Genomic DNA, 55477 nt, shown 5'->3' with positions numbered 1-55477 from the left:
GTCCACTCCTCGCGGAGCGTGGCCAGCGCGTCGGGCCGCTCCCGCTGGATCAGGTCGTGCACGTGCCGGGCGCTCGCCAGCTTGGTCAGCCCGCCACCGTCGAAGGCGGGCCGCAGGCACAGCAGGACCAGCAGGTCGCAGGTGTCGCAGTGGAAGCCGAGTTCGGTGTTGCCGTCACCGTCCTGGTCGTGCAGCACCGAGGTGAGGTCGCCGCGCCCGTTCTGCGGGACGATCCGGCCGAAGTCCCGCAGCAGGAAGGAGAGCACCTCGGTGATCTCCTGCTCCGGGCGGGCCGGGTCCACCAGGCCGCTCACATGGGTGATGCCGACCGAGTCGGCGGCGTTCCGGACGAACTCCCGCAGCCGGGCCCGCACCTCCCCGGCCGCGTCCCACCGCCCGGCCCGCGCGTCGGCCCAGAGCAGCCGCCGCTCCTGCTCCCCCAGCGGGAGCGACCAGAGCTCCCGCCGGGCGTCCAACTCCAGGCTGCTCCAGCCGATTTCGGTCACCGCATCCATGTCCTCTCCTCCCTACCGGCCGCCGGCCGCAACGGCCTTCGCCCACAACTCCAGGCCCTCGTCGATCTGTTCGGCCGTGACGACCAGCGCGGGGATCATCCGGACCACGTTGAGGTGGATCCCGCACAGCAACAGCAGCAGCCCGTGCTCGGCCGCGGCCTGCTGGGCGCGGCGGGCCGCCTCCGGGTCCGGCGTGCCGTCGGGACGGCAGAACTCGCTGGCGGCCATCAGCCCGAGCCCGCGGACGTCGGCGATCCCGGGCGTCCCGGCGGCCACCGCCCGCAGCCCGGCCAGCAGCCGGACGCCCTGCTCGGCCGCGTTCTCGACCAGCCGCTCCTCGCGCAGCACGTCCAGGGTCGCCAGCGCGGCGGCGCAGGCCACCGGGTTGCCGCCGTAGGTGCCGCCCTGCGAGCCCGGCCAGGCGCGCCCCATCAGCTCGGTGGACGCGGCGATCGCGGACAGCGGGAAGCCGCTGGCCAGCCCCTTGGCGGTGATCAGGACGTCGGGACGGACGCCGGCCCCGTCCGGGTGGGCGCTCTCGTGCTCGTGGGCCCAGAACCGGCCGGTACGGCCGAAGCCGGTCTGCACCTCGTCCACCACCAGCAGGATGCCGTGCCGGTCGGCCCGCTCGCGCAGCCCGGCCAGGAAGCCGGGCGGGGCCGGGACGTAGCCGCCCTCGCCGAGCACCGGCTCGACGAACACGGCGGCCGTCTCGGCGGGCGCGGAGACGGTGGCGAGCACCTCGTCCAGTCCGCGCAGGGCGTGCGCGACCGCCTCGTCCTCGGACAGGCCCAGCCGGAACGCGGCCGGGAAGGGCGCCACCGCGACCCCGGGCATCAGCGGGCCGATACCGGCCCGGAACCGGGTGCCGGCCGTCGTCAGCGAGGCCGCGCCCATGGTCCGGCCGTGGAAGGAGCCCTCGAAGACGATCACGTTCTGCCGTCCGGTGGCGTGCCGGGCGAGCCGCAGCGCGGCCTCCACCGCCTCGGTGCCGGCGGTGGCGTAGAACAGCGAGTCCAGGCCGGGCGGCAGCACCTCGCCGAGCCGCTCGGTGAGCGTGAGGAGCTGGTCGTGCAGCACGGTGGTGTACTGCCCGTGGATCAGTCGGCCGGCCTGCTCCCGGACGGCCTCGACCACCTTCGGGTGACAGTGGCCGGTGCTGGTCACCCCCACTCCGGAGGTGAAGTCGAGGTAGCCGCGGCCGGCGGCGTCGTAGAGGTGGAGTCCTTCGCCGCGTACGGCGACGACCGGGGTGGCCTGCTTGAGCACCGGGGAGAGCTGGGACACGGGGCCTGCCTTCACGGGTTGGTCCTGCCTTCACGGATGTCGTCACGACGTCGGTCGCGACGTTCGTCGCGGATGTCGTCACGGGTGGGTGGGATCGGGCCGACGCCCGGCAGGTAGCCGGCCTCGGCGGCCCAGGTGAGCGCGGCCGACCACCACTGCGGGGTCGGCGCGGCGAAGCGCACGCCCAGCCGGTCGAGCACCGCGGTGGTGTACGCGCTGTCCACCAGCACCCGGCGTTCCTCCTGCGCCGCCCACGCGGCGGCCACCCGGGCGGCCGTCGGGTGGCGGCGCTCGGCCCGGGCCAGGGCGGCCGCGAAGCCCTCCTCGTCGGTGAGCCGCACGGGGTGGCCGTGCCCGGCCAGCCACCGCACCAGCTCGTCGTGCGGGACGGCGTGCGGCGTCTCCACGTGGTACGCGCCGGGCGCGGCGTACGGGTCGAGGGCGATCGCGGCGATCCCGGCGGCCACCGTGTCCACGTACGAGAACGCGAAGGCGGTGTCCGGCCGGCTCGGCGCGGCGCCGGCCAGCAGGTAGCCGCGGATCAGCTGGTAGATCCGGTTGTCGCCGGCGTTGGCCTGGAACGCGCCGGTCCGGCTGTGCGCCGCGATGTGGCCGCTGCGGTGCAGGTGGGCGGTGTGCCCGCGGGCGGCCCAGGCCCGGACGGCCTGCTCGGCCCGGTACTTGGTCCGCTCGTACGGGGTGCGGAAGTACTGGCCGATCTCCAGGTCCGCCTCGCTGAAGCGGCGCGGCGGGCCGTCGACGCCACCGGAGACGGCGAGCGTGGAGACGTGGTGGAGCCGGGCGTCCGGCGCGTTCTCCCCGAGCCAGTCGAGCAGCCGCCGCACCGCCGTGTGGTTGGTGCGCTCCAGCTCGTCGGGCGAGGCCACCAGCCGGACGTCCGCCGCCGCGTGCACCACCAGGTGGGCGCCCCGGGCGAGTTCCAGCCCGGCCGGGGAGAGACCGAGGCCGTCCCGGTCGATGTCCCCGGCGAGCGCGCGGACGGGGCCGGCCGCCCCGGCACCGAGCCGCTTCAGCGCCTCGGCGTCGTCCGCGGCCCGCACCAGGCAGGTGACCTCGGCCCCGCGTCGGAGGAAGGCCTCCAGCAGGTGCCGCCCGAGGTAACCGGTCGCGCCGGTGAGCAGCACCCGGGCGGGTTCGCCCACCCTCGCCCGGGCCGCCGGGGCGACGCCGGGGTGCAGCAGCTGGCCGGAGGTGGACAGCGGCGCCCGGACGACCGGTGCGGCCTCCGGGGCCCGCGCCTCGGCCGCCACCGCCCGGGCGAACCGCCCGGTGATCCGCTCGGCGGCGGAGTGCGGCAGGCCGGGCCGCCCGTACACCAGGTCGGCGACCAGCCGCTGCTCCACCACCCGTGCGGTGAGGCGCAGTTCGTACAGCGGGTCGCCCCCGGTACAGCGGGCCGTCCCGGCCTGTTCGGCGGCGACCGTCCAGTCCAGCGCGGGTTCCTCGGGCAGCCGGAAGGTGCCGAGGAAGTTGAAGCCGACGGCGGGCCGCCCGCCGGGCGCGTCCATCGGCCGGACGAGTGCCTCGCGCAGCCGCCGCGCCACGGTGTCCGGGGTGGCCCCGGCGTCCAGAGCGACGTGCTTGACGGCGGTGAACCAGCCGACGGTGTCCAGGAATTCGCCCTCGTCGCCGACCATGTCCCGGCCGTGGGTCTCGACCTCCACCGCGAGCCGGGGACGGCCGCTGTCGCCGGTGACGGCCCCGGCGAAGGCGGCCAGCAGCACGGCCTCCAGCCCGGACCCGGCGCCGTGCCGGGCGATCAGCCGGGCGGTGGCCGCCGGGTCGAGCGCCCAGCTGAGCGCCCCGGGCTCCTGGACCTCTCCGACGGCGACCTCTCCGACGACGGGCTCCCCGACCGGAACCTCCCCGACGGCGGGCTCCCCGGCCGCGACCTCCCCGACCGCAGGCTCCCCGGCCTCCCCCGCGACCGGCTCGACGGCGGGAGACGCGGCCGCCGCCCAGGCGTAGAAGTCCGCCGTCGGCGGCAGATCGGCCGGCTTCCGGTCGAGCACCGCCCGGTACGCGTGCGCCAGGTCGTCCAGCAGGATCCGCCAGGACAGCCCGTCGACCACCAGGTGGTGCGCGATCAGCGCGAGCCGGTCGTCGGTGCCGGGCGGACCGGTGAACAGGTGGGCGCGCAGCAGCCGGCCGGCCGCCGGGTCGAGGCTGCGGTGGAGTTCGGTGCAGACCCCGGCGACGGTGTCGGCGATCTCCCCGGCCGCGCGCGGGATCCGGGAACAGGAGACCGGGTCGAGGCCGGCCACCTCCCGGAGCTCGCCGCAGCCGTCGGGGGTGACCGGGCGGCGCAGCGCCGGGTGCCGCTCCAGGACGGCCGCGACGGCCGCCGAGAGCGCCTCCGGGTCGACGGCGGTGCGGCAGCGCAGCAGCACGGACTGGTTCCAGTGCCGCGGCTCCCGCAGCGACCGCTGCCGGTACAACCAGCGCTGTGCCGGGGCGAGTCGGTAGCCGCCGGCGTCACCGCGCGGGGCGGGGACGGACGGCGCGGCCGGGACGGCGACCGCCGCCAGGCCCTCGGCCGTCGGGTGCCGGTAGAAGTCCTCGTAGGCGACCCGCAGGCCGGAGCGCCGCAGGAAGGCGATGGTGCGCATGGCGAGGATGGAGTCCCCGCCGAGGGCGAGCACGTCGGCGCGCGGCCCGACCGCGGGCAGGCCGAGGGCGCCCGCCCAGAACCGGGCGATCTCCCCGGCCGGGCCGCTCCCGGCGGTGCCGCTGGACTCCGCCCGGGCCTCGACCAGTTCGGCCGCCAGCTCGGCCAGCCGCTGCCGGTCGAGCTTGCCGTTCGGCCCGACCGGGAACTGCGGCAGCACCAGGATCGGCTGCGGCACGGAGTAGCCGGGCAGCCGGTCCCGCAGGTGCGCGCGCAGGTCCTCCAGCGTCTCCTCCCCCGCCGATCCCGCCGACTCCGCCGACTCCGCTGCCTCCGTGGGCCCTGCTGTCCCCTTCGGCCCCTCCGAGCCGCCGACACCTCCCAACAGCCGGACGACGCCGATCAGTTGGTTGCCGAGTGCGGTCTCCCGCAGCAGCGCCGCCGAGCGGGCGACGCCGGGGTGTCCGTCCATCGCCCGCTCGACCTCGGCGAGGTCCACCCGGTAGCCGCGGACCTTCACCTGGCGGTCCACCCGGCCCAGGAAGACCAGGTCGCCGTCCGCCCGCCGGCGGCACAGGTCCCCGGTGCGGTAGACGAGTTGGCCATCGTGCCGGACGAAGCCGCGCGCGGTCTCGGCCGGCCGGCCGTAGTAGCCGGCGGTCACGCCCCGGCCCCCGATGAGCAGTTCGCCGACCGTGCCGTCCGGTACCGCCCGGCCGGCGCCGTCCACCACGGTCAGCAGCACCTCGCCGATCCCGGTGCCGATCGGTACGGTCGGTTCCTCGGCGGGCAGTTGGCCGGCGGAGGTGACGAGCAGGCAGGTGGCGCCGACGGTGGTCTCGGTCGGGCCGTAGTGGTTGGCCAGCCGCGCGGTGGTGCCCCGGTCGAGCAGGGCGGCGGCCAGCGCGCGGGGCAGCGGCTCGCCACCGAGCAGCACGGTGTGCAGCGGCGGGGAGTCGGCCGGACGGCCCTCCAGCAGGGCGGTCAGGTGCGAGGGGGTGGTCTTCAGCACGTCCACCCGGGCCCGCCGCAGCGAGGCCCAGAAGGCCTCCGGGTCGCGCACCTCGCGGTCCGGCACGAGGTGCACCGAGCCGCCGGTGGCCAGGGCGAGCAGCCAGGCGGTGTGGCCGAGGTCGGCGGCCAGGGTGGTGACGTGCGCGGCGCACGGGGCGTCGGCCTCGGTGAGGCCGAGCCGCCCGGCCAGCGCCCGGGCGTAGTGCACGGCGTTGGCGTGGGTGACGGCCACCGCCTTGGGCTCGCCGCTCGACCCGGAGGTGAAGGAGAGGTAGGCGAGGTCCTCACCCCGTACCTCGACGGTCGCCGACCGCGGCCCCGGCAGCGCCTCGACGGCCGGCGCGACCCCGACACCGGTGCCCGGCGCCTGCCCGGTCCCGGTGCCCGGCGCCTCGGCGTCCTCGACGCTCAGCGCCTCCGCGCGCTCGACGCCCGGCGTCCGCCCGGCCCCGACGTCCACCACCTCCCCGCCGAGCCCGCCCTCGGTGGCCAGCACCCGGGCCACCCGCACGGACGCCAGCCGCCGGGCCAGGTCGGCCGCCGACCAGTCCGGATCGGCCAGCACGGCCACCGCGCCCGAGCGCAGCACCCCGTACAGCAGCACCAGCATCCGGGCGTCCCGGGGCCCGACCAGGGCGACCCGGTCGCCCCGGCCGGTGCCGGCGGCGGCCAGCCGGGCGGCGATCCGGCCGGCCGCGGCGTCGACCGTGCGGTAGTCGAGGCTGCGGACCCCGTCGCCCAGGGCGGGCCGGTCGGGGTGGGCCCGGGCGAGGTGCGCGAGCAGTTCGGGCAGCGAGCGGGCACCGCGGACGGGGTCGGCCGCGTGGCCGCAGGACGCGGAGCGGAGGTGCTGCGTCGCGGGGGTCACGCCGACTCGCCCCCCGTCCGGCCCGCCCGGGCCGGCCCGGCGACCACCCCCGGGTCGCCCACCAGGTACCCGTCGAGCAGCGCCCGCTCGGGCAGCCGTCCGGCCAACTCCCAAGCCAGCATGCGGTGCAGGCCGTCGAGGTGGATCAGACCGGACCGGACCGCGAGGTCCCCGTAGTCGGAGTGGTCGACCGGCGCGGTGCTGAGGAAGACGAGCGTGAACGGTGCCCACCGCAGCAGCCGCAGCTTGGCCGCGCAGACCGGGTTGGCGACGGCCCAGGCGGCTCCGCCGGCGCGGACCCGCTCGGCCGCCTCGGCCACCGTCAGCCCGGAGCGCGGCACCGTTTCGAGCTCCCCGCCCTCACTGAGGTGCCAGGGCAGCACGACGCCCAGGACGTCCGCCCGGGAGAGCCGGATCCGCCACCAGCCGCCGGGGATGCGGTCGGCACGTTCGAGGTTCTCCTCGCCGTACATGTTGCTGTTCGCCTCGTGGGCCCGCTCCACCGGGTGGTCCCGCAGGTAGGCGTCGTGGACCTCGGGGAAGGCGACGGCGGTGACGATCTCCACGGCAGTGCTCCTCAGACGGTTCCGGTGTACTCGGTGCGGGCGTGTTCGCCGGCGGTGTACTCGGTGAAGTGCCGCTCGGCGAACAGCTCGGGCCACTGGCCGTCGGCCAGGTCCAGTTCGCGGGCCCGGGCGAGCATCTGCCGCCAATAGGGCTTCACCGGGCGCCAGCGCGCCCCCACCTGGCAGTAGGAGGCGTCGACGAAGTACCGGGGGTGGCCCGGCCCTTCGGGCGCCGGTCTGCGGGTGTGGAACAGCGCCGAGTTGAGCAGCACCGTCGAGCCGGGCGGCAGCCGGTCGAGGACCACCTCGCCGGGCAGTTCCGCGGTGCCGTGGTGGGCGAAGGCGGACTTGCCGACGGTGCGCAGGTGCGAGCCGGGCAGCACGGCCAGGCTGCCGACCCGCTCGTCCAGTCCGCCGAGGTAGTGCAGCGCGTGGACCATCAGCAGCGACGGGTCGGAGCGGTCGTTGGGCTCGCAGTCGTGGTGCCAGGCCTTGCCCGGGATCCCCGGGTCCTGGCGGTCGCTGTGCAGGTGGTGGAAGACGAAGTCCGGCCCGAGCAGGCGGGTCAGGGTGCGCAGCAGCGGTGGGTGGGTGAGGAGTTCGCCGTGGGCGGGCAGTTCCAGTTCCAGCAGCGGGGGCGGTCCGTGGCGTAAGGGGTCGGCGCACGCGGCGATCGACCGGGCCCGCAGGCCCTCGTCCACCCACCGGTCGACCTCGGGGGCGAGCCGTTCGCGCAGCGCTTCCGGCAGCAGGCCGGGCAGGACCAGGTATCCGGACTCCAGGAACTGGCGGCGGTGCTCGGTGTCGAGGGCCTCACGCCCTCCGGAGTGCAGCGTCACCGAACCGATCCCCTCCTTCCGTCGGGCGGGCACACACAGGGTCGTGACGCCACAGGACGTGGCGCGGGCAGTGGAGGCACACGGTGTCGTCCAGACCTCGGGTGGCGGCGGTGCGTCCGTCACAGGCGTCTCGGCCGCCACAGCTGAATCGCGATCACCACGAAGAGGCATGAGTTGATCACGCAAAGTAGTCCGCCCCAGGAGTATGAACCTGTCATCGCGTCCACGACAAGGCCTATACCAGCTCGTGGACACCTTCCCGCCACCGTGCCGTTCAGCTCCGGCCACCAGTCGGCTCCCGCCCCACGGGGAACTCCGGGCCGTTCGCGCCCCGGTGATTCGCCGCCGTCACGGCGGATGCGGCACAGTGAGGTCATGAGCGACAGGAGTCACCCCGCCCCCGGACCGGTCAGGCGCCGCCCGGTCCAGCAGCGCAGCCTGGAGCGGTACGGCCGCATCCTGGACGCCTGCGCCGGGCTGCTGGACGAGGTCGGGGCGACCGCGCTCACCACCAAGGAGGTCGCCCAGCGCGCCCAGGTGCCGATCGGCACCCTCTACCAGTTCTTCGCCGGCAAGGAGGACCTGCTGGCCGCGCTCGCCACCCGCAACCTCGACCACTACCTCCAGCGCCTGGACGCCCGGCTGGCCGCCGCCGCACCGGTCGGCCCCGCCCTCTTCACCGACCTGGCCGTGGAGGAGTTCGTGGCGATGAAGCGCGCGGTGCCGGGCTTCGGCCAGCTGGACTTCGGCCTGGCGGGCCCGGCCGTCCCCACCGGCGTCCAGGACGACCTGCACCTGCTGGACGCGGGCGTGGACAACAACACCGCCGTCGCGCTGCGGCTCCAGGCGCTCGGCGGCGAACTGTTCCGGGCGGGCGACCCGTCGGCCACCACGCTGGCCCTGCGGGTGGCCCTGGAGGCCGCCGACGCGGTGCTCAAGCTGGCCTTCCGGGAGGCGCCCGACGGCGATCCGGCGCTGATCGCCGAGTGCAAGCGGCTGGTCCGCGGCTACCTCGCGCAACAGTCCTCCGCCCGCTGACGCCGAACCCCGCGCCCCGCGCGCGCCCCGTCCGCCCGAGGCGTTGCGCGCCCGCCGCACCCGCAGCACAGTGGATAGCGGGAACGGCCGTGGAGGCGGCCGGGCACACGACCCGAGGGAGCAGACCATGCAGGCAGCGGTAGGTGACCAGCTCCACATCCACAGCAGGTCGGTGGGCATGGTGGACCAGAAGGGCGAGATCGTCGAGGTGCGCGGCACCGACGGACAGCCGCCGTACATGGTCCGGTTCGAGGACGGCCACGAAGGTCTGATCTACCCGGGCCCCGACTGCAACATCGAGCGTCGCGAGGCGAACCTCTGACCGACACCCCCGTCACCCCGCCCCGCGCGAGGTGGTGAGGAGCGGTGTCCGCTCCCACGACCCCGCTGCCCGGGGCACTCGCCGGGCTCGCGCCACTGCTGGACCACTACGGGTACCTCGCGGTGGCGCTGCTCGTGCTGCTCGACAACTGCGGGATCCCGGTGCCCGGGCAGACCGTGCTGGTGCTGGCCTCCGTGTACGCCGGCGCCGGGCACCTCGACTTCGCCGCCGTCCTGCTGGTCGCGGCCGGCGCCGCCGCCCTCGGCAACAGCCTCGGGTACCTGATCGGCCGCACCGGCGGGCGCGCCTTCGTCCACCGCTGGGGCCGCTACGTGCTGCTCACCCCGGCCCGGATGGACCGCGCCGAGGACTTCTTCGCCCGGCACGGCGGCAAGGTGGTCACGGTCGCCCGCTTCGTGGACGGGCTGCGCCAGTACAACGGGATCATCGCCGGGACCACGGAGATGCCCTGGCGCCGGTTCCTGCCGTTCAACCTGCTGGGCGCGGTGCTGTGGACGGCGGTCTGGGGCACCTTCGGCTACCTCGCCGGGGCCAACATCGGCGCGGTGTACCGCACGGCGCTGCACTACCAGGTCTGGTTCGCGGTCGGGCTGGGCGTACTGGTCGCCGCCGTCCTGCTCCGGCAGGTGCTGCGCCACCGGCGCCGGCGCCGCACGGGCGCCGGCACGGGCACGGGCACAGGAGCAGGCACCGACACCGACACCGACACCGGCACCGGCACCGGCACCGGGCCCGAGTAGCCGCGGGTCAGCGCAGCGGGAACACCTCGAACGGCACCGCGAAGCGCGTCCCCAGCCGGCTGCCCGCGCCCCGGCCGAAGCCCTCCAGGAACTCCCGCGGCTCCGCCATCGCCCCGCCCAGCCCGGCCAGGTACGCCTTGTGCTCCTCCAGCGAGGCGACGCCCCGGTCGAAGTGCGCGGTGGTGTCCACCGCGTGCCCGGCCTCCGGCGAGGCCACCGCCCAGATCTGCCGCACGCCGTTCCACGGCTCGTGGCCCTCGGCCAGCAGCTCGCGGAACACCCAGCGGTTCCCGGCGTCCCGGACCCCGTCCAGAGTGGCCCGGCCGACCGCGATGTGGTCCGCCTGGTTGAGGAACTGCCCGCCGTAGGTGTCCCGGAAGTTGCTGGTGATCACGATGTCCGGCCGGTGCCTGCGCACCACCCGGGCGATGTCCCGGCGCAGCGGCAGCCCGTACTCCACGACCCCGTCCGGGTGTCCGAGGAACTCGACGGTGTCGACGCCGACCACGCGCGCCGAGGCGATCTGCTCGGCCTCGCGCAGCGGGCCGCACTCGGCCGGGTCCAGCGAGTCGATGCCCGCCTCGCCGCTGGTGACCATCGCATAGACGACCTTCTTGCCCTGCGAGGTCCAGCGGGCGACGGCCGCGGCCCCGCCGTACTCCATGTCGTCGGGGTGGGCGACGATCGCCAGCGCGGTCCGCCAGTCCTCGTCGACGGGCTCGAAGGGCTCGGGGGCCTGCTCGGTCATGCTGCTCGTTCCTCTCGGTGCGGCTCGCGGTCGTACGGACGCACCACAGTCGCACGCCCGTACCACCCGCGACTCTAGAAGACCCGCTTCCCCCACGCCCCGTCAGACACCCACGCCCCGTCAGACACCGCCGCCCCGTCAGACACCGCCGCCCCCGGTCGGCTTGCCCCTGACGCAGGCGTCAGGGGTTAGCGTCCGGGCGTCCCGCGGCGGCACCGGCCCGCCGCCCCCTCCTGCTCCGAGGAGCGCCACCATGGCCCTGCCCACCACCGCCCGCGTCGTCCGGCTGACCGCCGCTCCGGCCGGGCTGCCGGCCCCCGGGGACTTCACCGTCACGGAGGAGCCGCTGGCGGCGCCGGGCCCCGGGGACGTGCTCGTCCGCAACCGGGCCTTCCTGGTCTTCCCCGGCCTGCGCACGCTGATCGGCGGCGCGGGCTCCGGCCTGCCGATGCCGCACATCGCCGTGGGGGACGCGCTGTTCGGACCGGCCCTCGGTGAGGTGCTGGCCGCACCGCAGGACGGGCCGCTGCGCCCGGGCGACCTGGTCACCCATCTGCACGGCTGGCGGGACCACGCGCTCGCGCAGGCCGCGCAGTTCACCCCCGTCCCGTCGGACTTCCCGGACCCGCTCGCCCTGGTCTCCGCCGCCTCGGCCGGCTACGGCGGGCTGACCCGCTCCGCCGGGGTGCGCCCGGGCGACGTGGTGCTGGTGACCGGTGCGGCCGGCGCGGTCGGCACGGTGGCCGGGCAGGTCGCCCGGCTGCTCGGCGCCGCCCGGGTGGTCGGCACCACCCGCTCGCCCGCCAAGGCGAAGCGGCTGACCGACGAACTCGGCTACGACGCGGTGCTGGTGCCCGGCGGGCGGCCGTTCGCCGAGCAGCTGGCCGGGGCCGCGCCGGACGGCGTCGACGTCGTACTGGACCTGGTCGGCGGCGAGCAGCTCACCGCCGCCGTGGACGCGGCCCGGCGCGGCGCCCGGTTCGCCCTGGTCGGCTCGCTGGCCGGCCAGCTCGCTCCGGAGCGTCCGGGCGGCGACGGCCCGGTGGTGATCGACGGCTTCCGGGCCGTCACCCTCGGCCTGACCCTGCGCGGTTTCACCGTGCTCGACCACCCGGACCTGGAGGCCGAGTGGCGGGAGCGCCTGGCCGGCTGGCTGCGCGCCGGAGAGATCACCTTCCCCCGGACCTCGGTGGCGGGCATCTCCCGGGCCGCCGCGGCGTTGACCGGACTGTTCACCGGGGACACCTTCGGGACGACCGTCGTGGAACTCTGACGACCAGGGAGCGGGCATGCGGATCGGGGACGCGGCGGCAGCGGCGGGCACCACACCCAGGGCACTGCGCTTCTACGAACAGCGCGGCCTCCTCCCCCCGCCCGCCCGCTCCGCCTCCGGACAGCGCGAGTACGGACCGGCCGAGGTCGCCCGGGTCCGGGTGATCCGCCGACTCCTCGCCGTGGGGCTGACGGTGGACGACCTGGCCAGCCGCGCCCACCGCCTCGACCTGCTCGCCCAGGACCCGCCGGTCCGCTGCTCCGAGTCCCCCGGCCCCGACACCTTCGCCCCCGTCGTGAGCGCCAGGCTGGCCACCCTGGACGCGGAGATCGCCCGCCTCACCGCGCTGCGCGCCCGGCTCGCCCACCACGTCGCCACCGGCGGTGCGGACGTCGCGGCCGGGCGCTGACCGGGCCCGGGACCGGAACCCGCCCGGGACCTCGCGACGGGGGTGCGCGAGGTCCCGGGCGGGCGTGCGGGAGGGGTCAGCTCGGGTCGGCGGCGAGCAGAGGGTCGGCGGGGGCGGCGGAGGTGCCCTGGCCGGGCCAGCGGATCCGGGTGGCGCAGAGGGAGACGACGGCCGCCGAGGCGGCGACGGCGGCCATGCCCCAGAGCAGGCTGGTGGCACCGGCGATGAAACCGATCACGGCGGGGCCGGCCAGCAGGCCGGTGGTGCCCATGGCGGCGACCAGCGAGAGGGCGTCGGCGCCCTGCCGGGCGGCGGCGACGTAGACGCACGGGGTCACCGCGGCCACGCCGAGGCCGACGCAGGCGAAGCCGAGCAGGGTCGGGACCACGCCGCCGACCGCCAGGGCCAGGGCGAGTCCGAGGCCGGCCAGCAGGCTGCCGGTGCGCACGATCCGGCCGTCGCCGAAGCGGGTGCGCCAGCCGTCCGCGAAGATCCGGGCGCAGACCATCATCACCGAGACCACCGCGATGCCCATCGGGGTGAGCCCGGCGCCGGCGTGCACGTGGTCCTTGAGGTAGAGCGCCGACCAGTCGTTCATGGCGCCCTCGGTGACGGTGCCGAAGACCATCGCCAGGCCCATCCAGAGGGTCGCGACGGTCGGCAGCACGAAGCCGCGGCGCCGCTTCCTCTCCTCCGGTTCGGCGGCTTCGGCCGGCCGGTCCGCCAGCAGCCCCGGCCGGGCCGCCACGACCAGCACCGCGAGCAGCGCGGCGGCCACCCCGAAGTGCACCGCCGGGGTGCCGGTGACGGAGGTGACGCCCGAGGCCAGCAGGGCGGCGAGCAGCGAACCGGCGCTGAAGGTGGCGTGCAGCCGGGACATCGTGGCCCGCTCGAAGCGGGCCTCCAGCGCGGCGCCCTGGGCGTTCATCGCGACGTTCAGGCAGCCGACCGCGACGCCGTCGAAGAACAGCACCAGCAGCGTCACGGGGTAGTTCGGCACCACCGACAGGGCGAGCAGGATCACGCCGAGGGCGAGCGCGGACAGCACCGAGAGCAGGCGGGAGCCGAGCCGCCGGGTCAGCACCGCGACCAGGGGGAAGGACACCGCCGCGCCGATTCCGCAGGTCATCAGCAGCAGGCCGATCTGGGCCTCGCCCAGATCGAGCCGGGCCTTGAGTGCGGGCACCCGGGAGACCCAGGTCGCGTACTGGAATCCGAGGACGAAGAACAGGGCGCCGATGGCCACTTGGGACCGGCGGAAGTCGTCGCGAACGGGGGACATCGGTATCAGCCCACTTCGGCTCTGGAGTACGGCCCGCGGATCGCGGTGGAGTGCGGCAGCGGCCGGACCGGGACGGCGTCCAGCGGCATCGCCATGTAGACCGCCCGGGTGCCGTAGCTCTCGGGCAGGTCGATCTCGGGCCGGGCGCGGTAGCCCAGCGGAGTCCACAGCACGTGCGAACCGCGGACGGCGACCAGCGAGGCGCTCCGGTAGCCGGCCGTCCGGGCGGTGTGCTCCAGGTGCCGCAGCAGCCGCAGGGACAGGCCCCGGCCGCGCAGGTCCTCGGAGATCACCAGGTCGTGGGCGTGCATGTTGGTCGGCCGCTCGCCCGCGTCGGCCCCGTCCTCGCCGCGGCCGAGGTCCGGGCAGCGGAACAGCGGGTACGGCAGGGCGAGCAGGTAGCCGCCGAGGCCGCCCGGGTGCTCCAGCACGAAGCAGGTGTCCGGCGAGGCCCGGTGCCGGGAGCGCAGCGCCTCGCGGCCCTCGGACAGGCCGCTGGCGGCGTAGGCGCGTTCTTCCAGCGCGACCACCTCGTCCCAGTCCTCCTCCCGGAGCAGCCGGATGTGGTACTCGCTCATCTCTCTCCTCCGTCGCGGCGCCCGCCGATGCAGCTGTACGGCAGCGGCGCGAAGCCGTTGAACCCCTGGGTGGCGTAGGCGGTGGCGTACGCGCCGCAGGAGTGGATCCAGACCGGTTCGCCGGAGCCGATCGCGCGCGGGACGCGCACCAGGCCGCCCTCCTGGGCGTACGCGTCGTCGCTGTCGCAGGTCGGGCCGGCCACCACGGCGTTGACGAACTGCCCGCCCGGGTGGGTGGGGAACTCCAGCCGGTACTGGAGCTGGTCCATCTCGTACAGGCCGTTGAACTTGCCGCAGCTGAGGTAGAGCCAGTCCTCCCGGGTGCCGTCGGGGCGGTGGCGGGAGGTGAGCCGGGAGACGTGGGCGCGGATCGCGCCGTGGTCGGCGACCAGGTGCCGCCCGGGCTCCAGCAGGAACTCCAGCGGCGCGGCGTTGACGGCGCTCAGCCGCTCCATGCCCTCGCGGATCACCGCGAACATCTTGTCCAGCGGCGGGTCGAGCGGGCGTCCGCCGCGGTCGAGGACGCCGAGGGCGGGCAGGCCGCCGCCGAGGTTGATCCGGGTCGGGGTGATGCCGCGCCAGTTGAGCGCCTCCAGTACGGCGGCCAGCGACTCGACGGCGGCGCTCCAGGCCTCGGCGGTCATCTGCTGGGAGCCGACGTGCACCGACAGTCCGGACGGCACGAGCCCGGCGGTGCGGGCGGCGTCGAGCACCCGCACGGCGTCCTCGGGCGAGCAGCCGAACTTGTGGCTCAGGCCCCACAGCGCGCCCTCGCCGGTGGTCGCGATGCGGCAGAACACCCGTGCGCCGGGGGCGTGTTCGGCGATCGCCGCGACGTCCTCCAGGCTGTCGGTGGCGAAGTCCCGCACGCCCAGCCGGTGGGCCTCGGCGATGTTGCGGTCGGACTTGACGGTGTTGCCGTAGTGGATCAGTTCGGGCGGCACGCCGGTGCGCAGCGCCTGGGCGATCTCCTGCGGGCTCGCCGCGTCGAAGCCCGAGCCGAGGGCGGCGAGGTGGTCCAGCACCTCGTCCACCGGGCAGGCCTTCATCGCGAAGCGGACGGCCACGCCGGGCAGTTCGGCGCAGAGCGCGGCGTACTGGCGGCCGATGCCGTCGAGGTCGTAGATGATCCGGTCGTCGGTGGCGGCGGCGAGTGCGGCGCGCAGCGCGGTGCGGTCGTGCTCGTCGGCGCGGCGCGTCTCGGTGTGCACCGCGGAGACGGCCGGGGCGCGGTGGGCGGGCGGGTGGGCGGCGCTGTGGCCGCCGGCGCGGCCGGTGGCAAGGCTGGTGGCGTGGCCGGTGGCATGGCCGGTGGCATGGCCGGTGGCATGGCTGGTGGTCTGGCGTATCACGTGGAGTTCCCCGTCCGGCTAGCGTGGCCGCCGGTCGACGGGGGTGGCCCTGCTCGCCCGCACCAGCGGGCCCCACGCGTCGATCAGCGCTGCGAAGTCCTCGATGTCCGTCTGCGCCTCGTCGAGCAGGCGTGCCCGCAGGGGCGCCAGGTGGTCCGCGAACTCGGCGTACTTTCCGCCGAGGCGTCGGTAGCAGCGGTCGAGTTCGGCGAGCCTGCGGTGGTTCTCCGCGCGGTCCGTCGCGGCGCTGCGACGGGCGGATTCGGCGATCGGTTCGGGGCGGACGCGGTGCTGTTCGTCCAGCAGGGCGCCGCCGGCCGCCTCCATCTCGGAGTAGACCGGGTAGAGGTAGAGCATGGAGAGCAGGAACTTGGCGTAGCGCAGCTGGTAGGCGGTGAAGCCGGGGCCGGTGCGCCGTTCCGGGGTGTGGTAGTTGACGATGTGGCGGTTGTGGGTGACGCCCGGCAGGGTCGCGTCGCGCACCAGGTGGTGCAGGAAGTAGTCGCTGCCGATGGTGTCGGTGGCGGGCGGCAGCGGCACCCGTTCGTACACCTCGTGGTGGAGGCCGATGTTGCACATGTCGATGTGCCAGATGTCGGGCAGGTCGAGCACCGCGCGGTCGGCGGTGAAGGGCTCGGTGCCGCCTCCGGTGAAGGACTCGGCGACGAGTTCGCGCTTCTCCTCCTCGCTCGCGCCGGTGGGTGCCCAGAGCGCGACCACGTCGTGGTGGACCTCGGGGTCGAGTTCACGGATCTCGCCGACGTCGACGGAGAGTTCACCGACGAAGGAGGCGCCGACCAGTGCGACCGGCTTGTCCGCGTGCGCCGCGTCGAGGGTGTTCTCGGTGACGGCGGCGGCCGCGTCGGCGGCCTTCAGCCCGAGCGTGGCCAGCTCGTGTTCGATCGGGAACACCGGTTCGCCGTCGAGCAGTTGGTAGCGGCTGTCGGAGTCCCGGCGGTGCACCGACGCGCAGCCGAGGGCGGCGGCCAGCAGGAACGCCCGGTTGGTGCAGGCGCCGTAGGAGACGGCGTCGGGCAGCATCAGGCGCAGCAGCCGGTCCGGGTCGGCCGCGCCGGAGCGGTCGATCACCTCGCGCAGGAAGGCGCGCTGGGCGTCCTCGTCCAGGTGGTGGACGACCACGCCGTCGACGGCCGGCAGGCCGGCGAGGGTCCCGGCGTGCCGGGCACGGTCCGCGGGCTCGGCGGAGTCCAGCACCAGCAGGTGCACCCGGACGCCGAACCGCCGTACGGCGTGGGCGGCTTCGGCGCCGATCGCGGTGATGGTGTCCGCGCACGCGCGGTTGGTGGGCAGAGTCAGGCAGACGTCGCGCATTCCCGCTCCCCCGTGTCCCCGCATTCGTCGAACGGCTTGCCGCTCCATGACCGCAGGCCGAGCAACTTCTCCCCCAGCTCGTTGAGTTCGGCGGTTCCGTAGCGCTGCGCCTCGGGCCGGTCGGCGTCGCCGACCAGCGTGCGGTTCCAGTCCGGCGTGCCGAGCGTGCGCCAGGACTCCACCCGGGAGCGGCGCAGCTTCCCGGACTCCTCCAGCGCGGGCATCATCGACAGGTACTGCACCGCGCGCACACCGCCCGCGGAGGTGTTGGGCGCCACCCCGTGGGCGAGCAGGCCGTTCCAGATCAGCAGGTCACCGGCCTCCAACTCGGGCCGTACGACCGGGAACTCGGCGCGGTCGACGTCCGGGCGGATCGGGTCGCGGTCGGCCGGCTGGGCGGCCCGCCACTCGTCGAAGCGGCGGAACAGCTCCGGGTCGCACTGGAAGCCGCCGTGGTCGGGGGCGGTGTCGTTGAGCGCGATGATGCCCTGGACGCGCTGCGGCAGCATGTCCCGGGTGGTGTCGACGTCCCAGTGCAGCTCGATGTCGAAGCCGCGGTCGGTGGGCTCGATCAGCGCGCGGTCGCGGTTGCGGACGTTCGGCGGGTTGAGGTTGAGCCGGTCGAGGGTGACCCAGAGCTCCTCGCAGTCCCACACGTCCACGAAGGCGTCGTAGACGCGCTGCGACTGGCGGCTGTCCCAGATGAGCTGGTGGTGGTAGGCCTCGACGAAGCCGTAGACGTGCAGGTGCCGGTCGAGTTCGTCGCGGTACTCGCGCTCGCGGTACCAGTCCTCGGGGCGGTCCGGCGACAGGCCCTGGAACTCCCAGGCGAAGTCGAGCAGTCGGCGCGCGGCCCCGGCCGGGATCGCCTGCTTCACCACCACGTAGCCGTAGGTCCGCCAGAACGCGTGGTCCTCCTCCGAGAGCACCCGCAGCGGGTGCTTCTTGCGGATCTCGCGCAGCGCGGTCGGGGCGAGGTAGCTCTCGGTGTCGGCACTGAAGTAGGGGCGCTGCGAGGCGGCCCGGTACAGGTATTCCCCGTCGGGTCCGTCGGGGTGTTCGGCAGGGCTCGGCATGGGCAGTCACTCCATGGTTCGTAGTCGACGCAGCGCTTCCTCGCGGGCTCGATGCGGGCACGGCGAGTCGACGGCCGGCCACCGGCCGCAACAGGAATTCGAGTCCGACCCGGAGGGCCGTCCGTCTACGGTCCTTCTCGCCTCGGCCCACGGGCGCGGAACAGCGCCACGTCAGGGGGCCAACTCTCCCGCCCGGCAAGGCACCTCACCCCGCATCAGCCTTTGCCGAACCGCGCTCCCCATACGTTGGACTAGACCAACTAATGGTGTCAACCCTTTCCTGCGGGTTACCGATTGGGAAATCAACGCAGCTCACGACGCCTCTCGGGGTTCGCTTTATGTTTCGGAGACTGACATAAGAGCGGGTATGTTTCTGGAATTGACATATTCGCGCGCACGGTGAACCGGTCGGGCCGGCCGTACGTTGGGCTCATGGCACCCGCGCTGACGGCTCCCCCGTGGCTGACCGAGGGTCTGCGGCCCCGGGCCGCGCCCGTCCCCTGGGCCGCGGTCGCCCGCGCGTCCGTCGCCCTCGCCGCCCCGCTCGCGGTGGGCACCGCCACCGGACGGCCCGCCTACGGAGCGCTGGTGTCGATGGGCGCGCTGTCCGGAGTCATCGGGGACACCGCCGACGCGTACCGGATGCGGGTCTACAACATCGCCGTGCCCCAGCTGTTCGGCGCCCTGGGGATGCTGCTCGGCACCCTGGTGTTCGGCGCCGGCTGGACGGCCGTCGCGACGGTGACCGTCGTCGCGCTGGTCTCCGGCATGATCTCCTCGATCGGCGCCGTCGCCTCCGTCTCCGGACTGCTCCTGCTGCTCAACGCGGTCGTCGGGGCCGGGCTGCCACTGCCCTCCCCCTGGTGGCTGCCGCCCGCCCTGCTGCTGCTCGGCGGCCTGGTGGTGCTCGCCCTGACCCTGCTCGCCTGGCCACTGCGCGTGGGCGTCCCCGAACGGGCGGTGGTGGCCGGCACCTACCGGGCGGTCGCCGACCTGTTGGAGGCCGCCGGCACTCCGGAGTACGACGGACGCCGCCGCGAACTCACCCGGTCGCTCAACCAGTCCTACGACCTGCTGCTCGCCCGCCGGGCCCGCCGGCACGGCCGCTCACCCACCCTGGTGCGGCTGCTCGCCCAGCTCAACGCGGTGATCCCGGTGGTCGAGGCGGCCTCGGCGGCCCAGCTGCGCCCGCCCGAGTTCGGCCCGCTGGCCGCCGGCTACCCGGCCGCCGTGCGCGCGCTGGCCGACGCCGTCGAGCAGAACCGCACCGGCCCGCCCCCGCCGCTCGGCCTGCCGGTCCCGGCCGGCCCGTCCACCCGCGCGCTGGTCCAGGCGATCGGGCACGCCGCCGTCGTCGTGCACGAGGCCGCACCCGACCCGTACGCCACCGGCGACCGGCTGGGCCGCCCCGCCGGGATCGAGGTCAGGGCCCGGCGGGCGACCAGGGCACTGCTGCTGTCCGGCGCGTCCTGGCGGTACGGGCTGCGGCTGGCACTGTGCATCGGGCTGGCACAGGTGCTGGTCTCGGTGATCGCGGTGCCCCGCTCGTACTGGGTGACGCTGACCGTGACCTTCGTGATGAAGCCCGACTTCGGCTCGGTGTTCTCCCGCGCGGTGCTGCGCGCGCTCGGCACCGCCGCCGGGCTGCTGATCGCCGTCCCGGTCCTGGCCGAGGTGCCGCACGGCTGGTGGGACGTCCCGGTGATGGCGGCACTGGCGGCCCTGATCCCGGCCCTGTCCGCCAAGGGGTACGCCTTCCAGACCGCGGCCATCACCCCGGTGATCCTGCTGCTCTCCGACCTGCTCAACCACCAGGGCTTCCACCTGGTGCCGCCCCGGCTCTACGACTCGCTGATCGGCTGCGGCATCGCGCTGCTGGTCGGCTACCTGCTGTGGCCGGACTCCTGGCACACCCGGATCGGCGACCGGCTCGCCGACGCCGTCCAGGACACCGCCTCGTACGTGTCGCTGGCCCTCGCCACCGCGCCCGGACGGGACGAACCGGCCCGCGCCCGCTACCGGCGCCGCCTCTACCGGGACCTGTCCACCGTGCGCAGCGAGTTCCAGCGGGCGCTCACCGAGCCGCCGCCGGTCGGCACCCGGGCGGAGGCCTATTGGCCGGTGGTGATCGCGGTCGAGCGGATCGTGGACACCACCACCGCCACCCGGGTGCGGATCGAGCACGGCGCTCCGGTGCCGACCGCCGCCGAGGTCGCCACCGTCACCCGGGAGCTGACCGGCCTCGCCGAGGCGCTGCGCACCGGCGGGCCGCCGCCGGGGGCGGAGCCGGACGCGCTGGCACCGGACTGCGCGCTGGCCCGGCTCCACCACGAGGTGCGCGCCGCCCGGTCGGTGGTCGCGCCGATGCCCCGAACCCCCGCGCCCTGAGCGCGCGCGGCCGGTCCCGGACCCTCGGCGTTCGGTCCCGGACCCTCGACGTTCGATCCCCGACCCGCGGGTTCGGTCCCGGGTCCGCCGGGTGCGCCCCACCCCGCCGGGTTCAGTCCTGGATCCGCCGCCAGGGCCGGTCCGCCTCCAGCGCGAAGGCCAGCTCCAGCAGCAGCCGCTCCTGCCCGTGCGCCGCCGACAGGTGCACCCCGACCGGGAGCCCGCCCGGCTCGGAGCCCGCCGGCAGCGCGATGCCCGGGCCGCCGGTCACGTTGTTGACCGGGGTGAAGGCGACGTAGCGCATCAGCCGGTCCATCAGCTCGTCGAAGTCCACGTTCGGGCTCAGGTACCCGATCGGCGGGGCGGTGTGGGCGAGCACCGGGGAGAGGATCACGTCGTGGTCGCGGAAGATCCGCGCGTACACGCCCTCGGCCCGGCGCAGCCGCCGCAGCACGCCGGGGGTCTGCGGGAACTCCGCCTGGAACCGGCGGCGCAGTCCGGTGGTCAGGCCGTCCAGCTTCCCGGCCCGGAAGCTCGGGTCGATCAGCAGCCGGCCGGTGGCGGCGATGGCCCAGGCGATGTAGCCCCAGTAGCTGACGAAGTCGCGGGAGAACTCCTCGCCGAAGGGCAGTGCGGTCGGCTCGACCAGGTGGCCCATCGCCTCCAGCCGGGCGGCGGTCTCCTCGACCACCTGCCGGGTCGGCCCGTCGGTCTTGGCGATCGGCGAGTCCACCACCAGGCCGATCCGCAGCCGCCGATCGCCCGGCCCCTCGACCAGGCCGAGCGGGGGCAGCCCGGGGTTGCCGCGGTGCCGCTCGGCGGCGGCGAAGAAGGCGGCGGTGTCGCGCACCGAGCGGGTCAGCACGCCGTCGGTGACCAGGTCGATCGGCAGTTTGCCGCTCTGGGCGTTGGTGACCAGTCGGCCCCGGGTGGGCTTGAGCCCGACCAGCCCGCAGCAGGCCGCCGGGATGCGGATCGAGCCGCCGCCGTCGTTGGCGTGCGCGATCGGCACCACGCCGGCGGCCACCAGGGCCGCCGCGCCGCCCGAGGACGCGCCGGGCGAGTGCGAGGGCTTCCAGGGGTTGCGCACCGGCTGGGCGGTGGCGAACTCGGTGGAGGCGTTGAGGCCGAACTCGGGCAGTCTGGTCTTGCCGAGGACGGCCAGGCCGGTGGAGAGGAACTGGTCGGTGAAGCGCGCGTTGCGGCGGGCCGGGCGGGCGCGGTAGGCCTCGCTGCCCATCGCGGTCGGCAGGCCGCGCAGGTCCACGTTGTCCTTGAGGTAGGTCGGTACGCCCCAGAGCGGACCGCCGATCCCCTCCCGGCTGATCCGCGGTTTGTCGTACGAAGCATGGGCGACGGGCAGCAGCGTGCCGTCCACCCGCGCGGCCCGGTCGGCGGCCGCGCCGACCAGTTCCCTCGGGTTGACCGCGCCGGCCCGGACCAGCGCGGCGAGCGCCACCGCGTCGTGGGCGCCCAGGGCGTCGTCGGCGAACGCGTGGACCCGCTCGTCGGTCATCCGAACTCCCCACTCCCTGCCGGACGTTCCACCGTCCGGCGATCGCACCGGTTGGTCGTACCTGCCCGGCTCTACTGACCGGTAATCTCGCAGGGCTTCGAGTGTAGGCACGACCGGCGGCCGTCGCCCGACCGGGGTCGACACCGACGGGTAAACGCTCCCTCAAATCTTCGAGGGCGCACGACCGTTCGGCTCGCGCCCCCGCGTTCACCCCGTCCGCCCGTCCACGATCGTTTCGCCGCACGCCGCCGGGAAAGATCACGTTCGCGATTCGTCCCGGTCCTCCCGCCCCAACCAAGGTGACGCCCGTGCCGACCCCCTTCTTCCCGACCACCCGGTTCACCGCGGCCACCGCCCCCGGCGGCCTCCCGCTGCTCGGCCACGCCCCCGCCCTCCTCCACCGCCCGCACGAGTTCGTCGCCGGCCTACCCGCCCACGGCGACCTCGTCCGGCTGCGGCTCGGCCCGCTCCACGCGTACGTGGTCTGCCACCCCGAGCTGGTCCGCCGGCTGCTCGCCGACGACCGCACCTTCGACAAGGGCGGGCCCCTCCTCGACAAGGCCCGGGAGGTCCTCGGCAACGGCCTCGCGACCTGCCCCGCCGCCGCCCACCGGCGCCAGCGCCGCATGCTGCAGCCCGCGTTCCACCGCGACCGGCTGCCCGGCTACGCCGCGCTGATGGCCGAGGAGATCGGCGGCGCCACCGCCCGCTGGCGCGACGGCGACGTGATCGACGTCCCCACCGCGATGCACCGCCTCTCCACCGCCGTCACCGCCCGCTGCCTGTTCGCCGCGCACGAGCGGGCCGGCACCCTGCCGGTGCGCCGGTCCATGGACGCCGTCACCCGCGGCGTCGGCCGTCGGGTGATGCTGCCGCTGCCCGGCGCCGACCGCCTCCCCACCCCCGGCAACCGCCGCTTCCGCCGCGCCCGGCAGGACCTGCGGGAGATCACCCGGCGGCTGATCGCCGACCACCGCGCCACCGGCACCGACCGGCACGACCTGCTCTCCACGCTGCTCGACGCGACGGACGAGGACGGCCGGGGCCTGACCGACGCCGAGGTCCACGAGCAGGTGGTCACCTTCCTGCTGGCCGGCACGGAGACCACCGCCGCCACCCTCTCCTGGGCCTGGACGCTGCTCGCCGCCAACCCGGCCGTCCGGATGCGGCTGCACGCCGAACTCGACACCGTCCTGGACGGCCGGCCCGCCCGCCACGAGGACCTGCCCGCCCTGCCGCTCACCGCCCGGATCGTCAGCGAGACCCTGCGGCTCTACCCGCCGCCCTGGATCCTCAGCCGCACCGCCACCGCCGACACCGAGCTCGGCGGCCACCGCGTCCCGGCCGGCGCCACCCTGCTCTACAGCCCCTACCTGCTGCACCGCCGGGCCGACCTCTTCCCCCGCCCCGACCGCTTCGACCCCGACCGCTGGCTCACCACCGCCCGCCCCGCACCCGGCACCTACGCGCCTTTCGGCCTCGGCGCCCGTCGCTGCATCGGCGACGTCTTCGGCACCACCGAGGCCGTCCTCGCCATCGCCACCATCGCCGCCCGCTGGACCATCGCCCCCACCCCCGGCCGGCCCGTCCGCCCCACCCGCGGCTCCTCCCTCACGCCCCGGCCCTTCACCGCGACACTCACCCGCCGGGTCCGCTGACCGGACGGCGACCGGGCTCCGACGCCGTCCGCGCCGGGTCCGCCGACCGGATCCCGACCCGGCTTCGGTACTGTCCCGGCGTGGCCGGCCGCACGGGCGCCGGCCGGAACCACTCCGCTCGACCGGGACGCCACCAGACCATGAACGCTCGAACCCCCTCGGGGCTCCTGACCGGGCTGCTGCGCGCCGCCCGGACGTACCCGCGCCGCTCGCCGCTGACCTTCGGCTACGTCGTCCTGCTCCTGCTCGGGCACGTCTGGGTCGAGAACCTGCTCGCCGCGGACCGCGCGGACGCGCTGCGCGACCACATCAGCACCAACCTCGACAACCTGCACGACCACCCGGTCGGTGCCCTGCTCGGCAGCGCGCTGCTCTTCGACGGCACCCTCACCGAGATCCTCTCCACCGGCTTCGGCAGCACCCTGATCACCCTGGGCCTCGGCGTCTGCTGCTGCCTCGCCTGGACCGAGCGCCGCTTCGGCGGCCTGCGCGCCGCCGCCGTGTTCCTCGGCGGGCACATCGGCGCCACCCTGATCACCGCCGCGGTGATCCTGCTCGCCCTGCGCCACGGCTGGTACCCGGAGAGCGTCCGCGGGGCCTCGGACTACGGCATCAGCTACGGCGCCCAGACCGTCCTCGCCCTCGCCACCCTCGCCGTGCCCCGTTGGGCCCGGCTGCCCTGGGCCGCCTTCGTCGTCGCCTGGCCGCTCTCCGGCGGCGACTGGCCCGGCCCCCTCCCGGGCTTCACCACCGTCGGGCACCTCCTCGCCGCCGCCCTCGGCTTCGCCCTGGCCGCCGCCGTGGCCCTCGGCGCCTCGCGCCGCCGGCGTGCCGGGGCCGAGCGGCCGGCCGACGTCCACCCGTGACCGGCCCCCGGCTCTCCAGGGCCTCCCGGTTCCAGGGCCTGTCGGTTCCGGGGCCTGTCGGTTCCAGGGCCTGTCGGGGCGGGGGCCTGTCGGGGCGGGGGCCGGAGGCCCGGGCGGCGGTCAGCCGGGCGGGCGCCGGTCGGCGGCGATGGCGGTGAGCAGCCGCTCGATCTCCTCCAGCCGGCGCCGCAGGTCCTCGACGTCGCTCCGGGTGGCGCTCTGCTCGCCCGCCTTGAGGGAGACCAGCAGCTGTCCGTCCGGCTCCAGCCGGGCCCGGGCGACGTCGCCGACCTTGTCGCCGTTCTGGATCCGGATGGCGTGCTCCAGCTCGGACGGGCGCAGCGCCAGGCTGTGCAGCGCGCCGGCGACCAGCTTGCCGTCCTTCACCACGGTGGTGGGCCGGCCCTCCAGGATCCGGGTGGCCCTCGGGTCGCGCGCGAGCCAGCGGGTGACGGCGGCGTTCACCGCGATCAGGGTCACCGCCCCGATCGCGCCGCCGAGCAGGCTGTTGTCATTGCCGATGATGGCGTTCTGCACCACGTTGGAGAGCAGGAAGACCACCACCATGTCGAAGGTGTTCAGCCCCGCCAGCCCGCGCTTCCCGGCGAGCCGGAACAGCACCAGGATCAGCACGTAGACGGCGATCGTGCGGAGGACCTTCTCCACGATCGGAATCTGGACGGCCATCAGGTCGTGCCACACTGCCCCGCTCCTCCCGCCTCGACCGCTGCGAACGGGGCAGACGCTACGCCACGGTCACCGCTTGGGCCTGCCGCGCCGGGCCGCCGCGCCCCGCCCGCCGGCCTTGGCTCCCCCGGCCTTCGGCGCCCCGGCCCGCTGCCCGCCGGACTTCTGGCCGCCCGCCTTCTGCGCACCGCTCTTCTGCCCGCCGGCCCGCTGCGGCTGCGGCTTGCCCCGGCCCGCCGCCGCCTTCTTCGGCTGCGCCTCCGGAGCCGCCTGCCCGGCCCCGCGGCCGCGCGAGCTGTTGACCGTGCGGCCGCGGACGATCCCGATGAACTCCTCCACCAGGTCCGTCGTCCGCTCCTGCGGCCAGGACAGCGCCACCTGGGACTGCGGCACGTCCGCCACCGGCCGGAAGGTGAGGTCCCGGCGGTGGTGCAGCCGGGCCAGGGACTGCGGCACCAGGAGCACGCCGACGTTCGCCGCGACCAGCTCGACCGCGTCCGCGGTGCTGTCCGGACGGGCTACGGCGGGGCGCCCCGGCAGGGTGTCGGCGGTGAGGCCCAGGGTGTCGTCGAGCGGGTGGAAGACCACCTCATCGGCCAGGTCCGCCACCGAGGCCTCCTCGGCGGCGGCGAGCCAGTGGTCCTTGGGGAAGACCACGACGGTGGTCTCGGTGTAGAGCGGGATCGCGCTCAGCACGTCCTTGTCGACCGGCAGCCGGACCAGCCCGGCGTCCGCGCCGCCCTCGCGGAGGGTCCGCTCGGCGTCGCCGGACGCGACCGCGAGGAGGTCCAGCGGCACGTCCGGGAGCCGCTCCTCCCAGACCCGGACCCATTTGCCGGGGGTCACGCCCGGGACGTACACGAGTCGGAAGGTCGGGTTCACCTGCATGTCTGTCACAGGGCAAGGCTACCGACCGTGACCGGGAGCGCCCGCGCACTCCCTTACCCTTGTCACCATGACATCGCTCAAGCAGAAGACCAGCCAGACCATGAAGCCGGCCACGGCGGCCAAGAAGCTGGGGATCTACCTCGACGCCGCGCCGACCGACTTCCAGGAGGGCGTGGTCTCCCGCGAGGAGCTGAACGCGCTGCAGGCCGAGCCGCCGCAGTGGCTCCAGGACCTGCGCAAGAACGGCCCGCACCCCCGCCCGGTGGTCGCCGCCCGGCTCGGCATCTCGATCTCCGGCCTGGCCCGGGGCGGCGTGACCGAGGCGCTGACCACCGAGCAGATCGAGGCCCTCCGGGCCGAGAACCCGCTCTGGCTCCAGCACGAGCGCGCCAACCAGGTGGACCTCCGCAAGGAGACCGCCCGGATCAAGGAGAAGCACGAGAAGGAGGCCGCCGCGGCCGCCGCGGCCGCCGCCAAGGAGGCGAAGGCCGCCCAGGCCCGCTGACCCGCCCTCCCCGGGCCCGGCACGGCGGCGCTCCGGCGCCGGCTGCCGGGCCCGTTCTCGTCGGGCGCCGCTCGGCGGGCGCCGCTCGGCGGGTCCCTAGAAGCGGACGGTCCGCAGGACGGAGTCCCCGCCCTTGAGCCCGGCCAGGTAGAGGGTGCGGCCGTCCGCGCCGAGCTGGACCTGGACGACGGAGTCCAGGCCGAAGCCGGTGACGGTCTCGCCGGGAACGGCCGCGCCGGTCGCGGGGTCGTACGACAGCAGTGCGGCCTGCGGGGTCCTCGCGCCGGTGAACACGTGGACCCGGCCGGAGTCCGGGCTCGTCCCGAGCAGCTGGGGGCCGTCGGCGAAGGCCCCGAGGCCGAAGGCGGACCGGAAGGTGTTCGTCTCCGGGTCCAGGATGTCGGCGGTGACGGTGCCGTAGTCGCGGTAGCCGCTCGCGTAGACGGTGCGGCCGTCGGCGGCGAGCACGATCTCCTCGGCGGAGCCGAAGTCCGCCACCGGATCGATGACCTCCGGGGCGGCGCCCCCGACGTCCAGGTGGTAGAGGTTGTCCGCGGTGCCGACCCAGGCGTCGGTGGCGTCGGGGCCGAGCACCACCCGGCCGACGGTGTAGCCGGTGAGGGTCACGCCGCCGGTGAAGGTCCGGGTGGCGGGGTCGTAGGCGAGGACGCGGCCGGCCCGGCTGCCCAGGCGCACGCCCCAGGGGCCGTACTGGGACAGGTACACCCGGGTTCCGTCCGGGCTGACGGTCACCCCGTTCAGCGCGCCCTTGGTCATGGCCCCGGGGCGGGGCTGGTCGGGCGTGGCGACCCGGGCGAGCTGCTGTCCGGTCGCGGCGTCGAAGGTCAGCAGGTCCCAGTCGACGGTCACGTAGACCCGGCTGCCGTCCGGGCTGACGGTCGGACGGCCGACGCTGTCGAAGCCGGTGACGGTGAGCAGGTCGGTGCTCGCCCCGGTACGGGTGTCGATGCTGCGGACGACCCGGGCCGAGTGGCCGGGGTCGACGGCGTGGCCGACCACCGCGTAGACGCGGCTGCCGTCCGGGACGACGGCGAACGACTCGGCCGTGCCGCCGAACGCCAGGGTGTCCGCCGTCGGGACGGCCCGGGCCGCGCTGACCGGCGGGCCCTCGGGCGCCGCGGCCGCGGTCTCCGTCCCGGTCAGCAGCAGCGCCCCTGCCGCCGCCACCGCTCCAAGCCAACGTGCTTTGCGCACAAGCCTGTTCATGCTTCCCCTCCCGCCGGTCGGATCGCGGCCCTGCCGCGCCCGCGTCAGGCTACGACACGGCCCGCGGACGGCGAAGCGGTTCGGTCGCACTCTGCCCGGCTCCGTCCGGACACAGCCCCTTCACGGCATCGACAGAACCGGAACCGGCCATCGGCGGCGGCCGGATCCACCTCCGCCGCGGAAACGGTTCCGCACGCCCTGCGAAGGCTTCCCGCGCCGCACGTGGCGTCACCCCAACGGCCCCGCGGACACGGTAGGGTCCGCTGGCGCGGCACCGGCCCGTCCGGCGGCCGCCGCCCACGCCCACCCCCGAGGGAGGAACCCCGTGCCGGCTCCCGCCCGCCGCGCCCCGGCCATGGCCGCGGCCGTCCTGCTCGCCGCCGCAGCCGCAGGCTGCTCGCCCGGCGGCGACCACGCCGCCAAGGGGGCCAGGTCCGCCTCCGCCTCCGCCCCGGCCGCTGCGGGTGATGCCGCGGCGGCCGCCCCGCCCCTGGCCGCCGCGATCGTCACCGGCCCCGGCCCGAAGGCGAGTTACGACGTCCAGCCGCAGCCCGCGCCGGGCAGCTGCCACTACCGCTACACCGCGGACAAGCAGCCGCTGCCCGACGCCTCCTGCACCCCGGGCGCGATCAGCCCGGCGGTGAACCAGGGCAACCTCAAGGACACCATCTGCAAGCAGGGCGGCTACACCTCGACCATCCGCCCGCCGTCGAACATCACGGGCAAGGAGAAGGCCGAGAACGCCAAGTCCTACGGCTACGACGGCCCGATGGGCGACGCCGAGTACGACCACCTGATCAGCCTCCAACTCGGCGGCGACCCCAACGACCCGCGCAACCTGTGGGTCCAGCCGCCCTCCCCCGGCCACGTCCCCGGCAAGGGCCCGAACAACCCCAAGGACTCGGTGGAGACCCACCTCCACACCGCGATCTGCAAGGGCCAGGTCACCCTGGCCGCCGCCCAGCAGGCGATCGCCACCGACTGGACGACCGCCGAGGCCAAGCTCGCCCTCCGCGCCGCATCCAGCCCGGCCTCCGAGCCCGACGCCGACGGGGACTGACCGGCCGCTCCCCGAGGCTCGGACTCAACGTCCCAGCACCGCACCGCCGTTGAGTCCGATCACCTGACCGGTCAGGTACCCGGCGGCCGGGGAGGCGAGGTAGGCGACCGCCTCGGCCACATCGGCCGGGGTGCCCGCCCGACCGACCAGGGTGTCCGCGACCTTCCGGGCGTGGAACTCCTCGCTCCAGCCGGCCCCGAAGATCTCGGTGTCCTCGATGTAACCGGGCGCGAGCACGTTCACCGTGATCCCGTCCGGCCCCAACTGCCGGGCCAGACCGAACGCCCAGCCGTGCAGCGCGGCCTTGGCGGCGGCGTACGAGCCCGCCGAGTGCGGGCCCGCGCCACCGCGCTGGGCCGCGGCCGAACTGACCACCACCAGCCGGCCGCCGGGACGGCGCAGCCCGCCCTGGAGCGCGGTGGTCAGCAGCACGGCGGTGAGCAGGTTGCCGTCCAGGTCCCGCCGCCAGGAAGCGGCCAGCGCGCCCAGACTGCCGTCGGCCGGCGGGGTGACGATCGCGCCCGCGTTGTTCACCAGCACGTCCACCGGCCCGAGTCCGGTGATCCGGGCCGCCGCCGCCTCGACCGCCGCCGGGTCGGTCAGATCGGCCGCGACCGGCACGACCCGCCCCGGACCGGCGGTCCGCTCGATCTCCTCCCGGGCCTGCTCCAGCACGGCCGGCCTGCGGCCCAGGATCACCACCCGGTGCCCGTCCCCGGCCAACCGCGCCGCGATCGCCCGGCCTATCCCGGTACCGCCACCGGACACCACTGCGAGCCGATCCACCGTCGTCACTTCGTCCCCCGCTCGTCAACCGGCCGCACGCCGGTCGCGCCGACCCCGGATCGGGCCGCACGCCCCCATCGTGGCAGCCCCGCCCCTTGGCCCCCACGCCGCACCCCGGCACCGTGGCCGGGGACGCTCGTCGCTCATCCCCTGGCGCCGGGGCCCCGATCGGCTCGCTCCTCCCCTGAGGTCCGTTCCCGAAGGCCCCTCAACCCCTCGAACGCCCGCCCTGCCGATGCCGCCGCCCCTGGGCACCGCGTTACTGGTCGTGCCGGCGGGAACCCCCGTTGCCCCGATCCGCGCCACCGGCCTCCCAGGCCGTCAACCTCCGTGCCAGGTCGAGCAGTTCGGGCGCGCGGAGCACCCGCCCGCCGAACCCGGGCAGCTCGACGTGCAGCGGCCCGGTCCAGCGCTCCGGGATCGCCGCCAGGCCGTACCTGGCACCGGCCAGGCCGCCGGTGACGGCGGCCACGGTGTCGGTGTCCCCGCCGAGGTCGATCGCGGCGCGCAGCGCCTGCTCGAAGCCCTCGGTGGTGCGCAGCGCCCAGACCGCCGAGCCGAGGCAGGGCCATACCGCGCCGTTGGCCTCGGTGGCGCGCTCCGGGTGCCAGTCGGGGGCGAGGACGGTGGCGTAGCGCTCCCGGTGGCCGGGGTCGACGTGGGCGAGGACGGCGGGGAGCTCGGCCAGCGGGTCGGCGCCGTGCAGCGCGAGCCGGACGAGCTCGTGGAAGATCGCCGAGCCCTCCCAGGCGGCCCCGTCCCCGTGGGTCAGCGCCGCGATGCGCCGGGCCGCGTCCATGGTGGCCCGCCGTCCGGCGTGGGCGAACGCGACGGCGGAGGTCGAGGCGCGCATCAGGGCACCGTTGCCGGCGGCGCGCAGCGTGGTGTTGAAGTGGACGGCGGCGGCGAGGTCCCAGGGCAGGCCGCTGGTCAGGACGGCTTCCGTCTGGATGCCGATGTCCGAGGGGTCGGCGGCGGCCCAGCGGCGGAACCGGTCGAAGACGTCCGGGAGGTCCAGGCTTCCCCGCTCGATCAGGGACTCGGCGACCAGGACGGCCATCTGGGTGTCGTCGGTGGCCGCGCCGAGCCCCCAGCCGCCGCCCGCCACCAGGTCACCGGGGGTGTCCGGGAAGCGGGCGGAGAAGGCGCCGGCCGGGCCGAACTCGTAGGGGGCGCCGAGGGCGTCGCCGACGGCGGCTCCGAGGACGGCCCCGGCGGCGCGCCCGTCGGGGCCGGTCATGCCACGGGCGGGACGACCGGCAGGTTGCGCTTGTGCTCGGTGCGGCGGTAGTGGCCCAGGACGGTGCGGAAGACGTCCTCGCTGACCGGCAGGCCCTCCAGGAAGTCGTCCAGTTCGTCGTAGCCGACCCCGAGGGCGTCCTCGTCGGGGCGGCCGGGGGCGAGGTTCTCCAGGTCCGCGGTCGGGACCTTCTTGACCAGCTCGGCCGGTGCGCCCAGCGCCTCGGCGATCGCCCGCACCTGCCGCTTGGTCAGGCCGGACAGCGGCATCACGTCGGCCGCGCCGTCGCCGAACTTGGTGAAGAAGCCGACGGCGGCCTCGGCCGCGTGGTCGGTGCCGACGACCAGCCCGCCCTTGGCGCCCGCCGCCGCGTACTGGACCACCATCCGCTGGCGGGCCTTGACGTTGCCGCCGACGAAGTCCTCGTGGCCGTGGTCGGTGTAGGTCAGGCCGGCGGCCTTCAGAGCGGCGAGCGCGCCGTCGGTGGCGGGCTTGACGTCGACGGTCAGCACCTCGTCGGCGCGGATGAAGCCGAGCGCGAGCTGGGCGTCCGCCTCGTCCGCCTGGACACCGTACGGCAGCCGCATCGCGGTGAAGGTCACCTGGCGGCCCTCGGCCCGCAGCCGCTCGACGGCGAGCTGGCAGAGCCGTCCGGCGGTGGTGGAGTCGACACCGCCACTGATGCCCAGCACCAGGCTCCGCGCGCCGCTGGTCCGCACCTGGTCGGCCAGGAACTCCACCCGGCGCTCGGCCTCCGTCGCGGGGTCCGGCACGGGCGCGACCCCGAGGGCACGGGCGATCTCCCGCTGGACGTCGGCGGGCAGGGGCTCGGTCATTCCGACTCCTCGGGACGGTGGTGGGTGGCGCGGTCACGAGGATACGACCACCGACGATGCGGCCGTCACGGGCGGGGGGTTCCCCCCGGGCCGGCGGGCTCCCCCGGGCCGTCCGCGTTCGTGGGCCCGTCCACGTCCGCCGGCCCGTCCGGCTTCCGCAGCGAGACCGGCCGCTCGGGGCCCGGCGCCGGGTGCGTCAGGATGTCGAGCACCACCGCGCCGTCCACCGTCTCCTGGGCCACCAGCAGCGCCGCCAGCTCGTCCAGGTGGTGCCGGTGCTCGGTGAGCAGGCCGAGGGCCCGCCGCTCGGCCTGGCGCAGCAGGCCGGCCACCGCCTCGTCCACGGCGCGCTGGGTCTGCTCGGAGTACGGGCGGCGCAGCAGGTCCTCGGGGTTGTCGCCGAGGTAGTGCGGGGTGCCGCTGGAGTAGCCGACCGGCCCGAGCTCCGGGGAGAGGCCGAATTCCCGGACCATCCGGGTGGCGACCGAGGTGGCGTTGGCGAGGTCGTTGGCGGCGCCCGTGGAGCCTTCGCCGAAGACCACCAGTTCCGCCGCGCGGCCGCCGAGCTGGACGGTGAGCAGGTCGGTCAGGTAGCCCTCGCTGTACAGGTGCCGCTCGGCCTCGGGCAGCTGCTCGGTGGCGCCGAGGGCGACGCCGGCCGGGAGGATGGTCACCTTGGCGACCGGGTCGGCGCGCTCGCACAGCGCGGCCATCAGCGCGTGCCCGGACTCGTGCACCGCGACGGCGTGCCGCTCCTCGGGCAACAGCGCGTTGGAGGACTCCCGGCGGCCGAGCAGCACCCGGTCGCGGGCGGTGTCGAGGTCGTCGGCGGTGAGGGTGGCCCGGTCGGCGCGCACGGCGTTGATGGCGGCCTCGTTGACCAGGTTGGCGAGGTCGGCGCCGGAGAAGCCGGGGGTGCCGCGGGCGAGCCGTCCGAGGTCGACGTCCGGGGACAGGGTCTTGCCGCGGGAGTGCACGGCGAGGATGGCGGCCCGCTCGGCCTGGTTGGGCAACGGGACGGTGACCTGCCGGTCGAAGCGGCCGGGGCGCAGCAGGGCCGGGTCGAGGGCGTCCGGGCGGTTGGTGGCGGCGATGACGACGATGCCGGTGCTCTGGTCGAAGCCGTCCATCTCGGCGAGCAGCTGGTTCAGGGTCTGCTCGCGCTCGTCGTTGCCGCCGAACCGGGTGCCGCCCGCGCGCCGGCCGCCGACGGCGTCGATCTCGTCGATGAAGATGATCGACGGTGCGCGTTTGCGGGCCTCGTCGAAGAGGTCGCGGACCCGGGAGGCGCCGACGCCGACGAACATCTCCACGAAGCCGGAGCCGGTCACCGAGAGGAAGGGCACCGAGGCCTCGCCGGCGACCGCCCGGGCGAGCAGGGTCTTGCCGGTGCCCGGCGGCCCGACCATGATCACCCCACGTGGTCCCTTGGCCCCGGCGGCGGCGTACCGCTCCGGGCTGCGCAGGAAGTCGACCACCTCGCTGACCTCCTGCTTCACCCCCTCGTACCCGGCCACGTCGGCGAACCCGGTGTCCGGCCGCTCGGCCTCGATGATCTTGGCCCGGGACCGCCCGATGGCGCTCAGACCGCCGCCCAGCGAGCGGGCGGCCATCCGGCCGGACCAGAGGAAGAGCGCACCGAAGATCAGCAGCGGCAGGAACAGCAGCAGGGTCGACCAGATCGAGCCACCGCTGCTCCGGCTGCCGGTGACCGTCACGTGGTGGTCGGCGAGCGCGCCGCTGAGCTGGGAGGTGTCCAGGGCGGTGGGGATCTGGCTGGTGAAGTGGGTGCCGTCCTTGAGCGTGCCGCTCACCCCGCCGGTGTCACTGACGTTCACGGTCTGCACCTGGCCGGAGTCCACCCGGCTCACGAAGTCGGAGTAGCCGTAGCGCGTGCCGGGCTTGCCGGAACTGGAGAAGAGCACCAGCAGGAGCAGCGTGACCAGCACCGCGACGGGCAGCAGCCAGCGGCGCCACGACGGCGGAGGCGGAGCTTTGGCCGGACCGCCGGGGCCCTGGTTGCGGCCCTGGCCGGGCCCCTGACCGGGTCCTTGGTTCCGGCCCTGGCCGGGGCTCGGGCCTCGCGGCTGGCCCCAGCTCTGCCTCGGGCGCGGGCCCGGGTCGGAGCCGCGGTCGGCGCCGGGGCCCGGGTCGGAACCGGGGCCCTGGTCGAAGCCGCGGTCGGCGCCGGGGTCCGGGCCGGGGCTGGAACCGGGACCAGGTGGAGTCGCGGAGTGACGGACAGCGCGCAGCCGGATTCGTACGATCATCCACGCTCACCGCCTCTCGGGGGGCCGAACAGCCTCCGCCCCTCCATGGTCGGACGGTCCGGGCCCGGACGGGAGCCCGAAGGGGGTGGCAACGGTCCACTCGGGGGAGAACGACCCGCTCGGCGCCACGGCCCGCAGCGCCGGATCGGGCTCGGGCGTCGGGCTCGGGCGTCGGGCTCGGCGTCGGGCACGGCATCGGGTACGGCATCGGGCACGGAAGGCGGACTCGGGCACGCCGAAGGCCGGTCCGGCACGTGGGGGCGGGCCGTCGCGAACGGGTTCGCGGAAGCCTGCCGGGCGCTTCCACCGCACCCGGCGAAGCCTTCGCCCGGCCGCTCCGGCCGAGGCGGCCGCGTCCTCGACGGCCCTTCGACCCGCGTCCTCGGCCGCCCCCTCCGGCCGTCCCCCGCCGGCCGCTTCTTCGGCCGCTCCTCCGGGCGCGCTCAAGGATCCTCGGGCCGTGCGGAGTTGGCGATCGAGCCGCCCACCAGGACGATTCGTGACCTAGAGTAGCCGCATGGTCAACGAGGAACTGCCAGCCCTGCACAAGACGCCCGAGGCCGCCGTGGAACCCCGGGCCGGGGACAGCGACCGGGAGGCGGTGGCCGAGCAGTTGCGGGTCGCCGCCGGTGACGGCCGCATCGACCTCGGGGAATTGGAGGAGCGGCTCGACCGCACCTACGCCGCGCGGACGTACGGCGAACTCGACATCCTGGTGGCCGACCTCGGCGGCCGGGTGGAGGCCCGGGACGCGTCCGCGGCGGAGGAGGTCCTCACGCTCCGGCCCCGGATGAACAACATGGTGCAGAGCGGCCGCTGGTCCGTGCCCCGCCGGATCGTCGCGGAGACCAAGATCTCGCTGCTCACGGTCGACTTCACCGAGGCCGTGTGCCCCCACCAGGAGATCACGGTCGAGGCGTCGACCGGCATGGGCCACATCCGGCTGATCGTCCCGCGCGGCTGGGGCGTACGCATCGACCCGTCGAGCACCAACACCGGAAACATCGTCAACAAGGCCGCCGAGCAGGCGGAGCCGGGCGCCCCGGTGCTGACCGTGATCGGCCACCCCCGGTCGGGGCCGATCAGGATCAAGCAGCGCCGCCGGGGCTGACGGGCCGGAGGCCGGGCCCGCGGCAGTCCTCCGTGGGGCTCGGTGCGGGCTCGGCGCGGGCTCGGCGCGGGCTCGGCGCGGGCTCGGCGCGGGCTCCGCCGGGGTGGCTCAGGAGAAGTCGAGTCCGCCCGTCCGGGTCCGCTTGAGCTCGAAGAACTTCGGGTACCCGGCCAGCAGCCGCACGCCCTCGAAGACCCGTACGGCGTCCTCGCCGCGCGGGATGGCGCTCAGCACCGGGCCGAAGAAGGCGACGCCGTCCACGTGGATGGTCGGCGTGCCGACCTCCTCGCCGACCGGGTCCATGCCCTCGTGGTGGCTCTTGCGCAGGGCCTCGTCGTACGCGGTGCTGTTCGCCGCCTCGGCCAGCTCCTCCGGCAGCCCCGCTGCCACGAGCGCCTCGCGGATGACGGCGTCGTCGGCCTCGCGGTCCTGGTCGTGCAGTCGGGTGCCGAGCTCGGTGTACAGCTCGCGCAGTACCTGCGGGCCGTGCTGTTCGGCGGCGGCGATGCAGACCCGCACGGGGCCCCAGCCGGTGGTCATCAGGCGCTGGTAGCGCTCGGGCAGGTCGGTGCGGCCCTCGTTGAGGACGGACAGGCTCATCACCCGGAAGTTCAGGTCGAGTTCGCGCTGCCGATCGACCTCCAGGATCCACCGGGAGGTTATCCAGGCGAAGGGGCAGACGGGGTCGAAGTAGAAGTCGACCTTGACGGTGTCGCTGTCGGCCCGGTGGCCGTTGTCGAGGTGCTGGTCGAGGTGCTGGGCAAGCTGCTGGGCGGGCGCGCCGGTCGTCATATCGTTCGTCACACCGGAGAGGCTAGTGGACCGAGTGGCCCACTCTCCAGAGCCAATCGACAGCTGCCGCAGTGGGCCACTTTCCCACCGCCCGGCCGCTCAGCCGCACGTCGTCCCGTCCGCCGGCACCGTGCCGTCCAGGAGGTAGGCGTCCACGGTCTGCTTCAGGCACGGGTTGCCGGTGTTGTAGCCGCCGTGCCCCTCGCCCTGCAGGGTGACGGTGACGCCGACGCCCGCGCCGAGCTGCTGCGCCATCGTGCGGGCGCCCTCCACCGGGGTCGCCGGGTCGCCGCTGGTGCCGACCACCAGGACCGGGGCGGCGCCCGGCGCGGAGACCTCCGGGTGGGCGGCCCTGCCCGGTACGGGCCAGCCGGTGCAGGCGGTCAGGCCCCAGGCGGTGAAGGACCCGAACACCGGGGAGGCGGCGCGGAACTGCGGCAGCTGCTGCTGCACGTCCTGGTCGGAGTAGCGCTGCCGGGCGTCCACGCAGTTGATCGCCCGGTTCGCGGCGTTCAGGTTGTTGTAGTGCCCCTGCGCGTCGCGCCCGTTCAGCCCGTCCGCGAGCTGGAGCAGCGTGTCGCCGGTCCCCAGCTCCATCGCCTCGGTGAGCCCGGCGGCCAGCGCGGGCCAGGTCTCCTGGCTGTACAGGGCGCCCACGATGCCGGTGACGGCCAGGCTCTCGGTGAGCTGCCGCCCCTGTTTGGTGGGCAGCGGCGACTGCGCCAGCTTCTGCACCAGTGCCTCGACCTTCGCGGTGCCGTCGTCGCCGCCCGCACGGGTCGGGCAGGCGGTCCCGGCCTGGGCGGCGCAGGCCTTCATGAAGTCGCCGAGGGCGAGCTGGAAGCCCTGGGCCTGGCCGAGCGCGGACTGCTGCGGGTCCTTGGTCGGGTCGACCACCGAGTCCAGCACCATCCGTCCGACCTGCTGCGGGAACAGGTGCGCGTAGACGCCGCCGAGCTGGGTGCCGTAGCTGAAGCCGAAGTAGGAGAGCTTCTGGTCGCCCAGAACCTGCCGCATCAGGTCCAGGTCGCGCGCCGCGCTCTCGGTGTCCACGTACGGCAGCACCGCGCCGGAGTTGTGCTCGCAGGCGGCGGCGAAGCCCGCGTTGTCGGCGTCCAGGGCCTTCACCGCTTCGGGGGTCTCGGGGGTGCTGTCGGCGGCGGTGGCGGCGTCCATCGCCCGGTCGTCCAGGCATGTCACCCCGGCGCTGGCGCCGACTCCGCGCGGGTCGAAACTCACCAGGTCGTAGCGGGAGTTGAGGGAGCTGTAGCTCGCGGCGAGGGCGGGCAGGGTGGCCACGCCGGAGGCGCCGGGGCCACCGAAGTTGAACAGCAGCGAGCCGATCCGGTGCTCCTCGTCCTTGGCCCGGCTGCGGATCAGTGCGAGGTCGATCGTCGTACCGTCCGGTGTGCCGTGGTCCAGCGGGGCCTTGAGGGTGGCGCACTGCCAGTCCTCGGCGGCGGGCGCGGTGCCGCTGCCCTGGGCGCTGATGGGGGCGGAGCAGGCGTGCCAGTCCAGCTGTTGGGCGGCCGCTCCGGTGGCGGCGCCGGTCCCCGTCCCCGCGCCGCCGGCCGCGGAGGTGGGCGCGGGCTCGGCGGCGGAGGAGCCGTCGCCCTGGCAGCCGGTGGCGGCAGTGAGCAGCAGGGCGGCCAGGCCGAACGCTCCGGCGCCGCGGACGACGGTGTGCATGGGGTGGGTCCACCTCTCGGGTCGGCCGGGCACCCGGCACGCGGCCTCGGGCCGGCCGGACGCCCCGGCGCTCGGCGGGACGGCGTACGCCCGGCGCTCGGTTCGTCGACGCACCACAGACCCTAGGGGCCGGATCCCGCGGATGCCTGGTGGAACCCCCTGGACGGGGGCGTGCGCCGAACCGGATTCCACCGGCCCACCGGGTGAAGGACGGGGCCCCACGGCCCGGCTGCGGAGGCTCGCGACGACGGTGGGGGCGCGTCTCCCCCGGCCCCCGTCCTGCCCTGGCCCTGCCGATCGGCAGGGCCAGGGCAGGAATTGCGCCTCGGGAACCTCCCGATCGGCACATGTGCGACGAGCAGCCGGCGCGCAAGGATGACGGCCATCGGGGCCCCGCCGGTGGGGCCCGGAAAGGAACCCTGCCGTGACCACCCTGTTCCCGTCGCTTCCGCGCCTGCCGCTCTCGTTCCTGTCCCTCCCGCGTCTGCCGTTCCTGTCGCTGCCGTTCCCGCCGCTCCCGCGTCCGCCGTTCGCCCTGCCCTTCGTCTGCCGGGCCCTCCTCCGCGCCTGCGTCAACGCTTCGCGGGCCATCGGTGCCGCGGGTCGCCGGCGCAGCAGCCCCTCAGCGCAGCGCCATGCCCGGGGTTCCCCGCACCGCGTACGCCGGCAGGCGCAGCCCGCCGAGGGCGGCCCGGGGCAGGCTCAGCCCGAAGCGCCGCTCGACGGCACCGAGGGCGCGGCGGAGGGCGGCCCCTTCGGGCTCGCGCCCGGGGTCGCGAGGGGTCACGCCGTCGGCCTCCAGGACTCCGGCGGCGACCAGGTCCGGCACCAGCAGGTCCGGCTCCTGGCCCCAGCGCCAGCGTTCCTCGCCCAGGCCGAAGCCGCACAGCACGGCGCCGTCCCGGGCGTAGTCGAGCAGGGCCGGCCGCTGCTCCGGCATCGGGCGGAAGTGCACCACCTCGACGCCGTCGCGCGCTATCTCGATGAGCAGTTCGCCGCCCGTGGAGTCGCCGTACTCGATCGCGAACGACCAGCCGGCGCACTCGCCGACCCGGATCACACCGTCGCCGTCGTCACCGGGGCGGTAGACCTCGATGTCCAGGTCCCGGATCTCGGTGTCGCTGATCGGCTCGGTCGCGGTGGCCGGGTCGGCGCCCATCCGGCGGGCGAGCTCCTGGGGCGTGATCCCCCGGGCGAAGACGACGCCGCCGACCTCACCGTCCGGGTCGGGTCCGGCCGTTGACGGTCGGCCGGTTGACCGGCGTCCCGTTGACGGTCGACCCGTGGCCGGCCGGCCGATCTCGGCGAGCCATTGGATGCCGTCCCCGTCCTGTCCCACTCCCCCGTGCGTGCCGTCGGTCATGCCGCCCTCCCCTCGCGCATGGCCTGCGGTGACCGGGCGCGCAAGTGGGCACCCTAACCGACCCTGCCGACACCCGGCCGCCGGTCGCCGGATCAGTGCCGGAACCGGCCGTGCGCGGGCCGACAACCACCCCTGTTCGATCGGAAGGAGGCCGATCCGGAATCGAACCCACCCGGCCCGCACCGCCGTTCACCCGGCACCTGCGCGGCCCGGCTCCCCGGACACTCACCCGGACCCGGCGGGCACCTTCCGGCCCACGGCTTCGAACAGCAGCCTCGCGGCCACCGTTGCCCCGTCGGTACGGATGCCGCCGGCCACGGCCCCCGCCCGCGCCCGGGTCCCGGGCACCAGGGCCGTACCGAGCGCGGCGGAGAGCGAGTCTACGGTCGGCGTCCGGTCGAGGTGGGCCGCGCCGATGCCCAACTCGGCGACCCGGGCGGCCCAGTACGGCTGGTCGGCGATCCGGGGGACGACCACCTGCGGCACGCCCGCCACGGCCGCGGTCGTCGTGGTGCCGGCGCCGCCGTGGTGGACGACGGCGGCCACCCTGCGGAACAGGGCCTGCTGGTTCACCTCGCCGACGACGTGACAGTCCTCGCGGTCGTCGATCGGGGTGAGCCCGGCCCAACCCCGGGCGAGCAGCACCCGGCGGCCGTGCGCACGGCTCGCTTCGACGGCCACCCGCGCGATGCCCTCCGGGGCATGCGCGGCCATGCTGCCGAAGCCGACGTACACGGGTGGTTCACCGGCGTCCAGGAACGCCTCCAGGTCGGCCGGGAGCGGGCGGTCGTCGGGGAAGATCCACGCCCCGGTCGGCACCACGTCGAGTTCCGTCATGCCCTCCGACGGGCACAGGGTCGGATCCGCCGCCAGCCACGGCCGCTCGGTGAAGACGTGGTCGCGGACGTTCTGCACCGGCGGCAGACCGATGGCCGCCCGGTGGTCGTTGAGCGCCTCCCGGTACAGCCCGTTGACCCGCTGGGCGTCCTGCTCCCAGAGCTTCCGGTAGTCGGTCTCGTCCTGCGGGGACGGCGTGCCCGGCCGCCGGCCGGGACGGAAGTGCCGTGAGGGCAGTCCGAAGATGTGGAAGCAGGCCAGCACGTAGTGGAGGCCGAGCTTCTCCGCGACGTCCCGCGCCCCCGCCGGCATCAGGCCGGTCGCCAGCAGCACGTCGCAGCCCTCGGCCGCCGCGGTCAGCGTCTCGAACCTCGCGGCGACCAGCTCGCGGGCCAGCCGGAACGCGTCCTCCGCCGTCGGCAGCTCAGGACCGGCGACGATCGAGCGCACCGACGGGCCGAGCGGCACCAGCGGCACCCCGACCCTCGCCAGCAGGGCCGCGAACTCCTCATCCGGCGGCGCGCACACCCGCACCTCCGCGCCGAGCCCCCGCAGCGCCGCCGCCAGCCCCGCCAGCGGCTCGACATCCCCGCGCGATCCCCATGTCGTCATCAACACGCGCATTTCACGACTCCCGTTTCCGCAGGTCATGGCCTTACGGTCGGGATTCTGCGCCACAACGGGGGCCTTGCCGCAAGCCCCGGGTCACGCTGTAGCTTGATAGTGGCAGGGGGATCCACTCTCCCTGCCGTTACTGGAGCAGCGACCCCGAGCTCTACCCCCAGGACCCAGGGCGAGTACCTGCGCGACGCCCTCGGCACGGGCTACGTCGCCATCGGTCTCGCCTTCGGCCGCGGCTCGTTCCTCACCAAGGACTCCCCGTTCGCCCCCGACTGGAAGAAGGTCACCGTTCCCCCGGCCACCGCCGGAATGAACGAGTACGTCCTCGACCGGGTGCGCCCCCGCGACTACGACGTCGACCTGCGCTCCGCCCCGCCGGCCACCCGCTCCTGGCTGGACACCGCCCGCCCGACCTACGACGCCGGGACGGAGTTCCGCAGCGACCCGCTGCCGCGTCTGGCGATCGGCCCGGCCTACGACGCCCTGGTCCACCTCCACGAGACCGGCGCGGCCCGCCTCCTCTGAGCGCCGGCTCCTGGCGTCAGTGGTCGCTGCTAGCGTGCCTCTCCGTCAGCACGGGTACGCGGGACGACGGACCGCACCACCGACGGGGAGGCACCAGCACGTGCGGGAAGTGACGCGTCACACCGTGGTCCAGCAGCGGATCCGCGACGCCCTGGGGGACGTCCGCGGCCGGGCGCTCGGCCATTGGTACGACCTTGAGGACGAGTTGACCATCGGGTCGGTCCGCGCGATGGGCGAGGAGCTGCTCGACCACGTCGCCGCCCTCTCCCTGGAGGACGGGGGCCTCACCGGAGCCGACGCCCGCGCGGCCGTGTGGACGGCGGCCGAGTGCGCCCTCGGCGTGCTCCAGCTCGGCTGCTTCCCCCGGGGCGACTTCGACGTCCCCTTCCCGTACATCGGCAGGACGCTGGACAGCGAGGACGTCCGCTTCGGTGCGGTCGTGGACTTCGCGCCCACGGCCGCGACCTGGGTGGAGGCCTTCGCGATGTGCCTGATCGGCGGTCTGCTGCCGCACCGCGACCGCATGCTCGGCCCGCTGCTCGTCGAGGACTACGCGCCCGCGGTCCGCGACGGCCTGCCCCACTCGGACCTGACGTCCGTCTCCGAGCCCGCGGACCTGGCCGGGATGACGGCCCTCGGCTCGTACCTCTTCGTCGTGGAGACGGAGCGGTCGCCGTGGATCGCCCCCGGTCCCGTCCCGCTGCGCAAGCCGGACGCCGACGAGCGCGCGGCCGCCGCCCGGGGCCTGGACGCCGCGGCCGGGGCGGCACCCGGCGGGCTGAGCCCGGACCAGCGGCTGCTGCGGGTCCTGCTGGACGACGACCGGGCCGCCTTCGAGGAGGCGCTCGCCGCCCGCCTCGCCCTCCACCGCGACAGCACGCCCGCGACGGCCCGGCCCCGCACCCTGCTCCCGGTCGTCCCGATCGCCCTCGCCGCCCTCGCGGTCCAGGCGCACGGGTGGGAGCTGGGCATATCCTCCGGCTACCTCCCGGCGACGCTGGTCGGCGCGGGCTGATCGGTCCGACCGTCCACGGCGACCAGGTCGACGGCCCGGTCGGCACCGTACGGGCGGACGTCCCGGAAGACGGTGACGGAAGGCGTGGTCATGGGCTGCTCACTCTCGCTCTGGTTCCCGAGGTGGTCCGGCGCCGTGGACGGATACTGTCCGACAGGCAAAACGTCCTACCTTTCATTCAACCGCTGCTGATCCCGCCGTTGGCCGCCAGTGCCGCGCTGGTGCACGGAGCGCCCGCGCTGCCGATCTCGCAGCCGCGCAACCCGATCGGCGGCCGGCTGATGTCGGCCCCGATCGGCTTCGCCACCCTGGCCGTCACCGGCAGTACCACCTGGGGCGCGGCCGTGGCCGCCGGGCTCTCACTGGGCGCGATGATGCTCACCCACCTCTCGCACTCCCCGGCCGCGGCCACCGCCGTGATCGTGGTCCTGCAAGGCCCCGCACCCCGTGCCCTTCCTCCCGCTGCTCGTCCTGGCCACCGTGCTGCTGGTCGTCATCGGCCTGCTGCCCGGCCGGATCGGCAGGCACCCGGTGCGCTACCCGGTGTCCTGGTGACGGCCACGCCGAACTGACGGCCGCCGACCGCAGCCACGGCCGCGGCGGGCCCTCACGACCCCAGGTACCTCAGCACCGCCAGCACCCGGCGGTGGTCGTCCGGCGCCTGCGGCAGGTCGAGCTTGGTGAAGATGCTCGCGATCCGCTTGGCCACCGTGGCCTCGGTGACCACCAGCCGACGGGCGACGGCCGCGTTGGAACGGCCCTCCGCGATCAGCGCCAGCACCTCGCGCTCCTTGGGGCTCAGGCGCTGCAGCGGGTCGTGCCGGCGGGTCAGCAACTGGCGGACCACCTCCGGGTCCACCACCGTCCCGCCCCCGGCCACGTCGGTGAGGGCGGCGACGAACTCCCGCACCTCGCCGATCCGGTCCTTGAGCAGGTAGCCGGTGCCCGCGCCCCGGTCGCCGGCGGAGATCAGCTCCGCGGTGTACCCCTGCGAGACGTACTGACTGAGCACCAGGACGGGCAGCCGCGGATCCTCCTCGCGCAGCCGGCGGGCCGCGCGCAGTCCGTCGTCGGTGTTGTCCGGGGGCATCCGGACGTCGACGACCACCACGTCCGGCCGGTGCTCCCGGACCGCCTCGACCAGTGCCGGGGCGTCGCCGACGGCGGCCGCCACGGTGTGCCCGAACCGCTCCAGCAGGGAGACCAGGCCCTCCCGCAGGAGCACCGAGTCCTCCGCGACGACTAACCGAAGTGCCGGCACGGGATCTCCACTCGCAGGACGGTCGGCCCACCGGCCGGGGAACGCAGGCACAGGGTGCCGTCGATAACGGCGAGCCGGTCGCTGATGCCCAGCAGACCGGTTCCGGCGGCCGGGTCGGCGCCGCCGGCCCCGTCGTCCCGGATCTCCAGCACCAGCCCGTCCGCCGCCGCGCGGCCGTGCACCGAGGCGCGCCGGGCGCCGCTGTGCCGGACCACGTTCGCCAGCGCCTCGCAGACCACGAAGTAGGCGGCGGCCTCGACCGGGGCGGGCGGCCGTCCGGGCAGCGCGACGTCGACGTCCACCGGCACCGCCGAGCGGCCCGCGAGGTCCCGCACCGCCGGTTCCAGCCCCCGGTCGGTGAGGACCTGCGGATGGATGCCGTGGATCAGTTCGCGCAGTTCCCGCAGCGCCGTCTGCACCTCCTCCCGGGCCTCCCGGACCTGCCGGGCAGCGGCCGACTCCTCGGGCAGGTCGAGACCGGCCAGGCCGAGCTTGACGGAGAGCGAGACCAGCCGCTGCTGGGCGCCGTCGTGCAGGTCGCGCTCGATCCGTCGCCGTTCCACCTCGTACGCGTCCACCAGCCGGGCCCGCGAGGCCACCACTCGGGTCAGCTCGTTCTCGGCGGGCTCCAGCACGGCCCGGGCGGTCACCGCCCGTACCCCCGCCCAGGCCGCCAGCGGGTAGGCCGCCACCGGGAGCAGCACGAGTCCGGCGAGCGGTCCGAGCCAGGAGGCGGTGGGGTTCGCGGTGGGCTGGAACGGGGCGGCCAGCAGGAACAGCGGGGTGCCGAGGCCCACCGCGACCAGTCCGAGGTCGATCCACCAGAGCAGCAGCAGGGAGACCAGCCCGTAGCCGAGGTCGCGCCGGGCCGCCGGCCCCCGGAACAGTTCGCGGGCACGTCCACGCCGCCCCTCCGCCCCGCCCCGCGGCCCCGGACCCGACGGTACCGACCCTGACGGTACCGACCCCGGCACCACCCGCCCCGACCGCACCCGCCCGGACGGCCCCGCCCCGGGCAGCACCAGCCGCAGCCGCCACCGCTCGTACCCGGTCACCGCCCGCCCCGCCAGGGCCAGCGGCGGCAGCACGACCGCCACCGCCAGGGGCCCCAGGCCGCCCCACAGCAGCACCGCCAGCGCCGCCAGCCCGGCGGCCGTCGCCCCCACCACGGCTCCCGCGAGCAGGAAGCCCAGCGCGCGCCACGGCCACATGGAGCCGAGGAACGCCGACGGCCGCTGGGCCAGCGCCTCCAGGGTGTTGCGGACAGCGATCACCCTGCCGACCCTAGCCGCCGCCCACCGCCCGCCGCAGGGGTGCTGGCACTACCTCTGCTCTCGCCCCAACGCCCCTGCGCTCCCCCACCGTTGACGGGTTGCCTGGGACCATGACGAACTCGACCGACACGGTCCTCCTGCGGGCCGTGACCAAGCAGTACGGCACCGGCGACCGCGCCGTCACCGCACTGGACGACGTGACCGTCGCCTTTCCGCGCGGCAGCTTCACTGCGGTGATGGGCCCCTCCGGCTCCGGAAAGTCGACGCTGCTGCACTGCGCGGCCGGCCTGGACCGGGTCTCCGACGGCACCGTGGTGATCGACGGCACCGAACTCGGCGGCCTGGACGAGACCCGGCTGACCCTGCTGCGCCGCGAGCGCCTCGGCTTCGTCTTCCAGTCCTTCAACCTGGTCTCCGCGCTGACCGCCGAACAGAACGTGGCCCTGCCCCTGCGGCTGGCCGGGCGCCGCCCGGACCGGGCCGAACTCGCCACGGCACTCGCCGAGGTGGGGCTCGGCCACCGCGGCGGGCACCGGCCGAGCGAATTGTCCGGCGGCGAGCAGCAGCGCGTCGCGATCGCCCGGGCGCTGATCACCCGGCCCGCCGTGCTGTTCGCCGACGAGCCGACCGGCGCCCTGGACACCCGTACCTCGCGCGAGGTCCTCACCCTGCTGCGCGGCATCGTCGACCGCCACCGGCAGACCGTGATCATGGTGACCCACGACCCGACCGCCGCCGGCTACGCCGACCGCGTCCTGCTGCTCGCCGACGGACGGATCGTGGAAGAGCTGCACGGCCGCAGCGAGGCCGCGGTCATCGCCGGCCGGATGGCCGCCCTGGAGGCCCCGGCATGCTGAGCCTCGCCGCCGTCCGCGCCCGCTGGACGTCCCTCCTCGGCACCTTCGTCGCGCTCGGCCTGGGCGTGACGGTCCTGGCCATGACCGCCCTGGTGCTCACCTCGGCCGAACCGGAGGTGCCCCGACGCTACGCGGGCACCCGGGTCGTGGTGCAGAGCCCCGCCGTCGACCAGTCCGACGGCACCTTCACCCCGGGCCGGCCCTGGTCGCGGGCACGCACCCGGGAGCTGCTGCACGCCCTGGCCGCCGTCCCGGGCGTGGCCCAGGCCGTGCCGGACCGCGCCTTCTACGCCCAGCCGGTGATCGACGGAAGGCCGGTGGGCGCCCCGGGCCCGGAACCGCGCGGCCGCAACTGGTCCGGCACCGCGTTCGGGCCCGAGCGGCTCGTCGCGGGCGGCCCGCCGGCCGACGAGCACCAGGTGGTGCTGGACGCCTCGCTGGGCCTGGCACCCGGCTCGCCGGTCACCCTGCTCACCGCCGCCGGCCCGGCCCGCTACACCGTGTCCGGCCTCGTGTCAGGGACTGTCCCCGGAGCCGCCCCCGGGACCGTCGACCCGCCGTCCCTCTACCTGTCCGACCGCGCCGCCGAGGCGCTCGCCCCCGGGGTCCGGGTGATCGGCCTGGTCACCGCGCCGGGCGCCGACGTCCCGGCCGTCGCCGCGGCCGCGGCCTCCGCCGTGGGCGGCGACGGGACGGTGCTGCACGGCGCCGCGCTCACCGCTCTGGAGGACAGGAGCGCCGAGAAGACCCGCTGGATCGGCCTGCAGATCCTGACCGCGACGGCCGGGCTGACCGCCTTCGTCTCCGTCTTCGTGGTCGCCTCCACCTTCGCCTTCGCGATCGTCCAGCGGCGGCGCGAGTTCGGCCTGCTGCGCACCATCGGCGCCACCCCCCGTCAGATCGCGCGCACGGTGTACGCCGAGTCGCTCGGGGTGGGCGTCGCGGCCGGCGGTGCGGGCGTACTGCTCGGCGCGCTGCTGGCGCCCGCGCTGGGCGCGCTGATGGTCGAGGGCGGCCTGGAGCCGGCGGGATTCACCGTACGGTTCCGGGCGCTGCCGCTGCTCGGCTCCTTCGCGCTGGGCCTGGTGGTCGCGCTGCTCGGGGTCTGGTCAGCCTCCCGCCGGGCGGCCCGGACGGCCCCGCTGGAGGCGCTGCGCGAGGCCGCCGTCGAGCACCGGCCGATGACCCGCGGCCGGTGGATCGCCGGCGGGATCTCCACCGCCCTCGGGCTCGGGCTGGTGGTGGTCGCGGCCGGAAGCGAGTCCGACAGCATGATCAACAACGCCCTGTACGCGGCCATGGCGCTGATCGTCGGGCTCATGCTGTTCGCACCCGCCGTCCTCCCGCCGATCGTCCGCGCGGTCTGCCGGCCGCTGGCCGGGCTGCGCGGCGCCACCGCCGCGGTGGCCCGGGAGAGTGCGGTGACCGCCGTCCGGCGCACCGCCTCGACCGCCGCTCCGGTGCTGGTGACGGTGGGTTTCGCGGTGCTGATCGCCGGACTGTTCCAGCTGCGGGCCGGCGGCTACGCGCTGGAGGAGACCGTCCGGCAGCAGGCCACCTCGGTGGTCACCCCGCAGGGCACACCCGGGCTCTCCGACGCCGCCGTGGCCGCCGTACCGGGCGGTGCCTCGCTGCTGCCCACCCGGCTCTACGCCGGCGGCACCGACCACGTCGGCGCGGTGGGGATGAGCGAGGCCGCGTTCCGCGGGGCCCGCGCCCGGATGACCGTGACCTCCGGCTCCCTGGACGGCCTGACCGGCGAGAACACCATGGTGGTCAAGGCCGGCACGGCCGCCTGGCTGGGCTGGACCACCGGCCACCGCGTCCCGGTCACCTTCGAGGACGGCAGTACCGTGGACGTCACGGTCGTCGCCGAGATCACCGACGGCTCCGCCACCGCGAGCGTGCTGCTGACCACCCGCACCGTCCGGGCGCACGACCCCTCGGCGCTCACCTCGGTCGTCCACACCGCCGGCGCCACCTCGTCGGCCGTCCTCGCCCCGCTCGGCGCCCGGGCGCTGAGCAGCGCCGAGTACGCCTCCCGCACCACCTCCGAGGACGACGCCCTGGTCCGGATCTTCCTGGTCGTCCTGATCGGCACGTCGCTCGGCTGCAGCAGCCTGGCCGTCGCCAACACCCTGCTGATGGCCACCGCCCAGCGGGCCGGGGACTTCACGGTGCTGCGGCTGTCCGGCGCGACCCGCCGTCAGGTGCTGCGGATCGTGGCCGCCGAGTCGACCCTGGTGGTCGGGATCGGTGCCGCGCTCGGCCTGCTGATCGCGGTGGTCACCCTGGCGGGCGTCCGCTCCGGCCTCTCCGCCCGGCTCGGCACCCGGGTCGACCTCGCCCTGCCCTGGTCGACCATGGCCCTCACCACCGGCCTCTGCCTGCTCCTGGCCCTGCTCGCCGGCGTGCTGCCGGCCCGGGCGGCACTGCGCCGGCCCGGTGCCCGACCGGCCGACTGACGACCCACCACGCGGATCGGCTGCTCCCGGTCGTCCGTTCCGCCCAGCGGTTCGACCGGCAGCAGGACCGGATCGTCCTGCTCGGCGTCCCACCGGTCGTAGGTCGGATCCAGGAGGACCATCACCGGGACCAGCCACGACAGCCGTCAGCGGAACACGACCGGCGGCCGGTCCGGTCGGCCCGTCCCGCCCCGCGGGTTCGGGATCAACGCTCGGGCCGGGCCCGGTCCCCCTGCTCGGCCAGCGCCTTGATGCCTTCGAGGGTGGCCGTCATGCCGGTGCGCAGCTCGTTCAGCCGGAAGTCGACGATCTTCTCCTCCAGTTCCGGCTTGGCGTCGATGACCAGGCTGGCGCCACTGCGGCCCGGGCCGATCACCACCGACTGGCGCAGCCGGGTGCCGTCGCCCTCGGGGGTCAGCTCGAAGCGCCACCGGGCCAGTGCCCCGCCGAGGTCGGACACCGGCTCGCCGTAGCGGCCGTCCGCGTCCATCACCCCCCAGGCGAAGACCCGGCGGCCGTCGGGCCCGGCCGGTCCCGTTCCGCCGGCCGGCCCGGTCAGCTCCGTCACCTCGGAGACCGTTCGCCAGTCGGGCATGCCCGCGCGGGTGTTGTGCCCCTCGAAGCGGGCGCCCGGCGCGGGGCCGTCCGCTCCGTCCAGCCAGGCGACGCGGTGGAGTTCCGGACTGAGCCGGGCGGGCAGGCCGATGTCCGTCACCAGCTCCCACACCCGCTCCACCGGCGCCCCGACGAACACCTCGCACCGCGTACCCGGACCATCGGCGTACCGCATGCCCGTTCCCCCTCCCGTCGTACGTCACCGCTCCCGCACGTTTACGTGCGCATCGACATGAACGGCAACCTGAACATCGATGTGCACACCGGCGCGCACATCGCCTTGCACGGATGCGGGTCGACACCCGCCCGTGCCCCCGCCACGGCGTCCGGAACGCCGGCGAGGACAGCGGGCGGGTTGCCGCCCTGGGCCCTGGACCGATGATCGATCCCCCGGAACATCCAAGTCAATCCGCCGATTTACTGGGGTACCCCCAAGCGATACCTTGGGTCCCCGTGACCATCGACGACCTCCGCGTCTTCGCCGCGGTCTGCCGGGCCGGCTCGCTCAGCGCCGTCGCCCGCGACCTGAACCGCACCCAGTCCGCCGTCAGCCAGCACGTGAAGCGGCTCGAACGGGAGGTCGGCCTCGCCCTGATCGAGCGCCACCCGCGCGGGGTCGTCCCCACCAGGGCGGGGAGCCTGCTGCGCGCGGCGGTCGCCACCGGGCTCGGAAGCATCGACCACGCGCTGCACCGGATCGCCGAACTCGCGCGCGGCGAGGGCGGATCCGTACGGATCACCACCGGGGCCACCAGCATCCGGCACTTCATGTCCGCGGCCGTGGTGGACTTCCGGCGGCGCTTTCCCCAGGTCAGCCTGGAGTTCCAGACGGAGGTCTCCAGTCGCAGCTGCCTGGAGTCGCTCAACGCCGGCCGGGTCGACCTCGCCTGGATCACCCTCGGCGCCCCGGCCCGGGGCATCGACCAGCGGCCGGTGGTCGACCTGCCCTGGGTGCTCGCGGTCGCGGCGGGCGACCCGCTCGCCGGCCGGGCCCGGATCTCGCCCGCCGACCTCCAGGACGCCCGGCTGATCGGGCTGCCGCAGAACTCCGTCTCCCGCTCCCAGGTCGAGGCCTGGCTCGGCAAGTCGGGCGTCCGGCCGGTCTTCGACACCAGCGTCGCGGACTGGGACACCGCGATCCTGCTCGCCGAACTCGGCCTCGGCCACGCCGTCGTCCCCGCGCTCCCGCAGTGGCAGGGCCCCGGCCACCCCGGCCTGCGGCTGCTCCCGCTGCGCGACCTGCCCGCCCTCACCGCCGGCTGGGCCGTCCGGGACTGGGAGAACCTCGGCCCGCTCGCCCGCGCCTTCGCGGACACCGTCGCCGCCCACTGCGGTCGCGAAACCCCGCCGGCCGTCGTAGCGGGGAGGGACTGACCCGGCGACCGGCCGCCGCTACCCCTCGTCCTGCCGGGCGGTCCGGTCCCCTGCCGACAGGACGCCTCCGACCGGCATCCACACCCTGTCCCGGGAGGTCGCCGTCCGCAGCGGGGCGAAGTCTTCCGGCAGGACGTCCAGCAGGCTGCGCACGCGGTCCCCGCCCCGCACGGCGAGCGCCGCCTCGCAGCGCAACTGCCTCGGCAGCTCCGGGCGGTGGGTCAGCCCGTGCCACAGCGCCGGCCGCAGCCAGTGCCGTCCCTGCGGATCGGCATGGGCCCGCACCCACGCCCGACCCAACCGCTGGGCGAGGCCGAGCCCTTCCGCCCGTTCCTGCAGTCTCAGGAGCGTAGGTGTGTCGATCACCTTGACCTCGCCGGGGAGGTCCTCGTACCGGTCCATGGCTCCATGATGCCCGGTGCCGCCGTGCGGGGCGCCGTGCGAGTGCCGCACGAAACTCCGTGGCCGTAGAAGCTCAGCGACCGTAGAAGCCCAGTGGCCGCAGCGGCTCAGCGGCCGTAGAAGGAGTGGCCGCGCCCGATCTCCGCGAAACCCCGGCGGCCGTACCACGCGCGCGGCCAGTCCACCGCGTCCGCGAGCAGGAACAGCCGGGGGATGCCGGCTTCGGCCGCCAGCGCCAGGCCGGTCGCCAGCAGGGTGTCGCCGTGCCCCGCGCCGCGATGCCGCGAGCCGGTCACCAGGTCCTCCAACTGGGCGAGCCGGGCGGACGGTTCGAGGTAGAGGTCGCTCCAGGCCGCGACCTCGCCGGTCGGTGTCCGCACGGCCAGGAAGTGCACCCGCCCGGCGCCGCGCAGCCGGGCGGCGCGGCGGTCGGTGAGCTGCCGGGCGAGCTCCTCGTCCTCGATCCACTCCCGCTGCTGACGCAGTACCGCGTCCCGTACTTCGTCCAACTCCACGGGGTTCGCGGCCGGTTCGGGATGCGTGCAGCCGTCCGTCGAGCGGGTCAGGATCACCTCGCCCTGCCGCTCCCACCCCGCTGCCGCCAGCACCGGGGCTGCTCGCCCGCCCGACTCCTGGTCCAGCACGGTGACGCGGTACCGGTCGCGCGGCCCCAGCCACCGGGCGGCCAGCCCGGGCAGCGCCGCCGGGTCGGTTCCCGGCCCCTCGACGATCAGTTGATTGTGTTCCTCGGAGCGGTCGTAATCGGCGCTCCGGACGGCGAACACCCCGGGAAACTCCGGCAGTTCGAGGACCTCCTGCGCCTGGCGGCGGGCGAAGGCGGCACGGAAGGCGGTCACGCGGGCGCGGATATCCGACATTCCGTCATGATCGGCCCTCGACCGCCACCGGACAGCGGATTTCCCGCACCCGCCTCAGGAGGCCGCACCGGAGGACGAGCGGTCCAGGAAGCGCCGGATGCCGTCCCGGACGCCGTCGGTCGGCACGGTCGCCGCGAAGGCCGCCGCCTCCACCGCGAGCCCCTCGTCGATCGGCAGGTTGATGCCCCGGGTCACGGCCCGCAGGCAGGCGGCCACGGCGGTCGGCGCGTGCCGGACGATCCGCTCGGCCAAGTGGCGTGCCGTTTCCATCAGTTCTTCGGCCGGGACGACCGAGTTGACCAGGCCGATCTCGGCGGCGCGGGCGGCCGGGATCGGGTCGCCGGTGAGGATCAGCTCCAGGCCGCGCTTGCGGCCGACGTGCCGCGGCAGCCGCTGCGATCCGCCGAAGGGCGGCGGGAAGCCGAGCGAGATCTCGGGCTTGGCGAAGCTCGCGTGCGCGGCCGCGACGGCCAGCGGGGCCGCCTCGGTGATCTCGCAACCACCGCCGTGGGCCAGGCCGTTGACGGCCACGATGACCGGCTTGGGAAACTCCTCGATCCGCCGGGTGAGGGTGTGCCCGCGCCGGACGAACTCGCGCAGCGCCCGCTCGGGCCCGCCCGCGACGCTGGCCGCCAGGGACGGGATGTCGGCCCCCGCGCTGAACGCCCGCTCGCCGGCGCCGGTGAGGATCACGGCGCGGACGGTGTCGTCGGCGTCGATCCGGTCGAGTTCGGCGAGCAGCGTGTCGATCGTCGGGTAGTCGAGGGCGTTGAGCTTCTTCTCCCGGTCGATGGTGAGGGTGACGACGTGCCGGTCCCGCTCGCTGCGGATGGTCATGGGCGCGTGCTCCGTTCCTGGCCTCGCTGCTGGATGTGACGAGGCTAGGAACACCCGACCAGGACAATCCACTTATTGTCCTGGATACACTCGGGCCCACGCCCGTGCGCACCCGGGCACGCCCGTGCCTCCACTCCCGGGAACGGCAGGTGACCCGTGCGACCGCCCTCCTACAAGGCCATCGTCGACCAGTACGCGACCGCCATCCGCTCCGGCGCGCTCCCGGCCGGCGCACGGTTGCCGACCCACCGCGCCCTCGCCCGCGAACGGCGGATCGCCCTCGCCACCGCCACCCGGGTCTACGCCGAACTGGCCGCCGCCGGACTGGTGGTGGGCGAGCAGGGCCGCGGCACCTTCGTCCGGCTGCGCGCCGGCTACGACGGCCTCGAACCCTCCCGCGCCCTCCCGGTGCCCCGGGTGGCCGACCTCTCCTTCAACCAGCCGCTCACCCCCGGGCAGGGCGACCGGCTGCGGCAGGCCCTGCGCGCGCTCGCCTCCTCCGGCGACGCCGAAGCCCTGCTGCGCCAGCACCCGCCGGGCGGCCACCGGCACGACCGGGCCGCGGTGGCCACCCACCTGCTGGACCGCGGGATCGACGCCGCGCCCGGGAACGTCCTGCTCACCAGCGGGGCGCAGCAGGCCCTGGACTGCGTCCTGCGGACGCTCACCCGCCCCGGCGACGTCCTCGCCGTGGACGCCCTCGGCTACCCGGGCATCAAGCTGCTCGCCACCGCCCACGGGCTGGACCTGGCGCCCGTCCCGGTCACCGCCGCGGGCCCGGACCTCGACGCGCTCGACCGGCTCTGCCGCGCCCGGCCGGTGCGGGCGGTGTACACCCAGCCGACCGTCCACAACCCGCTCGGCTGGGTGCTCGGCCCGGAACAGCGCGAGCGCCTCGTCCGGCTCGCCGCCGACCACGGCTTCACCCTGATCGAGGACGGCACCTACGCCTTCCTGGAGGCCGCGCCGCCGCCACCCCTGCACGCCCTCGCCCCCGAGCGCACCTGCTACCTGGCCGGCCTCTCCAAGAGCGTGGCACCGGGCCTGCGGTTCGGCTTCGCCGTCCTGCCCGGCCACCTGCTCCGGGCTGCCACCACCGCCCTGCGCACGGCGGCCTGGGGTGCCCCCGGCCTGATCACCGCCCTCGCCACCGGCTGGCTCGCCGACGGTACGGTCGCCCGCCTGGAGCGGGAACGCCGCGCGGACGCCGCCGCCCGCCAGGCCGTCGCCCGCACCGCCCTGGCCGGCCTGACCACCACCGCCCACCCCACCTCCTACATCCTCTGGCTCACCCTCGAACCCCATCAGCGCCCCGACCACGCGGCCGCCGCCCTGGCCGCCGAGGGCATCCTGGTCTCCACCGCCGACGCCTTCGCCACCACCCCCCACCACCCCAACGCCCTGCGCCTGGCCCTCGCCACACCCCCGCTCCCCGTCCTCCCCGCCGCCCTCAGCCGCCTCCGCACCACCCTCGACACCATCGCCCCCTGACCGACTCCCCCCGCCCATCCACCACGCCGCACCAGGAGCCGACGAGCCCGACGTCCCGCTCCCGCGTCTCCCTACTCCTCGCCCTCGACCGACCCGCGGGCGAAGCGGGCGCTCCAGTCGGCGAGCAGGCTCCGCAGCGCGTCCGGGGCGAGCACCCGGAACTCGGCGCCGAGCGAGCCCAGGGCCATGGCGGGCCAGTCGAGCGAGTCGGCGGTCATCCGCAGCCGGCAGCGGTCCGGGGTGACGGGTTCCACGGTGGCCCAGCGGCCGACCCTGGCCCGGACGTGCTCCGCCGGCGACTCGATCAGGGCCTCCACCAGGTGCGGCCTGGGTATGCCGTTGAGGCCCGCGCGGACGAACTCGGCCGCGTCGGCGGCCGGGAGGGTGCGCGGGGCGAAGCGGGCGCCGCTGCCGGAGGGGCCGGTGAGCCGGTCGAGGCGGAAGGTGCGCCAGTCGGCCCGGTCGAGGTCGTACGCGACCAGGTACCAGCGGCGGTTCAGGCAGACCAGCCGGTGCGGTTCGACGTGCCGTTGCGTGCCGCGCCCGTCGGCGGCCGTGTACGAGAACCGCACCCGCTCGTCGTCCCGGCAGGCGAGCGCCACCACCGTCAGGATGTCCGGGTCGACGCCCGCGCCCGTCCGCGTCCCCCAGTCCACCGGGACGGTCACCGCGCGCAGCGCCTCCACCCGCCGTCGCAGCCGGGCGGGCATCACCTGGACGACCTTCGCCAGCACCCGCACCGAGGCCTCGGCGACCCCCTCCACCGGGCTCTCGGCCGCCGCCTGCAGCCCGACCGCGAGGGCCACCGCCTCCTCGTCGTCGATCACCAGCGGCGGCAGCGCCGCACCCGCCGCCAGCTGGTAGCCGCCGTCGACGCCGCGCTGCGCCTCGACGGGGTAGCCGAGTTCGCGCAGCCGGTCGATGTCGCGGCGCAGGGTGCGGACGGAGACGCCGAGCCGGTCGGCCAGTTCGTCGCCCGGCCAGTACCGGTGGGTCTGGAGCAGGGAGAGCAGTCGAAGCGTCCGGGTGCTGGTGTTCGCCATGCGTCGATTCTCCCGGGATTCAGGACAGGAAGTGGCCGCAATGGTCCGTAACGTTGTTCTTGTCCGAGGGAGCAGGACCCGAACGAAAGGCCTTGACGATGACCACGACCTCCGCCGCCCAGAACCTGACCGGCGAGCGCGCCGACCTCCTGGAGGCCCTGGAGAAGCAGCGGCACTTCCTGCGCTTCACCACCCGCGACCTCACCGACGAGCAGGCCGGCCTGCGGACCTGTGCGAGCGAGCTCTGTCTGGGCGGCCTGATCAAGCACGTGACCAACGTCGAGCGGATCTGGGCGGAGTTCATCGTGCAGGGCCCGTCCGCGATGCCCGACTTCACCAGCTGGACGGAGGAGGACGTCGCCCGCCGCGCGGACGAGTTCCGGATGCTGCCCGGTGAGACGCTGGCCGGCGTCCTCGCGGACTACGCCGAGGTGGCCGGCCGCACCGACGAGCTGGTGGCGGTCCTCCCCGACCTGGACGCCACCCAGCCGCTGCCGAAGGCCCCCTGGTTCGAGGGGGACGCCCGGTGGTCGGCCCGCCGGGTGCTGCTGCACGTCGCCAACGAGACCGCCCAGCACGCCGGTCACGCCGACATCATCCGGGAGTCGTTGGACGGCGCGAAGAGCATGGGCTGAGCCCGGCCCGCGGCACGGCGGCGGGGCCCTCGGCGACATCCGAACCCGATGGGCCCCCGCCGCCGTCCTCAGGCCCGCCCGACGAAGGTGAACCCGGCCCCGTCGACCACGCCGCGGACCAGGGCCTCGTCCAGCGGCTGCGCGGAGGCCACGGTGACCCGGCCGCTCGGCGCGTCGGCACTGACGTCGGTGACGCCGGGCAGGACGGCGAGCCCGGCGCTGACCGTCTTCTCGCAGTGGCCGCAGCTCATGCCGTCGACGGCGAATACGGCGGTGGTGGACATGACGGCGCCTCCGATGGCGTTCCGGACGGGACGGGCTCGACCCGGGCGGATCGAACCCGACGCGTCGACTCCGACGAACCGACCCGGACGGGTCGACCCGCCCGCCCTACGACACCCGATTCCGACGGCGCCGCCCAGGGACACGCCGCCCGGGTGACACCATCGAGCGGTTCCGGGAACCGCCCGGGCGTCCCGTCCGACTGGGCCCGTGCCGTGGCGCGCGCCACGTCCTGAACCGCCGCCGCGCCCCGTCCCGTTCCTCCAGGTACCACCCTTTCGCACGACCGGGCGA

50 protein-coding genes and 1 pseudogene (1 of these 51 cut by a window edge) are annotated in these 55477 nt (G+C 75.2%); 19 read left to right on the top strand and 32 right to left on the bottom strand.

The features are described from left to right. The 5 genes in view from ACWGKU_RS13240 to ACWGKU_RS13220 are tightly spaced (at most 12 nt apart) and all read right to left on the bottom strand, a layout consistent with a single transcriptional unit that may run on beyond the window. Window positions 1–515: the 5' portion of a TauD/TfdA family dioxygenase gene (locus ACWGKU_RS13240; protein ID WP_380540503.1), read on the bottom strand. The gene continues 349 nt to the left of window position 1, outside the view; 515 of the gene's 864 nt are visible here — the first part of the coding sequence; it begins with the start codon at window positions 513–515; the stop codon falls past the left edge of the window. A 12-nt stretch (window positions 516–527) separates the two neighbouring features. Further along, window positions 528–1802, bottom strand: coding sequence for an aspartate aminotransferase family protein (locus tag ACWGKU_RS13235; protein ID WP_401048947.1), 1275 nt, complete (start codon window positions 1800–1802; stop codon window positions 528–530). A gap of 11 nt (window positions 1803–1813) precedes the next feature. Next, window positions 1814–6313, bottom strand: a complete 4500-nt coding sequence (locus ACWGKU_RS13230) for an AMP-binding protein (protein WP_452180372.1) — start codon at window positions 6311–6313, stop codon at window positions 1814–1816. Next, a complete protein-coding gene (locus ACWGKU_RS13225) occupies window positions 6310–6879 on the bottom strand; it encodes a DUF6309 family protein (protein ID WP_452180371.1) in 570 nt (189 codons plus the stop codon). The genes ACWGKU_RS13230 and ACWGKU_RS13225 overlap by 4 nt, the downstream gene beginning before the upstream one ends. A gap of 11 nt (window positions 6880–6890) precedes the next feature. Continuing rightward, window positions 6891–7718, bottom strand: coding sequence for a phytanoyl-CoA dioxygenase family protein (locus ACWGKU_RS13220; RefSeq protein ID WP_380540512.1), 828 nt, complete (start codon window positions 7716–7718; stop codon window positions 6891–6893). Between the two features lie 375 nt (window positions 7719–8093). Between ACWGKU_RS13220 and ACWGKU_RS13215 the strand changes: the two genes are divergently transcribed. The 3 genes from ACWGKU_RS13215 to ACWGKU_RS13205 all read left to right on the top strand — a co-directional run bounded on the left by ACWGKU_RS13215 (window position 8094) and on the right by ACWGKU_RS13205 (window position 9839). Further along, complete coding sequence (locus ACWGKU_RS13215; protein WP_359898516.1) at window positions 8094–8756, top strand: TetR/AcrR family transcriptional regulator; 663 nt, start codon at window positions 8094–8096, stop codon at window positions 8754–8756. Between the two features lie 127 nt (window positions 8757–8883). Further along, a complete protein-coding gene (locus ACWGKU_RS13210) occupies window positions 8884–9078 on the top strand; it encodes a DUF1918 domain-containing protein (RefSeq protein WP_359898515.1) in 195 nt (64 codons plus the stop codon). A 44-nt stretch (window positions 9079–9122) separates the two neighbouring features. After that, a complete protein-coding gene (locus ACWGKU_RS13205) occupies window positions 9123–9839 on the top strand; it encodes a DedA family protein (protein ID WP_452180370.1) in 717 nt (238 codons plus the stop codon). 7 nt (window positions 9840–9846) lie between these two features. Here the strand turns inward: ACWGKU_RS13205 and ACWGKU_RS13200 are convergent, their stop codons facing one another. After that, on the bottom strand, window positions 9847–10587 hold the full coding sequence (locus ACWGKU_RS13200; RefSeq protein WP_401053614.1) for a PIG-L deacetylase family protein: 741 nt from the start codon (window positions 10585–10587) through the stop codon (window positions 9847–9849). Between the two features lie 253 nt (window positions 10588–10840). On the opposite strand from ACWGKU_RS13200, the gene ACWGKU_RS13195 reads away from it, so the two are divergent. Continuing rightward, entirely contained in the window at window positions 10841–11860 is a 1020-nt protein-coding gene (locus tag ACWGKU_RS13195; RefSeq protein ID WP_452180369.1) for a zinc-binding dehydrogenase, read from the top strand. A gap of 16 nt (window positions 11861–11876) precedes the next feature. Then, window positions 11877–12269, top strand: a complete 393-nt coding sequence (locus tag ACWGKU_RS13190) for a MerR family transcriptional regulator (RefSeq protein WP_401056141.1) — start codon at window positions 11877–11879, stop codon at window positions 12267–12269. Window positions 12270–12345: 76 nt separating this feature from the next. Here the strand turns inward: ACWGKU_RS13190 and ACWGKU_RS13185 are convergent, their stop codons facing one another. From ACWGKU_RS13185 to ACWGKU_RS13165, 5 genes are all read right to left on the bottom strand, one after another. Next, window positions 12346–13551 carry an MFS transporter gene (locus tag ACWGKU_RS13185; protein WP_452179221.1) on the bottom strand — a complete coding sequence of 402 codons (1206 nt, stop codon included), beginning with the start codon at window positions 13549–13551 and terminating at the stop codon, window positions 12346–12348. Between the two features lie 5 nt (window positions 13552–13556). After that, on the bottom strand, window positions 13557–14129 hold the full coding sequence (locus ACWGKU_RS13180) for a GNAT family N-acetyltransferase (RefSeq protein WP_401046939.1): 573 nt from the start codon (window positions 14127–14129) through the stop codon (window positions 13557–13559). Further along, window positions 14126–15295, bottom strand: coding sequence for a type III PLP-dependent enzyme (locus ACWGKU_RS13175; RefSeq protein ID WP_387688293.1), 1170 nt, complete (start codon window positions 15293–15295; stop codon window positions 14126–14128). The genes ACWGKU_RS13180 and ACWGKU_RS13175 overlap by 4 nt, the downstream gene beginning before the upstream one ends. Before the next feature lie 204 nt (window positions 15296–15499). Further along, the gene (locus tag ACWGKU_RS13170; RefSeq protein WP_452179220.1) at window positions 15500–16813 is read right to left on the bottom strand and encodes a DUF6271 family protein; all 1314 of its coding nucleotides are present in this window, start codon (window positions 16811–16813) and stop codon (window positions 15500–15502) included. Further along, entirely contained in the window at window positions 16795–17889 is a 1095-nt protein-coding gene (locus ACWGKU_RS13165) for a phytanoyl-CoA dioxygenase family protein (RefSeq protein ID WP_452179219.1), read from the bottom strand. Before ACWGKU_RS13165 ends, ACWGKU_RS13170 begins: the two co-directional genes overlap by 19 nt. A gap of 432 nt (window positions 17890–18321) precedes the next feature. Here ACWGKU_RS13165 and ACWGKU_RS13160 point away from each other — a divergent pair, with 432 nt between their 5' ends. Beyond that, a complete protein-coding gene (locus ACWGKU_RS13160) occupies window positions 18322–20277 on the top strand; it encodes an FUSC family protein (protein ID WP_452179218.1) in 1956 nt (651 codons plus the stop codon). A 112-nt stretch (window positions 20278–20389) separates the two neighbouring features. Here the strand turns inward: ACWGKU_RS13160 and ACWGKU_RS13155 are convergent, their stop codons facing one another. After that, entirely contained in the window at window positions 20390–21793 is a 1404-nt protein-coding gene (locus tag ACWGKU_RS13155; protein ID WP_401046927.1) for an amidase, read from the bottom strand. Between the two features lie 308 nt (window positions 21794–22101). Here ACWGKU_RS13155 and ACWGKU_RS13150 point away from each other — a divergent pair, with 308 nt between their 5' ends. Then, window positions 22102–23451, top strand: a complete 1350-nt coding sequence (locus tag ACWGKU_RS13150) for a cytochrome P450 (RefSeq protein WP_452179217.1) — start codon at window positions 22102–22104, stop codon at window positions 23449–23451. A gap of 140 nt (window positions 23452–23591) precedes the next feature. Continuing rightward, window positions 23592–24317, top strand: coding sequence for a rhomboid-like protein (locus ACWGKU_RS13145; protein WP_380540550.1), 726 nt, complete (start codon window positions 23592–23594; stop codon window positions 24315–24317). A gap of 120 nt (window positions 24318–24437) precedes the next feature. Here the strand turns inward: ACWGKU_RS13145 and ACWGKU_RS13140 are convergent, their stop codons facing one another. Both ACWGKU_RS13140 and ACWGKU_RS13135 read right to left on the bottom strand, forming a co-directional pair. Then, window positions 24438–25019 carry a DUF421 domain-containing protein gene (locus tag ACWGKU_RS13140; RefSeq protein WP_452179216.1) on the bottom strand — a complete coding sequence of 194 codons (582 nt, stop codon included), beginning with the start codon at window positions 25017–25019 and terminating at the stop codon, window positions 24438–24440. 54 nt (window positions 25020–25073) lie between these two features. Further along, window positions 25074–25901, bottom strand: a complete 828-nt coding sequence (locus tag ACWGKU_RS13135) for a LysR family substrate-binding domain-containing protein (RefSeq protein WP_380540555.1) — start codon at window positions 25899–25901, stop codon at window positions 25074–25076. A 58-nt stretch (window positions 25902–25959) separates the two neighbouring features. Between ACWGKU_RS13135 and ACWGKU_RS13130 the strand changes: the two genes are divergently transcribed. Then, window positions 25960–26397: a DUF5997 family protein gene (locus ACWGKU_RS13130; RefSeq protein WP_401055053.1), complete on the top strand. Its 438-nt coding sequence runs from the start codon at window positions 25960–25962 to the stop codon at window positions 26395–26397. 96 nt (window positions 26398–26493) lie between these two features. On the opposite strand, the gene ACWGKU_RS13125 is transcribed toward ACWGKU_RS13130, so the two are convergent. Then, a complete protein-coding gene (locus ACWGKU_RS13125; RefSeq protein WP_452191434.1) occupies window positions 26494–27612 on the bottom strand; it encodes a YncE family protein in 1119 nt (372 codons plus the stop codon). Between the two features lie 367 nt (window positions 27613–27979). Between ACWGKU_RS13125 and ACWGKU_RS13120 the strand changes: the two genes are divergently transcribed. Further along, a complete protein-coding gene (locus ACWGKU_RS13120; protein WP_452179222.1) occupies window positions 27980–28684 on the top strand; it encodes a hypothetical protein in 705 nt (234 codons plus the stop codon). A 24-nt stretch (window positions 28685–28708) separates the two neighbouring features. On the opposite strand, the gene ACWGKU_RS13115 is transcribed toward ACWGKU_RS13120, so the two are convergent. The 4 genes from ACWGKU_RS13115 to ftsH all read right to left on the bottom strand — a co-directional run bounded on the left by ACWGKU_RS13115 (window position 28709) and on the right by ftsH (window position 33816). Next, entirely contained in the window at window positions 28709–29470 is a 762-nt protein-coding gene (locus ACWGKU_RS13115) for an SDR family NAD(P)-dependent oxidoreductase (RefSeq protein WP_452179214.1), read from the bottom strand. A gap of 259 nt (window positions 29471–29729) precedes the next feature. Next, entirely contained in the window at window positions 29730–30710 is a 981-nt protein-coding gene (locus tag ACWGKU_RS13110; protein WP_452179213.1) for an ADP-ribosylglycohydrolase family protein, read from the bottom strand. Continuing rightward, complete coding sequence (gene nadE / locus ACWGKU_RS13105) at window positions 30707–31546, bottom strand: ammonia-dependent NAD(+) synthetase (RefSeq protein WP_380540573.1); 840 nt, start codon at window positions 31544–31546, stop codon at window positions 30707–30709. Before nadE ends, ACWGKU_RS13110 begins: the two co-directional genes overlap by 4 nt. Before the next feature lie 65 nt (window positions 31547–31611). Further along, complete coding sequence (gene ftsH, locus ACWGKU_RS13100; protein ID WP_452179212.1) at window positions 31612–33816, bottom strand: ATP-dependent zinc metalloprotease FtsH; 2205 nt, start codon at window positions 33814–33816, stop codon at window positions 31612–31614. A 517-nt stretch (window positions 33817–34333) separates the two neighbouring features. Between ftsH and ACWGKU_RS13095 the strand changes: the two genes are divergently transcribed. Then, window positions 34334–34927, top strand: a complete 594-nt coding sequence (locus tag ACWGKU_RS13095; RefSeq protein WP_401054575.1) for a DUF1707 SHOCT-like domain-containing protein — start codon at window positions 34334–34336, stop codon at window positions 34925–34927. A gap of 108 nt (window positions 34928–35035) precedes the next feature. On the opposite strand, the gene ACWGKU_RS13090 is transcribed toward ACWGKU_RS13095, so the two are convergent. The 4 genes from ACWGKU_RS13090 to ACWGKU_RS13075 all read right to left on the bottom strand — a co-directional run bounded on the left by ACWGKU_RS13090 (window position 35036) and on the right by ACWGKU_RS13075 (window position 40232). Then, window positions 35036–35731, bottom strand: coding sequence for a mycothiol-dependent nitroreductase Rv2466c family protein (locus ACWGKU_RS13090; RefSeq protein ID WP_452179211.1), 696 nt, complete (start codon window positions 35729–35731; stop codon window positions 35036–35038). An 87-nt stretch (window positions 35732–35818) separates the two neighbouring features. Further along, complete coding sequence (locus ACWGKU_RS13085) at window positions 35819–37408, bottom strand: alpha/beta hydrolase (RefSeq protein WP_452179210.1); 1590 nt, start codon at window positions 37406–37408, stop codon at window positions 35819–35821. A gap of 622 nt (window positions 37409–38030) precedes the next feature. Next, window positions 38031–38771: a DUF6461 domain-containing protein gene (locus tag ACWGKU_RS13080; RefSeq protein ID WP_452179209.1), complete on the bottom strand. Its 741-nt coding sequence runs from the start codon at window positions 38769–38771 to the stop codon at window positions 38031–38033. Window positions 38772–38996: 225 nt separating this feature from the next. Next, a complete protein-coding gene (locus ACWGKU_RS13075) occupies window positions 38997–40232 on the bottom strand; it encodes a glycosyltransferase (RefSeq protein ID WP_452179208.1) in 1236 nt (411 codons plus the stop codon). 99 nt (window positions 40233–40331) lie between these two features. On the opposite strand from ACWGKU_RS13075, the gene ACWGKU_RS13070 reads away from it, so the two are divergent. Beyond that, the gene (locus ACWGKU_RS13070) at window positions 40332–40754 is read left to right on the top strand and encodes an erythromycin esterase family protein (RefSeq protein WP_452179207.1); all 423 of its coding nucleotides are present in this window, start codon (window positions 40332–40334) and stop codon (window positions 40752–40754) included. A gap of 109 nt (window positions 40755–40863) precedes the next feature. Continuing rightward, window positions 40864–41769, top strand: coding sequence for an immunity 49 family protein (locus tag ACWGKU_RS13065; RefSeq protein ID WP_452179206.1), 906 nt, complete (start codon window positions 40864–40866; stop codon window positions 41767–41769). Here the strand turns inward: ACWGKU_RS13065 and ACWGKU_RS13060 are convergent. Then, window positions 41736–41861 carry a hypothetical protein gene (locus ACWGKU_RS13060; RefSeq protein WP_452179205.1) on the bottom strand — a complete coding sequence of 42 codons (126 nt, stop codon included), beginning with the start codon at window positions 41859–41861 and terminating at the stop codon, window positions 41736–41738. The genes ACWGKU_RS13065 and ACWGKU_RS13060 overlap by 34 nt on opposite strands. A 30-nt stretch (window positions 41862–41891) precedes the next feature. On the opposite strand from ACWGKU_RS13060, the pseudogene ACWGKU_RS13055 reads away from it, so the two are divergent. Then, a pseudogene (locus tag ACWGKU_RS13055) lies at window positions 41892–42152 on the top strand (HPP family protein); the annotation flags it as partial. 224 nt (window positions 42153–42376) lie between these two features. Here the strand turns inward: ACWGKU_RS13055 and ACWGKU_RS13050 are convergent. Together ACWGKU_RS13050 and ACWGKU_RS13045 are read right to left on the bottom strand one after the other, a co-directional pair. Beyond that, complete coding sequence (locus ACWGKU_RS13050) at window positions 42377–43030, bottom strand: response regulator transcription factor (protein WP_359898483.1); 654 nt, start codon at window positions 43028–43030, stop codon at window positions 42377–42379. Further along, the gene (locus tag ACWGKU_RS13045; protein ID WP_452179204.1) at window positions 43012–44304 is read right to left on the bottom strand and encodes a histidine kinase; all 1293 of its coding nucleotides are present in this window, start codon (window positions 44302–44304) and stop codon (window positions 43012–43014) included. The genes ACWGKU_RS13050 and ACWGKU_RS13045 overlap by 19 nt, the downstream gene beginning before the upstream one ends. 110 nt (window positions 44305–44414) lie before the next feature. Here ACWGKU_RS13045 and ACWGKU_RS13040 point away from each other — a divergent pair, with 110 nt between their 5' ends. Together ACWGKU_RS13040 and ACWGKU_RS13035 are read left to right on the top strand one after the other, a co-directional pair. Further along, window positions 44415–45161 carry an ABC transporter ATP-binding protein gene (locus ACWGKU_RS13040; RefSeq protein WP_401049341.1) on the top strand — a complete coding sequence of 249 codons (747 nt, stop codon included), beginning with the start codon at window positions 44415–44417 and terminating at the stop codon, window positions 45159–45161. Further along, the gene (locus ACWGKU_RS13035) at window positions 45155–47626 is read left to right on the top strand and encodes an FtsX-like permease family protein (RefSeq protein ID WP_452179203.1); all 2472 of its coding nucleotides are present in this window, start codon (window positions 45155–45157) and stop codon (window positions 47624–47626) included. Before ACWGKU_RS13040 ends, ACWGKU_RS13035 begins: the two co-directional genes overlap by 7 nt. A gap of 205 nt (window positions 47627–47831) precedes the next feature. On the opposite strand, the gene ACWGKU_RS13030 is transcribed toward ACWGKU_RS13035, so the two are convergent. Further along, complete coding sequence (locus tag ACWGKU_RS13030; RefSeq protein ID WP_380540621.1) at window positions 47832–48416, bottom strand: SRPBCC family protein; 585 nt, start codon at window positions 48414–48416, stop codon at window positions 47832–47834. 278 nt (window positions 48417–48694) lie between these two features. Here ACWGKU_RS13030 and ACWGKU_RS13025 point away from each other — a divergent pair, with 278 nt between their 5' ends. Continuing rightward, window positions 48695–49615: a LysR family transcriptional regulator gene (locus ACWGKU_RS13025; protein ID WP_452179202.1), complete on the top strand. Its 921-nt coding sequence runs from the start codon at window positions 48695–48697 to the stop codon at window positions 49613–49615. An 18-nt stretch (window positions 49616–49633) separates the two neighbouring features. Here ACWGKU_RS13025 and ACWGKU_RS13020 read toward each other — a convergent pair whose 3' ends face one another. The 3 genes from ACWGKU_RS13020 to ACWGKU_RS13010 all read right to left on the bottom strand — a co-directional run bounded on the left by ACWGKU_RS13020 (window position 49634) and on the right by ACWGKU_RS13010 (window position 51732). Further along, window positions 49634–50017, bottom strand: a complete 384-nt coding sequence (locus ACWGKU_RS13020; RefSeq protein WP_401049347.1) for a hypothetical protein — start codon at window positions 50015–50017, stop codon at window positions 49634–49636. A 107-nt stretch (window positions 50018–50124) separates the two neighbouring features. After that, window positions 50125–50874 carry a GNAT family N-acetyltransferase gene (locus tag ACWGKU_RS13015; protein WP_452179201.1) on the bottom strand — a complete coding sequence of 250 codons (750 nt, stop codon included), beginning with the start codon at window positions 50872–50874 and terminating at the stop codon, window positions 50125–50127. A gap of 75 nt (window positions 50875–50949) precedes the next feature. After that, the gene (locus tag ACWGKU_RS13010) at window positions 50950–51732 is read right to left on the bottom strand and encodes a crotonase/enoyl-CoA hydratase family protein (protein WP_452179200.1); all 783 of its coding nucleotides are present in this window, start codon (window positions 51730–51732) and stop codon (window positions 50950–50952) included. Window positions 51733–51888: 156 nt separating this feature from the next. Between ACWGKU_RS13010 and ACWGKU_RS13005 the strand changes: the two genes are divergently transcribed. Next, a complete protein-coding gene (locus ACWGKU_RS13005; RefSeq protein ID WP_452179199.1) occupies window positions 51889–53223 on the top strand; it encodes an aminotransferase-like domain-containing protein in 1335 nt (444 codons plus the stop codon). Between the two features lie 71 nt (window positions 53224–53294). Here the strand turns inward: ACWGKU_RS13005 and ACWGKU_RS13000 are convergent, their stop codons facing one another. Beyond that, window positions 53295–54266, bottom strand: coding sequence for a helix-turn-helix transcriptional regulator (locus tag ACWGKU_RS13000; protein WP_401050532.1), 972 nt, complete (start codon window positions 54264–54266; stop codon window positions 53295–53297). Window positions 54267–54364: 98 nt separating this feature from the next. Here ACWGKU_RS13000 and ACWGKU_RS12995 point away from each other — a divergent pair, with 98 nt between their 5' ends. After that, complete coding sequence (locus ACWGKU_RS12995) at window positions 54365–54901, top strand: DinB family protein (protein ID WP_401050534.1); 537 nt, start codon at window positions 54365–54367, stop codon at window positions 54899–54901. A 68-nt stretch (window positions 54902–54969) separates the two neighbouring features. Here ACWGKU_RS12995 and ACWGKU_RS12990 read toward each other — a convergent pair whose 3' ends face one another. Beyond that, window positions 54970–55185, bottom strand: a complete 216-nt coding sequence (locus tag ACWGKU_RS12990) for a heavy-metal-associated domain-containing protein (RefSeq protein WP_359898470.1) — start codon at window positions 55183–55185, stop codon at window positions 54970–54972. Window positions 55186–55477: the final 292 nt, after the last annotated feature.

The organism is Kitasatospora sp. NPDC054768, from assembly GCF_053612025.1.
This window is presented reverse-complemented; position numbering and strand designations above follow the sequence as displayed.

Bases quoted from the DNA above. Each gene is read 5' to 3' on its own strand.
- ACWGKU_RS13130 (WP_401055053.1), top strand. From the start codon at position 25,960: ATGACATCGCTCAAGCAGAAGACCAGCCAGACCATGAAGCCGGCCACG.
- ACWGKU_RS13010 (WP_452179200.1), bottom strand. From the start codon at position 51,732: ATGACCATCCGCAGCGAGCGGGACCGGCACGTCGTCACCCTCACCATC.
- ftsH (WP_452179212.1), bottom strand. From the start codon at position 33,816: ATGATCGTACGAATCCGGCTGCGCGCTGTCCGTCACTCCGCGACTCCA.
- ACWGKU_RS13190 (WP_401056141.1), top strand. From the start codon at position 11,877: ATGCGGATCGGGGACGCGGCGGCAGCGGCGGGCACCACACCCAGGGCA.
- ACWGKU_RS13040 (WP_401049341.1), top strand. From the start codon at position 44,415: ATGACGAACTCGACCGACACGGTCCTCCTGCGGGCCGTGACCAAGCAG.
- ACWGKU_RS13210 (WP_359898515.1), top strand. From the start codon at position 8,884: ATGCAGGCAGCGGTAGGTGACCAGCTCCACATCCACAGCAGGTCGGTG.
- ACWGKU_RS13000 (WP_401050532.1), bottom strand. From the start codon at position 54,266: ATGGCGAACACCAGCACCCGGACGCTTCGACTGCTCTCCCTGCTCCAG.
- ACWGKU_RS13200 (WP_401053614.1), bottom strand. From the start codon at position 10,587: ATGACCGAGCAGGCCCCCGAGCCCTTCGAGCCCGTCGACGAGGACTGG.
- ACWGKU_RS13120 (WP_452179222.1), top strand. From the start codon at position 27,980: ATGGCCGCGGCCGTCCTGCTCGCCGCCGCAGCCGCAGGCTGCTCGCCC.
- nadE (WP_380540573.1), bottom strand. From the start codon at position 31,546: ATGACCGAGCCCCTGCCCGCCGACGTCCAGCGGGAGATCGCCCGTGCC.
- ACWGKU_RS13035 (WP_452179203.1), top strand. From the start codon at position 45,155: ATGCTGAGCCTCGCCGCCGTCCGCGCCCGCTGGACGTCCCTCCTCGGC.
- ACWGKU_RS13185 (WP_452179221.1), bottom strand. From the start codon at position 13,551: ATGTCCCCCGTTCGCGACGACTTCCGCCGGTCCCAAGTGGCCATCGGC.
- ACWGKU_RS13145 (WP_380540550.1), top strand. From the start codon at position 23,592: ATGAACGCTCGAACCCCCTCGGGGCTCCTGACCGGGCTGCTGCGCGCC.
- ACWGKU_RS13020 (WP_401049347.1), bottom strand. From the start codon at position 50,017: ATGGACCGGTACGAGGACCTCCCCGGCGAGGTCAAGGTGATCGACACA.
- ACWGKU_RS13075 (WP_452179208.1), bottom strand. From the start codon at position 40,232: ATGCGCGTGTTGATGACGACATGGGGATCGCGCGGGGATGTCGAGCCG.
- ACWGKU_RS13215 (WP_359898516.1), top strand. From the start codon at position 8,094: ATGAGCGACAGGAGTCACCCCGCCCCCGGACCGGTCAGGCGCCGCCCG.
- ACWGKU_RS13030 (WP_380540621.1), bottom strand. From the start codon at position 48,416: ATGCGGTACGCCGATGGTCCGGGTACGCGGTGCGAGGTGTTCGTCGGG.
- ACWGKU_RS13060 (WP_452179205.1), bottom strand. From the start codon at position 41,861: ATGACCACGCCTTCCGTCACCGTCTTCCGGGACGTCCGCCCGTACGGT.
- ACWGKU_RS13110 (WP_452179213.1), bottom strand. From the start codon at position 30,710: ATGACCGGCCCCGACGGGCGCGCCGCCGGGGCCGTCCTCGGAGCCGCC.
- ACWGKU_RS13080 (WP_452179209.1), bottom strand. From the start codon at position 38,771: ATGACCGACGGCACGCACGGGGGAGTGGGACAGGACGGGGACGGCATC.
- ACWGKU_RS13165 (WP_452179219.1), bottom strand. From the start codon at position 17,889: ATGCCGAGCCCTGCCGAACACCCCGACGGACCCGACGGGGAATACCTG.
- ACWGKU_RS13085 (WP_452179210.1), bottom strand. From the start codon at position 37,408: ATGCACACCGTCGTCCGCGGCGCCGGAGCGTTCGGCCTGGCCGCCCTG.
- ACWGKU_RS13095 (WP_401054575.1), top strand. From the start codon at position 34,334: ATGGTCAACGAGGAACTGCCAGCCCTGCACAAGACGCCCGAGGCCGCC.
- ACWGKU_RS12995 (WP_401050534.1), top strand. From the start codon at position 54,365: ATGACCACGACCTCCGCCGCCCAGAACCTGACCGGCGAGCGCGCCGAC.
- ACWGKU_RS13160 (WP_452179218.1), top strand. From the start codon at position 18,322: ATGGCACCCGCGCTGACGGCTCCCCCGTGGCTGACCGAGGGTCTGCGG.
- ACWGKU_RS13170 (WP_452179220.1), bottom strand. From the start codon at position 16,813: ATGCGCGACGTCTGCCTGACTCTGCCCACCAACCGCGCGTGCGCGGAC.
- ACWGKU_RS13155 (WP_401046927.1), bottom strand. From the start codon at position 21,793: ATGACCGACGAGCGGGTCCACGCGTTCGCCGACGACGCCCTGGGCGCC.
- ACWGKU_RS13180 (WP_401046939.1), bottom strand. From the start codon at position 14,129: ATGAGCGAGTACCACATCCGGCTGCTCCGGGAGGAGGACTGGGACGAG.
- ACWGKU_RS13195 (WP_452180369.1), top strand. From the start codon at position 10,841: ATGGCCCTGCCCACCACCGCCCGCGTCGTCCGGCTGACCGCCGCTCCG.
- ACWGKU_RS12990 (WP_359898470.1), bottom strand. From the start codon at position 55,185: ATGTCCACCACCGCCGTATTCGCCGTCGACGGCATGAGCTGCGGCCAC.